At 41.1% G+C, this 57,671-nt stretch carries 53 protein-coding genes (1 of these 53 cut by a window edge); 32 read left to right on the top strand and 21 right to left on the bottom strand.

Annotated elements, in window-relative coordinates; all coding sequences use genetic code 11:
• From purL to M5U24_RS08080, 6 genes are all read left to right on the top strand, one after another.
• Positions 1-2,100, top strand: the 3' portion of a protein-coding gene (gene purL, locus M5U24_RS08105; protein WP_099323990.1) for a phosphoribosylformylglycinamidine synthase subunit PurL. Its footprint begins 768 nt before the window's first position; the window shows 2,100 of its 2,868 coding nt (coding positions 769-2,868); its start codon lies beyond the left edge, outside the window; the stop codon is at positions 2,098-2,100.
• A gap of 296 nt (positions 2,101-2,396) precedes the next feature.
• Entirely contained in the window at positions 2,397-3,182 is a 786-nt protein-coding gene (gene purQ, locus M5U24_RS08100; RefSeq protein ID WP_099323991.1) for a phosphoribosylformylglycinamidine synthase I, read from the top strand.
• A gap of 155 nt (positions 3,183-3,337) precedes the next feature.
• A complete protein-coding gene (locus M5U24_RS08095; protein WP_230405677.1) occupies positions 3,338-3,808 on the top strand; it encodes an NAD(P)H-dependent oxidoreductase subunit E in 471 nt (156 codons plus the stop codon).
• Between the two features lie 179 nt (positions 3,809-3,987).
• Positions 3,988-5,640 carry a NuoF family protein gene (locus M5U24_RS08090; protein WP_099323993.1) on the top strand — a complete coding sequence of 551 codons (1,653 nt, stop codon included), beginning with the start codon at positions 3,988-3,990 and terminating at the stop codon, positions 5,638-5,640.
• 199 nt (positions 5,641-5,839) lie between these two features.
• Positions 5,840-7,021: an HD domain-containing phosphohydrolase gene (locus M5U24_RS08085; protein WP_099323994.1), complete on the top strand. Its 1,182-nt coding sequence runs from the start codon at positions 5,840-5,842 to the stop codon at positions 7,019-7,021.
• 3 nt (positions 7,022-7,024) lie between these two features.
• Positions 7,025-7,723, top strand: coding sequence for a metallophosphoesterase family protein (locus M5U24_RS08080; RefSeq protein WP_164995272.1), 699 nt, complete (start codon positions 7,025-7,027; stop codon positions 7,721-7,723).
• Between the two features lie 9 nt (positions 7,724-7,732).
• Here the strand turns inward: M5U24_RS08080 and M5U24_RS08075 are convergent, their stop codons facing one another.
• A complete protein-coding gene (locus M5U24_RS08075) occupies positions 7,733-9,271 on the bottom strand; it encodes a sigma 54-interacting transcriptional regulator (protein ID WP_298202105.1) in 1,539 nt (512 codons plus the stop codon).
• 377 nt (positions 9,272-9,648) lie between these two features.
• On the opposite strand from M5U24_RS08075, the gene M5U24_RS08070 reads away from it, so the two are divergent.
• The 9 genes from M5U24_RS08070 (at position 9,649) to M5U24_RS08030 (ending at position 17,969) form a co-directional block, all read left to right on the top strand.
• Positions 9,649-10,074 (top strand): Hsp20/alpha crystallin family protein, encoded by a 426-nt coding sequence (locus tag M5U24_RS08070; RefSeq protein WP_099323997.1) that lies wholly within the window; start codon positions 9,649-9,651, stop codon positions 10,072-10,074.
• A gap of 34 nt (positions 10,075-10,108) precedes the next feature.
• Positions 10,109-10,519 carry an Hsp20/alpha crystallin family protein gene (locus tag M5U24_RS08065; protein WP_099323998.1) on the top strand — a complete coding sequence of 137 codons (411 nt, stop codon included), beginning with the start codon at positions 10,109-10,111 and terminating at the stop codon, positions 10,517-10,519.
• Between the two features lie 133 nt (positions 10,520-10,652).
• Entirely contained in the window at positions 10,653-11,159 is a 507-nt protein-coding gene (locus tag M5U24_RS08060; protein WP_099323999.1) for an Hsp20/alpha crystallin family protein, read from the top strand.
• A gap of 297 nt (positions 11,160-11,456) precedes the next feature.
• Positions 11,457-11,933 carry a phosphate-starvation-inducible PsiE family protein gene (locus M5U24_RS08055; protein ID WP_197705318.1) on the top strand — a complete coding sequence of 159 codons (477 nt, stop codon included), beginning with the start codon at positions 11,457-11,459 and terminating at the stop codon, positions 11,931-11,933.
• A gap of 316 nt (positions 11,934-12,249) precedes the next feature.
• Entirely contained in the window at positions 12,250-12,912 is a 663-nt protein-coding gene (locus M5U24_RS08050) for a nucleotide exchange factor GrpE (RefSeq protein WP_099324000.1), read from the top strand.
• Between the two features lie 48 nt (positions 12,913-12,960).
• Entirely contained in the window at positions 12,961-14,829 is a 1,869-nt protein-coding gene (gene dnaK / locus M5U24_RS08045) for a molecular chaperone DnaK (RefSeq protein ID WP_099324001.1), read from the top strand.
• A gap of 328 nt (positions 14,830-15,157) precedes the next feature.
• A complete protein-coding gene (gene cbiB, locus M5U24_RS08040) occupies positions 15,158-16,144 on the top strand; it encodes an adenosylcobinamide-phosphate synthase CbiB (protein WP_099324003.1) in 987 nt (328 codons plus the stop codon).
• Between the two features lie 124 nt (positions 16,145-16,268).
• Entirely contained in the window at positions 16,269-17,078 is an 810-nt protein-coding gene (locus M5U24_RS08035) for a CbiQ family ECF transporter T component (protein WP_099324004.1), read from the top strand.
• A gap of 90 nt (positions 17,079-17,168) precedes the next feature.
• Positions 17,169-17,969 carry a hypothetical protein gene (locus M5U24_RS08030; protein ID WP_099324005.1) on the top strand — a complete coding sequence of 267 codons (801 nt, stop codon included), beginning with the start codon at positions 17,169-17,171 and terminating at the stop codon, positions 17,967-17,969.
• 262 nt (positions 17,970-18,231) lie between these two features.
• On the opposite strand, the gene M5U24_RS08025 is transcribed toward M5U24_RS08030, so the two are convergent.
• From M5U24_RS08025 to M5U24_RS08015, 3 genes are all read right to left on the bottom strand, one after another.
• Positions 18,232-19,353: a glycosyltransferase family 9 protein gene (locus M5U24_RS08025; protein WP_298202100.1), complete on the bottom strand. Its 1,122-nt coding sequence runs from the start codon at positions 19,351-19,353 to the stop codon at positions 18,232-18,234.
• Positions 19,354-19,530: 177 nt separating this feature from the next.
• Positions 19,531-20,688, bottom strand: a complete 1,158-nt coding sequence (locus tag M5U24_RS08020) for an ATP-binding protein (RefSeq protein ID WP_298202097.1) — start codon at positions 20,686-20,688, stop codon at positions 19,531-19,533.
• A 251-nt stretch (positions 20,689-20,939) separates the two neighbouring features.
• The gene (locus M5U24_RS08015) at positions 20,940-21,614 is read right to left on the bottom strand and encodes a response regulator transcription factor (protein WP_099324008.1); all 675 of its coding nucleotides are present in this window, start codon (positions 21,612-21,614) and stop codon (positions 20,940-20,942) included.
• A 41-nt stretch (positions 21,615-21,655) separates the two neighbouring features.
• Between M5U24_RS08015 and M5U24_RS08010 the strand changes: the two genes are divergently transcribed.
• Positions 21,656-21,817, top strand: coding sequence for a hypothetical protein (locus M5U24_RS08010; RefSeq protein WP_157820349.1), 162 nt, complete (start codon positions 21,656-21,658; stop codon positions 21,815-21,817).
• Positions 21,818-21,965: 148 nt separating this feature from the next.
• On the opposite strand, the gene M5U24_RS08005 is transcribed toward M5U24_RS08010, so the two are convergent.
• The 6 genes from M5U24_RS08005 to M5U24_RS07980 all read right to left on the bottom strand — a co-directional run bounded on the left by M5U24_RS08005 (position 21,966) and on the right by M5U24_RS07980 (position 30,009).
• A complete protein-coding gene (locus M5U24_RS08005; protein ID WP_099324009.1) occupies positions 21,966-23,366 on the bottom strand; it encodes a trypsin-like peptidase domain-containing protein in 1,401 nt (466 codons plus the stop codon).
• 42 nt (positions 23,367-23,408) lie between these two features.
• Positions 23,409-25,838, bottom strand: coding sequence for a DUF4340 domain-containing protein (locus M5U24_RS08000; RefSeq protein WP_164994862.1), 2,430 nt, complete (start codon positions 25,836-25,838; stop codon positions 23,409-23,411).
• 163 nt (positions 25,839-26,001) lie between these two features.
• Positions 26,002-27,705 (bottom strand): GldG family protein, encoded by a 1,704-nt coding sequence (locus tag M5U24_RS07995; protein WP_157820350.1) that lies wholly within the window; start codon positions 27,703-27,705, stop codon positions 26,002-26,004.
• Positions 27,702-28,412: an ABC transporter permease gene (locus M5U24_RS07990; protein WP_099324012.1), complete on the bottom strand. Its 711-nt coding sequence runs from the start codon at positions 28,410-28,412 to the stop codon at positions 27,702-27,704. Before M5U24_RS07990 ends, M5U24_RS07995 begins: the two co-directional genes overlap by 4 nt.
• The gene (locus M5U24_RS07985; protein WP_099324013.1) at positions 28,413-29,357 is read right to left on the bottom strand and encodes an ATP-binding cassette domain-containing protein; all 945 of its coding nucleotides are present in this window, start codon (positions 29,355-29,357) and stop codon (positions 28,413-28,415) included.
• Between the two features lie 451 nt (positions 29,358-29,808).
• Positions 29,809-30,009: a DNA-directed RNA polymerase subunit omega gene (locus tag M5U24_RS07980; protein WP_099324014.1), complete on the bottom strand. Its 201-nt coding sequence runs from the start codon at positions 30,007-30,009 to the stop codon at positions 29,809-29,811.
• A 226-nt stretch (positions 30,010-30,235) separates the two neighbouring features.
• On the opposite strand from M5U24_RS07980, the gene cysK reads away from it, so the two are divergent.
• The 4 genes from cysK to M5U24_RS07960 all read left to right on the top strand — a co-directional run bounded on the left by cysK (position 30,236) and on the right by M5U24_RS07960 (position 34,130).
• Positions 30,236-31,165, top strand: coding sequence for a cysteine synthase A (gene cysK, locus M5U24_RS07975; protein ID WP_099324016.1), 930 nt, complete (start codon positions 30,236-30,238; stop codon positions 31,163-31,165).
• A complete protein-coding gene (gene cysE, locus M5U24_RS07970; protein WP_099324017.1) occupies positions 31,165-31,902 on the top strand; it encodes a serine O-acetyltransferase in 738 nt (245 codons plus the stop codon). The genes cysK and cysE overlap by 1 nt, the downstream gene beginning before the upstream one ends.
• A gap of 276 nt (positions 31,903-32,178) precedes the next feature.
• The gene (lsrF, locus tag M5U24_RS07965; protein ID WP_099324018.1) at positions 32,179-32,961 is read left to right on the top strand and encodes a 3-hydroxy-5-phosphonooxypentane-2,4-dione thiolase; all 783 of its coding nucleotides are present in this window, start codon (positions 32,179-32,181) and stop codon (positions 32,959-32,961) included.
• 149 nt (positions 32,962-33,110) lie between these two features.
• Entirely contained in the window at positions 33,111-34,130 is a 1,020-nt protein-coding gene (locus M5U24_RS07960) for a zinc-dependent dehydrogenase (protein ID WP_099324019.1), read from the top strand.
• 150 nt (positions 34,131-34,280) lie between these two features.
• On the opposite strand, the gene M5U24_RS07955 is transcribed toward M5U24_RS07960, so the two are convergent.
• From M5U24_RS07955 to M5U24_RS07915, 9 genes are all read right to left on the bottom strand, one after another.
• Positions 34,281-35,369 carry a tetratricopeptide repeat protein gene (locus M5U24_RS07955; RefSeq protein ID WP_099324020.1) on the bottom strand — a complete coding sequence of 363 codons (1,089 nt, stop codon included), beginning with the start codon at positions 35,367-35,369 and terminating at the stop codon, positions 34,281-34,283.
• A gap of 78 nt (positions 35,370-35,447) precedes the next feature.
• The gene (gene csrA / locus M5U24_RS07950) at positions 35,448-35,741 is read right to left on the bottom strand and encodes a carbon storage regulator CsrA (RefSeq protein WP_099324021.1); all 294 of its coding nucleotides are present in this window, start codon (positions 35,739-35,741) and stop codon (positions 35,448-35,450) included.
• 239 nt (positions 35,742-35,980) lie between these two features.
• Entirely contained in the window at positions 35,981-36,430 is a 450-nt protein-coding gene (gene fliW, locus M5U24_RS07945; protein WP_099324022.1) for a flagellar assembly protein FliW, read from the bottom strand.
• A 263-nt stretch (positions 36,431-36,693) separates the two neighbouring features.
• Positions 36,694-37,611, bottom strand: coding sequence for a flagellar hook-associated protein FlgL (gene flgL, locus M5U24_RS07940; RefSeq protein ID WP_099324023.1), 918 nt, complete (start codon positions 37,609-37,611; stop codon positions 36,694-36,696).
• Positions 37,612-37,694: 83 nt separating this feature from the next.
• A complete protein-coding gene (locus tag M5U24_RS07935; protein WP_298202089.1) occupies positions 37,695-37,988 on the bottom strand; it encodes a flagellar basal body rod C-terminal domain-containing protein in 294 nt (97 codons plus the stop codon).
• Between the two features lie 47 nt (positions 37,989-38,035).
• The gene (locus tag M5U24_RS07930) at positions 38,036-38,341 is read right to left on the bottom strand and encodes a hypothetical protein (RefSeq protein ID WP_298202087.1); all 306 of its coding nucleotides are present in this window, start codon (positions 38,339-38,341) and stop codon (positions 38,036-38,038) included.
• A 123-nt stretch (positions 38,342-38,464) separates the two neighbouring features.
• The gene (gene flgK / locus M5U24_RS07925; RefSeq protein WP_298202085.1) at positions 38,465-40,204 is read right to left on the bottom strand and encodes a flagellar hook-associated protein FlgK; all 1,740 of its coding nucleotides are present in this window, start codon (positions 40,202-40,204) and stop codon (positions 38,465-38,467) included.
• 12 nt (positions 40,205-40,216) lie between these two features.
• Positions 40,217-40,741, bottom strand: coding sequence for a flagellar protein FlgN (locus M5U24_RS07920; protein WP_298202083.1), 525 nt, complete (start codon positions 40,739-40,741; stop codon positions 40,217-40,219).
• Between the two features lie 5 nt (positions 40,742-40,746).
• On the bottom strand, positions 40,747-41,196 hold the full coding sequence (locus M5U24_RS07915) for a rod-binding protein (protein ID WP_298202081.1): 450 nt from the start codon (positions 41,194-41,196) through the stop codon (positions 40,747-40,749).
• A gap of 551 nt (positions 41,197-41,747) precedes the next feature.
• On the opposite strand from M5U24_RS07915, the gene M5U24_RS07910 reads away from it, so the two are divergent.
• Positions 41,748-44,648 carry a tetratricopeptide repeat protein gene (locus tag M5U24_RS07910; protein ID WP_298202079.1) on the top strand — a complete coding sequence of 967 codons (2,901 nt, stop codon included), beginning with the start codon at positions 41,748-41,750 and terminating at the stop codon, positions 44,646-44,648.
• 98 nt (positions 44,649-44,746) lie between these two features.
• Positions 44,747-46,048, top strand: coding sequence for a tetratricopeptide repeat protein (locus M5U24_RS07905; protein WP_298202077.1), 1,302 nt, complete (start codon positions 44,747-44,749; stop codon positions 46,046-46,048).
• Between the two features lie 1,121 nt (positions 46,049-47,169).
• On the opposite strand, the gene M5U24_RS07900 is transcribed toward M5U24_RS07905, so the two are convergent.
• Positions 47,170-47,430, bottom strand: coding sequence for a phage integrase N-terminal SAM-like domain-containing protein (locus M5U24_RS07900; protein WP_298202075.1), 261 nt, complete (start codon positions 47,428-47,430; stop codon positions 47,170-47,172).
• Positions 47,431-47,888: 458 nt separating this feature from the next.
• Here M5U24_RS07900 and M5U24_RS07895 point away from each other — a divergent pair, with 458 nt between their 5' ends.
• The 8 genes from M5U24_RS07895 (at position 47,889) to M5U24_RS07860 (ending at position 54,292) form a co-directional block, all read left to right on the top strand.
• Positions 47,889-49,061 (top strand): hypothetical protein, encoded by a 1,173-nt coding sequence (locus M5U24_RS07895; protein WP_099324030.1) that lies wholly within the window; start codon positions 47,889-47,891, stop codon positions 49,059-49,061.
• A 381-nt stretch (positions 49,062-49,442) separates the two neighbouring features.
• Positions 49,443-50,195: a DNA (cytosine-5-)-methyltransferase gene (dcm, locus tag M5U24_RS07890; RefSeq protein WP_298202140.1), complete on the top strand. Its 753-nt coding sequence runs from the start codon at positions 49,443-49,445 to the stop codon at positions 50,193-50,195.
• A complete protein-coding gene (locus M5U24_RS07885) occupies positions 50,192-51,193 on the top strand; it encodes a restriction endonuclease (RefSeq protein WP_164994849.1) in 1,002 nt (333 codons plus the stop codon). Before dcm ends, M5U24_RS07885 begins: the two co-directional genes overlap by 4 nt.
• Before the next feature lie 309 nt (positions 51,194-51,502).
• The gene (locus tag M5U24_RS07880) at positions 51,503-51,733 is read left to right on the top strand and encodes a hypothetical protein (protein ID WP_298202073.1); all 231 of its coding nucleotides are present in this window, start codon (positions 51,503-51,505) and stop codon (positions 51,731-51,733) included.
• 419 nt (positions 51,734-52,152) lie between these two features.
• A complete protein-coding gene (locus M5U24_RS07875; protein ID WP_164994847.1) occupies positions 52,153-52,374 on the top strand; it encodes a hypothetical protein in 222 nt (73 codons plus the stop codon).
• Positions 52,375-53,080: 706 nt separating this feature from the next.
• Positions 53,081-53,212, top strand: a complete 132-nt coding sequence (locus M5U24_RS07870; RefSeq protein ID WP_205713391.1) for a reverse transcriptase N-terminal domain-containing protein — start codon at positions 53,081-53,083, stop codon at positions 53,210-53,212.
• Positions 53,190-53,525, top strand: coding sequence for a reverse transcriptase N-terminal domain-containing protein (locus M5U24_RS07865; RefSeq protein WP_205713389.1), 336 nt, complete (start codon positions 53,190-53,192; stop codon positions 53,523-53,525). The genes M5U24_RS07870 and M5U24_RS07865 overlap by 23 nt, the downstream gene beginning before the upstream one ends.
• The gene (locus M5U24_RS07860) at positions 53,480-54,292 is read left to right on the top strand and encodes a reverse transcriptase domain-containing protein (protein ID WP_315850913.1); all 813 of its coding nucleotides are present in this window, start codon (positions 53,480-53,482) and stop codon (positions 54,290-54,292) included. The genes M5U24_RS07865 and M5U24_RS07860 overlap by 46 nt, the downstream gene beginning before the upstream one ends.
• 542 nt (positions 54,293-54,834) lie before the next feature.
• Here the strand turns inward: M5U24_RS07860 and M5U24_RS07855 are convergent.
• Entirely contained in the window at positions 54,835-56,163 is a 1,329-nt protein-coding gene (locus M5U24_RS07855) for an ISAs1 family transposase (protein WP_298202070.1), read from the bottom strand.
• Positions 56,164-56,761: 598 nt separating this feature from the next.
• Between M5U24_RS07855 and M5U24_RS07850 the strand changes: the two genes are divergently transcribed.
• Both M5U24_RS07850 and M5U24_RS07845 read left to right on the top strand, forming a co-directional pair.
• Positions 56,762-56,971, top strand: coding sequence for a DUF2281 domain-containing protein (locus M5U24_RS07850; protein WP_164994845.1), 210 nt, complete (start codon positions 56,762-56,764; stop codon positions 56,969-56,971).
• Positions 56,971-57,351: a PIN domain-containing protein gene (locus tag M5U24_RS07845; protein WP_164994844.1), complete on the top strand. Its 381-nt coding sequence runs from the start codon at positions 56,971-56,973 to the stop codon at positions 57,349-57,351. Before M5U24_RS07850 ends, M5U24_RS07845 begins: the two co-directional genes overlap by 1 nt.
• Positions 57,352-57,671 lie beyond the last annotated feature (320 nt).

Raw genomic sequence — 57,671 nt, 5'->3', positions numbered from 1 at the left:
ACGGAGGAATTGAATGCCCCTTGGTGCGTTTCCGTGTTTAAAGACAATGCGGGTATTATTGAATTTGACGAGGAATACAATGTCTGCTTTAAGGTGGAGACCCACAATCACCCTTCTGCAATAGAACCGTACGGAGGCGCCAATACCGGCATTGGCGGGGTAATTCGGGACATTATGGGCACGGGCCTGGGGGCAAAACCGATCCTGAATACCGATGTGTTTTGCTTTGGGATGCCAGATACGCCGCCTGAGAAGATTCCTAAAGGCGCTTTGCATCCAAAGAAGGTTTTTAAAGGTGTTGTTGCAGGGGTAAGAGACTATGGCAATCGCATGGGGATACCCACGGTGAACGGCGCCATTTATTTTGATGAACGGTATATCGGGAACCCCATTGTTTTCTGCGGTACGGCAGGCATTATCCCAAAGAATATGTGCCAGAAAGAATCCCGGCCTGATGATCTTATCGTTGTTGTGGGCGGGCGAACCGGGCGTGATGGCATTCATGGCGCAACGTTTTCTTCGGCAGAGTTGAATGAGCAGTCAGAACACATGTCAGGCGGCGCTGTCCAGATTGGCAATGCAATAACGGAGAAGATGACACTTGATACGCTGTTGCAGGCGCGCGACAGGGGATTGTACAACTGTATTACCGATTGCGGTGCGGGTGGATTATCTTCCGCTGTGGGCGAAATGGGACAGTATACAGGGGCTTGTGTTTATCTGGAGAAGGTTCCGCTGAAATATGAAGGGCTTTCCTACGCTGAAATATGGATTTCCGAGTCGCAGGAGCGCATGGTTCTTTCCGTTCCAAAAGAAAAGGAAATGGAGATTATTACCTTATTTAATGCAGAAAATGTTGAAGCGACAGTTATTGGGCACTTCACCGGCGACAACATGCTTCGGTTGTATTATCAGTCGGAAATGGTCGGCGAGCTGGAAATGGATTTCCTCCACAATGGCTTGCCACGATTAGAACGGGAAGCAATATGGAACGCGCCCGGTTTTGAAGAACCATCCCTCCCCGAAAAAGAAAATTATGGAACTGATTTAAAGAAACTACTTTCTGAATGGAATATTTGCAGCAAGGAATGGGTAATCCGGCAGTATGACCATGAAGTGCAGGGTGGAAGCGTTCTGAAACCGCTTCAGGGTGTGCAGAATGACGGGCCTGGTGATGCAAGTATTATTAAGCCGGTACTGTGGCGAAACAAGGGCATTATTGTATCAAATGGCATGAACCCCCGCTATGGCGATATTGACCCCTATCATATGGCCGCATCTGCCATTGACGAGGCATTACGCCAGATTATCTCCGTTGGCGGAAATTTAAAGCGCGTTGCCTTGCTGGATAATTTTTGCTGGGGCAACACAAATAAACCCGACCGCCTTGGAAGCCTTGTCATGGCTGCACAGGCTTGTTACGATATTGCCGTGGCTTACGGGACGCCGTTTATTTCCGGAAAGGATAGTTTGAATAATGAATTTATTACAGAGACGGAAACAATTGTTATACCGCCTACGCTTCTCATATCTGCGATTTCCGTTTTGGATGATGTAAGGAATGCCGTATCCATGAATGCAAAGGAACCGGGAAATTTAATATATCTCGTCGGCGTGACCCGTAATGAATTAGGCGGTTCGCATTATTACTATATTCATGGGCATAAAGGGAAAAATGTGCCGGTGGTGAATGCTTTTTCAGGAAAAAAAACCATGAATACCCTGTCGATAGCAACAGCCCATGGCATTGTGCGGTCGTGCCATGATTGCTCGGAAGGCGGATTGGCCGTTGCAGCGGCAGAGATGGCATTTGCCGGAGGCTGTGGGATGGAACTTAATCTTTCTCAGGCAGTTGTCGAGGGCGAAATAACAAGAAATGACACGATCCTTTTCTCTGAAACCAACACGCGATTCCTTGTTGAGGTTAAGCCGGAACATAAAATAGAATTTGAGGCAGTGATGAAAGACGTACCCCACGGTTTATTGGGCAAAGTAAGACAGGAACCCTGTCTGAAAATTATCGGTTTAAACAATATCACTATCATAGAAGAAGACATTTATGCCTTGAAAGAAGCATGGCAGTCTCCGCTTCGATGGTAATGCGTATGGATGGGTAAGAAAAACCTGTTTTTGACCTGTCTGACTGGAGCAAACATTCACCACTAAGCTGGCTTAGCCAGAACTAAACAAGCACGAGATAAAAAATGCGAAACAAATTCCAAAATACAAAATCCAATGAAAAAAACCGGGTCTTGAATATTTGAAAATTAAAATTTAGAATTTGTTTCGGATTTCACCATCAAATATTTTGCCAAAAAGCACGCACTGACGAATGGAAGTGTGCGAAGAAATTACTGATACTCCTCTTCATTTGTTATTGATTCAAGGTATTTTCCATGAAAACTCCAAAAATCTTAGTCCTTCGGGCTGCCGGAACAAATTGCGACAACGAAACGAAGTACGCCTTTGAAAAAGCTGGAGCAAAGGCAGAGGTAATTCATATTAACGTCCTGCTGAGCAATAAAAAAATACTGGAGAACTATCAATTATTAGCTTTACCTGGAGGGTTTACTTACGGGGATGATGTGGCTGCAGGTAAAATTCTGGCAAACCAGATAAAATACAATCTGGAAGATGAAATAAAAAATTTTATTGATGCAAAAAAACTCATTCTGGGCATATGCAATGGTTTTCAGGTGCTGGTGAGAGCGGGTTTGCTGCCTTCGTTTGAAAGATTTCATCAGGAAGCAACGTTAACCCACAACGATTCCAATAAATTTGAAGATCGTTGGGTGTATTTAAAAATTTGTGCTGACACATCATATTTTATACGCCGGGAGCATGCTCCAATTCTTTATTTGCCGGTAGCACACGGCGAAGGCAAATTCCTCGCAAAGGACAAAGATGTTTTGGATAAAATAGTGAAAAACCGCCAGATAGTCTTTCAATATGTTGATGAGAATGGGGAAGATGCGGGCTATCCTATGAACCCCAATGGGTCGGTTCTGAATATAGCAGGCATTTGTGACCAGACGGGGCAAATTTTAGGCATGATGCCGCACCCCGAAAGAAATGTTGACCCAACACAACATCCATGCTGGACACGTCAGGGACTGAAAGATTCGGGGGATGGCTTTTTGATTTTTAAAAATGCGGTTCAATATATAAAGGAATTTTTTTAAACTTTTACAATAAGTAAGAGCGAAGCATTTGCTCGTTTGGGTATGAAAGCATTTATAACAATATACAGCATACAGCAAATGCTTTGCCCCTACATTAACAATAGTAAGAAAGCATTACCGGAATAGTATATTTTTTATTGCAAGGAGAAGTAATTATGTCGGATGAAGCAAATTCATTATCATTTAATTTAGACAAATGTCATGCCATTCTTTCCCGTGCCGCGTCAAACGATTTAATTCCGATATTACAGGAGATGCAGGAGGAGTACGGATATTTGCCCCTGACGGCAATGGAAGAAGTGTCGGTGCGGACGGACATACCGTTGAGCAGGATATACGGAGTCGTGACTTTTTATTCGCAATTTTCGCTGGTTCCCCGAGGAAAACATACCGTCAGGCTGTGCGCCGGCACTGCCTGCCACATAAAGGGCGCCCCGGACATCGGGGAGAAAATAGCAGACGTCCTGCAGGTAAAAGAAGGCGAAACAACACCTGACTATAAATTTACCCATAAAACGGTAGCATGTTTAGGCACGTGTTTTTTGGCGCCTGTAATGATGATAGACGACCGCTATTATGGGAAATTGACTGAAGAAAAAACCGAGGAAATTCTCAAGAGTTATTAGGGAATTTTAGATTTTAAATGTTAAATTTTAAATTAATTCAGAATTCAACATTTCGGAAGCGAGTTGTGCTTCGGTAGTTAAATAGATTACACTAAATAGTTACAATATTAAATTAATTTTAATTCAGAATTCAGAATTTAAAATTCAACATTTCTATTAGGAATGGAGGAGAAGTGTTAATGGAAAAATTGAATAGCATTGATGCCCTGAAAAGGTATAGAAAATCTTTGGAAGCGGAAAAAAGCAGCGGGGAGAAAATACGTATTTTAATTTGTACGACAGGTTGCCGGGCGTTGGGGGCCTGGGAAGTGTACAAAACCTTTCAGGCGGAAATTGAGATGCAGTCCCTTAAAGACAGGGTGGAAGTGGTGGATACCGGCTGTCAGGGATTGTGCACAAGGGCGCCTGTAGTAACGGTAGAGCCAATGGGGGTATTTTACGGCAGGGTCACGGAGAGTGACGTGCATGAGATAGTTTCCAGGACAGTCCTTAAGGAGGAAATCATTGAAAGGCTTTGCTGCACGGAAGATGGAAAACGGGTACCCTACCGGAAAGACATATCCTTTTACAAAAAGCAGAAAAAGATTGTATTAAGGAACTGCGGGGTAATCGACCCGAAAAAGATAAGTGAATACATTTTGAGGAATGGGTATGCCGCCCTTGAGAAAGTACTTTCCGGCATGTCCCCTGACAAAGTAATTGAAGAGGTGAAGGCATCCGGTCTGCGGGGACGTGGCGGGGCCGGATTTCCGACGGGGAAGAAGTGGGAGTCTGCAAAAAATGCCGTGGGTGACGAGAAATATGTTATCTGTAACGGAGACGAAGGGGATCCTGGTGCATTTATGGACCGTGCGGTGCTTGAGGGAGACCCTCATTCTGTAATTGAAGGGATGTTGATTTGCGGTTATGCTATAGGTTCCGGGAAGGGGATAATCTATGTGCGGGAAGAATATCCTATTGCCGTGGAACATGTGAAGATAGCCATAGGCGATGCCCGGTCACTTGGATTGTTGGGGGAGAATATATTAGGGAGCGGATTCCATTTCGATATAGAAGTAAAAATGGGTGCAGGTGCATTTGTATGCGGCGAGGAGACGGCATTGATTGCTTCTATTGAAGGTGAACGCGGGATGCCGCGTCCGCGTCCTCCTTTTCCTGCGGTAAGCGGATTGTGGGGAAAGCCAACGAATATAAACAACGTGGAAACACTGGCAAATATTCCGGTAATAATCCTTGAGGGTGCGAAGTATTTCAGCGCAATAGGAACGGAGTCGAGCAAGGGGACGAAGATATTTGCACTGGCGGGCAGTGTAAACAATACGGGACTGGTAGAAGTGCCGATGGGAACAACGCTTCGTGAGCTGGTGTTTGAAATAGGCGGAGGCATACCCCGTCGCCGGCAATTCAAGGCGGCGCAGATGGGAGGTCCTTCGGGCGGATGTGTGCCTGAGCAATACCTTGATACGCCGATTGATTATGAATCGGTAAAAGAGGTTGGGGCGATAATGGGGTCCGGGGGACTTATTATCATGGATGAAACCACCTCTATGGTAGAGATAGCGAGGTATTTCATGGAATTCTGCCAGAATGAATCATGCGGGAAGTGTACTCCGTGCAGGGTAGGTACTAAGCGGATGCTGGAGATACTGACGAGGATAGCAAACGGGGAAGGGGAAAGAGAAGATATTGGCCTTCTGGAAGAACTGGCGGAAGCAACCAGGACGTCTTCGCTGTGCGGACTGGGACAAACATCTGCGAATCCCGTTGTTTCTACGCTGCAGTACTTTAAAAATGAGTATGAAGAGAATATCGCCAAAAAAGCATCAGCATAAAATGTGAGATGAAATCTGAAACACGAAATACTAAATACAAATCCACCCTCTGTACCCCCCCGCTAGCGGAGGACATTCTCCCCCTTTGGAGGGGATAAGGGGAGAGGGTTGAGGAAGTCATATAACAACGTGGAGCATTTTGTTATATAAGAAGATTGTGTTATAAGTTTTTAAATTTTTATGATGTTATGCAATATTTATGATTAAAAAACATATAAACAGCTTATCACCCGGTATGGTGCTGGGTAAACCAATTTATGGAGAGAATTATGAGGTATTGCTAAAGAAAGGCGTTGAACTATCGCAGGGGTATATCGATAGGTTGAAAACAAGGGGATATGCTTGTCTTTACATAGAAGATAAGGATACGGAAGATATTGTTATTAAAGACCCGATTTCTGATAAAATTCGTCTTATGGCAACGAAGGATATTCTTAAAACTTACAAGGTAACGCAGACAGCCATTGTCGATATAGAAGCGGATACTTCAGAATCAGTTATCCGAAGCATCAATACCCCAAAGGTGAAAAGAACTTTTCAGGAAAGCCAGGCATTCAAACAAATGGTTGAGAATATTGACTCTTTCCTTGAGGAAATTATGGGACAGGATATTTTGTCCGGTTTGAATTCAATAAAGACAGTAGATAATTATACCTTCGAGCATTCTATAGATGCAGCAATAATATCGTTGATTATTGCAAGAAGGCTGTATCTTGACAAAAAAAAACTGAAACAAATAGCCATCGGCGAGTTTTTACACGATATAGGCAAGATTTTTATTGACGTAAAGCTGCTTAATAAACCGGGTAAGTTAACAAATGAAGAGTTTGATAAAATAAAACAGCACACTTCTTTTGGATATGAGTTACTTAAAGATATTGACACTATCGGATATGTATCTGCGCATATCCCTTATCAACATCATGAGAGGCAGGATGGGAAAGGATATCCGCGTGGCCTGGCGGGGAATAATAAGCTTGATAAGGGAGAAATCACCTATGTAGAGCATGATAAAATGATTATGGGTGCGGAGATTGCTGCCGTTGCCGACGCCTATGACGCATGTATTTCAGACCGCCCGTATCGCAAGGGAATGCCCCCTGATCTGGTGTATGATCTCATAAAAAACGGCGCCGGCACGCAATTCAACGAAGAATTAGTGAATTGCTTTTTAACGGTAATGCCGAAATATCCTGTAGGTTCAGAAATCAAGGTTATACGGGGAATGTATAAAGATTTTACGGGCGTTGTCGCCTCTGTAGAAATTTCACAAATGACCAGGCCAAAAGTAAAATTATTGTACGATAATAAACAAGGCAAAATCAAACCTGTTGAAATTGATTTAAAAAGTGATGCTTCTTTTGAAATTCAATGTATTTAAGAAATGAAGATCCTTATAATCTCTGATATCCATGGAAATGAAGCAGCATTAAAAGCCGTTTTGGAAGAAACAGCCGACATGATATTTTGTCTTGGCGATATCGTCAATTATGGGCCATACCCGAAAGAGTGCATAGAAAAAATCCGAAAATTAACGGACAAGATTGTCCGCGGAAATCATGATAATGCCATTGGTAAAAACATGGAATGCGGCTGTTCTGAAAAATATAAAGCACTGAGCGATCAAGGGAAGATTTTTACGAAAACCATACTGGATGCCGGCGAAAAAGAATTTCTTGCAAACCTTCCGCTAACGCTAAATACAGAGGCAGGCGGCGTAACATTCCTGTTGTCTCATGGCTCACCCGGCGGAGATATTTACAAATACCTCCGGCCCGAAGTTTCCGATAGTGAAATGGAAGATGAATTAAAAGGCGTGCGGGCAAATATCGTTTTGCTTGGACATACACATCTGCCTGTGGTGCGTAAGGTAGGTGAGATAACCGTCGTCAATCCGGGAAGTGTTGGTCAGCCGCGCGACGGGATACCCCTGGCTTCGTATGCCATATGGAAAGACGGCGCCCTGGAGATAAAACGGGTACCATATGATATTGATGCTACGGCAAGGGGATTGCAGCATACAACGATACCTGCCGATCACGTAGCAAGGCTTGAAGAAATTTTAAGGAAAGGCAGGATGTAATTAACAACGCTATTTAAATAAACTCTTTTTAAGTGAAAATTTTTTCATTTTATTTAAAATCGTACGTCTGTTAAGGCCTGTGCATGCTGCTATACTACCTATCCTGCCATGATGCTTCTGAAATACGCTGACAAAATATTCCCGCTCCAACATATCCAAACGTTTCTGCAGATCCTCATAAGAGGAAATATCAGGTCCGGCATTTAAGGGTTTGGGGAGACAAAGGTTCGTAGTCGCGGAATGGTCTGTCGGCAACTCTATATTTTCGATAGTTTCGGATTCTTCCAGAAGGACAGCCTTTTCGATGACGCCTTCCAGTTCCCTGATATTGCCAGGCCATGAATATGCCAAAAGTTTTCTTAAGGCGTTTGGCGATATGCCGTTTATATTCTTTTTGAAGCGAATGTTGAATTTTTCAATAAAATGATTTACCAAAAGCGGGATATCATCGGCGCGTTCTTTTAGGGATGGAAGCCTGATTGAAATAATATTCAGCCGGTAAAAGAGGTCTTTCCGAAACGTTCCCTTTTCAATTAATTCAAGGATATCCTGGTTTGTTGCAGCAATAATGCGAATATCTACTTTTATGGTCTTTTCGTCCCCTACCCGTTCTATGTACCTTTCCTGCAGTACCCGCAACAACTTAACCTGGGTGGGAATCGACAACTCTCCGATTTCATCCAGAAATATGGTCCCTTTATCCGCAAGTTCAAACTTCCCTTTTTTGTCCCGAATAGCACCGGTAAAAGAACCCTTGACATGGCCAAAGAGCTCGCTTTCCAAAAGGGTCTCCGGCAAAGCAGCGCAATTTACGGCCACCAGGTTATAGTCTTTTCTGTGGCTATTATAATGAATTGCCCTTGCCACCAATTCCTTTCCTGTTCCCGTCTCTCCCGTAATAAGAACCGTTGAATCGGTTTGGGAGACCTTTTCGATCAGGTCGTAAATATTCTGCATCAAATAACTCTTACCGATCAGGCTATGAAAACTATACCGCTCTCTTAATGAAGTCTGCAAACTCCGGATAGTAGTATTTTTAACCTCTAATTCCTGAAACAAGGCCTTTAGCATCTTCTGAGATTCCTGATATTGAATCTCCTTATATACCCTTTTTGTAACATCCTTACTGATAGAAAGCACACCTTGCAGTACGCCGCCACCATCAAGGATAGGAATACAACTCTGGTCAAAAAAGTGTGTAACTTTATCTGGAGAAATAATCTGCAGTTCTTTAATAGTGAATGCCTTTTTTGTTTTAAGAACATTATTAAGGTTTCTGGCCAGTTCCTGTTCTATCGATCTAAGCCGCAAGGCCAGGTAGTTTGTGCCTTTTACCTCATGAAAACTCACGCCAAATGTCCGTTCCGCAGATTTATTCATAAGCACAATGTTAAGATCCTTATCCAGGATAATAACATCTGAATCAAGGTTATCTATAATCGACTTGTCAATTTCCCCGTCACTCGCCAGGAAATAAGGCTGAATATCCGCATTACCTCCGATGTCGGGAACAAACAATTTTTGAACTGAATCCTTTTTTTCTTTCATAATCGTATTGAGATTATTTCAAATAAATGAGAAATATATTTCCCTTGCTACAATAAGATAATATTATCCATAACTTCCATATAAACAAGGAATAATGTAAAAAGTCCCCATAAATACCGCAAGATCGTACGTAAAATGCAACACATTTGAGCATGTAAATCCACAATAAAACGGAATGGCTCTTCCCATTATCCAACGATATAACGTCTTTAAAATGCGTCAAAATAGATAACATTTGTACTAATGGCAACTTACGAAATATGGCACATTCATTGCTCAAAGAACAACCAGCAAAAAACATTTTTAAAATACGGCATATGCCGCGGCAAGTTTAAAGAACAATTTTTTATTACCTTTTTGAAAGGAGGTTTTGGTTTATGATGATGCCGCTATCAAGAACACTTGAAACGTTATTGGGGCTTCAGGAAGCGCTGGATCTTACGCGTGATGCGGGATTTTTTGAGAACGGTACCGCAAGTAGCGGGGTATATCCGCCTGTAAATATTTTTGAAAAAAATGGGGACTTGGTACTCGTTGCAGAATTACCGGGAGTAAAAAAAGAAGACCTGAACATAGAGGTGAAGGAGAACATATTACGATTATCAGGAACACGTACAATCGACTACGGAAAAAATGTCAGTTATCACCGTATCGAACGTAATTTTTCGGAATTTGACAGGACGTTAAGACTGCCGTTTAACATTGAATCTGAAAAAGTTCAGGCAGAGTATAAAGAAGGTCTTTTGGTAGTTTCCTTGCCACGTGCAGAGACTGATAAACCGAAAAAGATTGCAATTCAATAATTAATCAATAATCAAATTATGAGAGGAGGATAGTATGGGTAACGAAGCAAAAGAAGTTGCAAAGGCTGAAAGTCGGAAACCAGTAAAAACTGAGTTTGAAGGCGAAAAAACGGTACCAGGAAAATATTATGTTCCCAGAACAGATATAGTTGAAACAGAAAAAAACCTGGTTGTTTGCATGGATGTCCCGGGTGTAAAAAGGGAGAACATAAATGTCATGCTGGAAAATAATATCCTTGAGGTTGATGCCAAGATTGACTTCTCGCCGTATGAAAACCTCAATCCGGTATATACTGAATACAATGTAGGCCATTATACACGGAAATTTACCGTATCAAATACCATTGATACCGAGAAAATTGATGCAAACCTTGCAGATGGCGTCTTGGTCCTGACACTTCCAAAGGCTCCAGAAGCACAACCAAGAAAGATTCAAATAAAATGACAAGAGTTGGCAAAAAGCAATTAACATTGTTTCTTATGAATAAATTTTGATTTGACATGTTTGTTGTTAGTGAAAGAAAAGGAGGTTTTTTGAATAATGAATATCTTACATTTTCTTTAGAAAGGAGGCTATTATGGCCTGGAAAGACTTAATTACCTGGAACAGGAAGAAGCAACAGCAATTACAACCTGAGATGCGGCATCCCGTTGCCACACTCCATCGGGAAGTGGATCGGTTATTTGATGATTTCTTCAGAGGTTTTGACAGATTTCCATCCATTTCCTTTAAAGAAGAACGATTCGCAGAATTTTCGCCGAGAATAGATGTAAGTGAAAATGACAGAGAGATTGAAATTACTGCAGAAGTACCGGGTATGGATCAAAATGATGTTGAAATTACTTTGAGGGATGATGTGCTTACGATTAAGGGAGAGAAGAAACAGGAAAAAGAAGAAAAAGACAAAGAGTACTATCATGTAGAGCGGAGTTATGGGTCATTTTACCGCTCTCTGCAACTTCCATGTGAAGTTGACCAGGAAAAAGTGAAGGCATCATTCAATAAAGGAGTGTTGAAGATACATCTACCCAAAAGCGTAAAAGCGCATGAAAATGTGCGAAAGATTGAAGTAAAAAGCGAGTGATTGTGATGGTTATTATGGAAGCGCTTATTATCGCTGCCATGCGATTGGCGCTTCCATAGTAGATGTAATTTACCACTGGGCATTTATTATTTTCAAAATAAAAACAATTGCACCTATGATAGTTTGTTACGTGATTGGGAAACACCTGAGGTTGAAAAAGATACTTCAACGCCTTATTTTGCAGTAGCCGAAGCAAATGGAAAAAATACGAAATTCTTTGGGACACCAATATAGAGTATGTAGTAGAAGTTTGCGTAATCAATGTTTTTTGTTTTGCATTACAAGAGAGTTAAGGCTATGGAGTTGAATACGAAAGGCAAATTGCCGCATCCGGAAAACTGGAAATCAATGCATTTTTATGAAAAATTTGAGCATATTGTCTCAATTGCTTTAACGGTTATAATTTCAATTGTGATCATTATTGCTTTTTTACGACTCATAGTTGATGTATACAATCTCCTTATAGTGCTTGCCCTGAATCCAATTGAACATTCAGTATTTCAGACAATTTTCGGAATGATTATGACATTACTCATTGCTCTTGAATTTAAGCATTCAATTCTTCAGTCAATATTCAGGCGGGCAAGCATTGTTCAGGTAAGGACGGTAATGCTTATAGCAATACTTGCGTTGGCTAGAAAACTTATCATTCTTGATGTAAAAACCGAATCACCCGCCATTATTGCAGCGCTTTCTGGTGCTTTGCTGGTGGCAGGTATTGTGTTCTGGCTCATAAAGGAAAGAGAGGATAGCGCGAGATACAAAAACAGATAATCGGTATCATAATTCCGAATAATATTAAACGGAAAATAAAATTACCATAACTTTTGCAGGCTAGTATGTTTTAGTGTTTTGTAACCGGCAGTTGATACAGCGGTTAATCAGGGTCGCGTCAAATTCTTATTTAACCAATTACAATATAAAGAATTACCTCGAATCTAAAAAACGGCTTGTTTATGGTAATATCAAAACACTTCAACACGGACTTTGACGTGGCCCTGGCGGTTAATAACTTGCCAAAGAGATATTTTTTGTTATAATTTAAATTTTAAAATTTCAGAGCCCCTTTTTGACTAAAAACATTAAAATAATGTCAAACGAATCAGAAAAAAAACTTGATAAACTTGAAGATGATAAAGAAGCAACTCCTGAAGGGAAGTATGCTTCGCCGTCCGATACCGAATCAGAGAGTAAGAATGGTGGTGATCCAGAATCGAATGAGATTGAAGTTGTTCAACCATCAGAGGTACTGTTTGCGGAACAGCAGGCAATAGTACAATCACTAAAACAAGAATTAGATGAAAGTAGAAATAAGATTGGTGAACTTCAGCATTCCGTACGCAGACTGGCGGCTGATTTTGACAATTACAAGAAGTGGGTCGCAAAAGAACGCCAGATAGTTGAACGTACGGCAACTGAATCACTCATTAAAAAATTACTCGATATTTACGAGAGTCTTGAAAAAGCTGCTGCCACTAACGATGAATCCATGGGCAAGGAATTCAAAGAAGGGATAAAATTAATTTATAAAGAATTTTCCCGTGTGTTAAAATCTGAAGGACTAGAGCCTATAAAAGCGGAAGGGACACAATTAGATGTCTGTAAACATGAGGTTTTGATGCAGATGGTGAATGATGAGGCGCCGGAGAATACCATATTGCAGGAAATACAAAAGGGGTATTTGCTAAACTCCCTGGTTTTAAGACCTGCAAAGGTAGTGGTATCACAAAAATCGCAAAAAGAAGAGACTTAAGGAACTGAAAACACTAAAAATTAGGAAGAGATTAAAGGAGAATAGGATATGTCAAAAATTATTGGAATAGATTTAGGCACAAGCAATTCTGCCGCTGCGGTATTAATAGGTGGTAAACCGACTATTATCCCAAGCGCTGAAGGGGCGACCATCGGAGGAAAGGCATTTCCTTCCTATGTTGCTTTTACAAAAGACGGGGAAAAACTTGTAGGCGAACCGGCAAGGAGGCAGGCCGTTAGCAATACAGAGGGCACAATATATGCGATAAAGAGAAAAATGGGGACCGACTATAAAGTCGAGATTAGGGGAAAAAGTTTTACTCCTCAACAAATTTCCGCATTTATTCTGCAAAAAATCAAACATGATGCTGAAGCGTATCTGGGAGAACGTGTTGAAAAGGCGGTAATAACGGTTCCTGCATATTTTAATGACAACCAACGTCAGGCAACAAAAGACGCCGGTACTATTGCAGGACTCGACGTGGTGAGGATTATCAATGAACCTACTGCGGCGTCATTGGCATATGGATTAGACAAGACGGAAGAGTCTCAAAAGATTCTTGTTTTTGATCTGGGCGGTGGTACTTTGGATTGCACCATCATGGACTTTGGCCAAGGCGTATTTGAGGTTGTTTCTACCAGCGGCGATACCCAACTAGGCGGCACGGACATGGATAATCATATTGTTGATTATCTGGCAGAGGAGTTTAAAAAGGAATTTGGCATCGACCTGAAAAATGACAAGATGGCAATGCAGAGATTGAGAGAGGCGGCAGAAAAGGCGAAAATAGAACTCTCCACAACACTTTCCACAGATATTAACCTTCCGTTTCTTACGGCGGATGCTTCCGGCCCAAAACATTTTACACATTCCATGACGCGGGCAAAAATAGAACAACTGGTTTCTCCAATAGTTAACCGGTGCGGCGCTTCTATAGAACAAGCATTGAAGGATGCGAAAATGACGGCGAACGACATCTCCAAAATCATCCTCGTAGGAGGCCCTACCCGTATGCCATGTGTTCAGAAATATGTGGAAAATTACGTGGGAAGGAAAATTGAACGCGGAATTGACCCTATGGAATGCGTTGCTATGGGCGCAGCCATACAGGCGGGTGTTTTATCAGGAGAGGTAAAGGACCTTGTATTGCTGGATGTAACTCCGCTTTCTTTGGGCATTGAAACGCTTGGCGGCGTTACCACTCATTTAATAGAAAGAAATACCACTATTCCCACAAAAAAGAGCCAGATTTTTACCACTGCAGAAGATAATCAGAGCAGTGTTGAAATACACGTTCTTCAGGGCGAACGTTCCATGTCGCGTGACAATGTAACCCTTGGAAAGTTTCATCTTACCGGGATACCTCCGGCGCCAAGAGGGGTTCCTCAGGTAGAAGTATCTTTTGATCTCGATGCAAACGGCATAATTAACGTACATGCGAAAGATCTTGGGACAGGAAACGAACAGAAAATTACAATAACCGCTTCAACAAAACTGAGCCAGGAAGAAATTGATAAGATGGTCAGAGATGCGCAGAATTACGCCGACCAGGATAAACTGGTGAAAGAAAAGATAGAAATAAAAAACAAGGCGGATAATCTGGCGTATAGCGCAGAAAAAACATTGAAGGACCTGGGCGATAAAGTAGAGAGTGCACAAAAACAGCAGGTAGAAAATGCAATCAAAAATCTGAGAGAAGCAATCAAATTGGAAGACGAAAAAGACATCCAGAAAAAGATGGATGAATTAACAAATATCCTGCAGGAAATCAGTACAAAGATTTATCAGGAAGCTGCAAAGAAAGAAGGCCCACAGACGCCTCCTCACGGCGGCGGTGAACAGGAAGAAAAGGGTGGTGGAAAAGGCAAAGGGGGCGAAGATGATATCATTGACGCCGATTATGAAGTAAAAAATTGATGATACTATTCCTTTGCCGGTGAGGTTCTTCGAAGAATAATGACGGAGGTATTTTATAAAAATACGCTGTCCGCATTAAAGGTTTGCAAAGAAATACCCGTTTTAACGATTGCTTTTGAAAAATCTAATCCCCAACTACTATTTTTATTCTTATTTGAAGAAATGGTAGTTGGGGATTTTGTGTTTCTATACTTAGTGGTTAAGTGGCCAATTGGGATTTTACAGGCTGGTTTGGGTTGTAAACCTGAACCCGCCGGGGTCTTACTCATTCTGTGTAATCTGTGAAATCTGTGGTTTTTCTTTTATTAATTAATGATTTCTACTAATAATGTATGATTCCTTCTCTTTTATCCATTTCCAGATAATTGCCGCATTCATACTTGATATAACTATTGGCGATCCACAATGGCGTTTTCATCCCGTAAGATTGATAGGGAAATCTATTCATTGTATAGAATATATCGTGCGTAGATTGCCTCTGCCGGAAAGGTTGATGGGGTTGTTTTTAACCGGCGGCATTGTGTCCGGCGTGTATATAATCACCTGCGAAATTATGTCCCTTTCTAAACAATGGAACCCGGTATGTCAGGTAATAACGGGAGGTATTATTGTTTATTTTGCGATTTCCATAAAAAATCTGGCAGATGAAGCAAAAAAAGTGATCAACATGCTTCGTATAAATGATTTAAAAAATGCCAGAAGTATGTTATCCCGCATTGTGGGACGCGATACAGCAGATTTAAACAGAGAACAAATAATACGCGCAGCTATAGAAACGGTGGCAGAGAGTTGTGTTGATGGCACTTTAGCGCCATTATTTTATTGTTTCATTGGAGGACCGGTCGCAGCGATGACCTATAGGGCGGTAAACACGCTGGATTCTATGGTTGGATATAAAAACGAAAAATATATAAAGCTTGGATGGGCGTCAGCGAGATTGGATGATATGGCAAACTACATCCCGGCAAGATTATCTGCCTTGTTTATTCCTGTGGCTTCTTTTTTATGCGGGCATGGTTTTCAATCCTCTTTAAGGACGGCTTTTCAGGAAGGAAGAAAACATGAGAGCCTTAATAGCGGAATACCCGAGGCTGCTTTTGCAGGTGCATTGGGGGTTCAACTGGGAGGGCCAAGCACCTATGGGGGTGAAGTTGTGGATAAACCCTATATCGGCGATAATAAAAAACAGTTAACACTGGAATCGCTGGAAATGGCGTTAAGGCTAATGTTTGTCACGTCCGTATTGTTTTTGATAAGCGGATTAAGTTTCATCATGATGGTCCGGGTTTTGGCAACGACGCAGCATTCGAGGTGACATGAAAATGCCGTTCCTGCCCCCTGATTCAGAAGGATAAATTCCAGCAGAAATCAAAAATCCTTTAGCGGGTTCACATGCAATGCGTCTTTCCAAAAATATTGAAATTCCTATACATTAAATTATGAACTGTACTAAGCATTTTTTGGAAACATTAGACCCAAGGGCAAAGATCATATCCCTTTTTTTTATTGTTTCCTGCATGGCCTTAACGCCGATGAGCAGGGCGAAGGATTTTGGAGTATATTTTTTGTTAATACTTGCAATCTTTTTATTTTCCGATATTTCACCAGCCCGGTTATTGCAAAAATTTCATTTTGTCCTGTTTCCCATCACCGTATTGCCTTTTATGCTACTGTTCATTCTTTTTTTAAGAAGAGCATTTATTTGTTATTTTATCAAAGGAAGCTGTTCGGCAGTAAGTATTGCGAAAGAAGAAATATGGACTTTTTTGTGCTTTATAATCAAACTTGATTTATCTATAGTATTCATTGTTGTTGTATCAGTAACTATGTCCTATACAGATTTTTTGAGAGGAGTGGAGAAATTATATATACCACGGGCACTTGTATTACGCATGGTATCTGCTTTGTATCATATCATTCAATTAATCAATAACAGTAAGAGGCTGTTGCGGTTTGAAATGTACCGTTTTATCGGCTTTAAACACCGGAGAAAATTAAAAAAATATATCCCTGCCCCATTTACATTATTTGACAAAAGACCTGATTCTCCCGGAAAAGACCATAGTGTATTATGTATTTGTGCTGGCGGAGAAATGTACAACACGGCGCATTTGCGGTTTTCCTATAAGGATTTTTTGTTTATGATAGGCGTAATCATCATGCTGGTATGCATCGTTTCCGGAGTAATTTATAAAATAGAAAACATTAAAATATCACACTCACATTTATGGCAAAATTTACAGATATGATTACTTCAAAAAGCTAAAGATTCGCGGTTACAATCTCTTTTTATCAACATGAGGCATCGACTCACCGGATATTAAAGGAAGAATTCTGACATGGAAATAAATTCTAATAAAGGACGCGTTTGTTACACAGAAGACATTTGTGCTGACGGCATATGTTGTTTTATGAGCATTCCCAGGAAGCAGAATCATTTGGGCATATGGAAACATATCTTCAGGAAAAGAAGCGCTGCGTATGGCATAAAATTGCTTTATACCGCCCTTCACGCAAAGGATATTGTTTATAATCCATGCAAGTGCCTGGAGTTTTATTTAACATGGAAAGATGACGCATCCGATGATATGCAGATACTATTGCGATGCGCTGCGTATGGTAAAAAGCGCAGGCCGTATGTATGCAAGGCATTTCCCGACAGGAAAGATAGTTTTATGCACGACGTCCCGGCACCTTGTATTTACAACGAGTATATTGCCCCTGAAGAATATGTCAGATTGAAACACACACACGTTTTCCGTCTTTTTTATGCCATCAAAGACGACCAGGCTCTTTTGCGCAAAATCTCTCCCCATTGTTCAGTCGATGATACACGGAAAAGACTAGATCAGTGTAAAGATAGTGTAAAAATAAGTGCCATCTGGAATGAAAAACCTTCGGAATATTTTCTAATAGAAGTACCAAAGGTTCCATCTATTCTCTGCACTTCAGAAGTACACCCCGTAATAAAAACGATACGGCAGGCATACAATCGCTGGACCGGACATATTGAGACATGGCTGGAAAAGCATTATGGCGATAAATGGCATACTTATTTGGAACAGGCGCTTGAAAACGAAGATAACAGGCCTGGCAGAAAAAAGAAGGAGAAAATATTCAAAAGCAAGATGACAAAATGAAACATCCATGAACCTTTGGTTCACAAACATGTAGTAAAATAAATAATCCACAAATTACCACGATTTCCACAGATCAGGAGAAGATTAAAGCGGTTTTTTATCTGCGCTAATCGTTCGACTCACGACGAAGTCTGCGAAATCTGCGGATAAGAATTATTTTAAGGAAGCAAACATTTTACTATGTATACTGTACTATCATATGCACTGCAAATTTTTTCAAAAGAGTAAGGTGTTGCAAAATCGTAAGCCTCTTGATTATTCCTTATGCATAGTATTCAAGCAGTACATTTAGTATCTCTTTTGTGTTTGTTTTGCTTTTATCAAATATTACTTTCCCATAAGGCTCTCTTGGCCCCCATCTGTCAAAGTTTGGTTTGGAAAAAAGAGCGATAGTTTTCGTCCCTACTGCAACTGCAAGATGCATTGGGCCTGAATCAGGAGTTACTATGACCTTACACTTTGATACTAAGGCAGCTACTTCGCGCAATGTGGCATTTTTTATGTATAAGGCAGATCCTATTACCGATTGTATACATTTTTCATTTCCCATCTCTTCTGGCCCTATAAATATTACCATGGGGATATGCCGTGTTCTCAGATTCTCTGCAATAATACCAAAACTTTCCAGATTCCATGCCTTTCCTTTTTTTTGTCTGCCGCCGGTAAATATGCCAATCGGTTTCTTAAATGAATCTCCGAAATGCAATTTGAAGAAATCTTCTGCCCTGAGCTGTTCTTCCGGTTTGAGTATAATTTTGCGTTCATCAAAAGCTGCTATCCCTATTTGTTGCATACATTCCCGGATTTGATCTACCTTGTGACGCGATTGTGGATGTTTAAAAACAGAGGTAAACAATATATTGCCATCGTTTCGCATACACCCGATGCGATGCCTGGTTCCGGATGCATATGTGATATAGGCGCCCAGTGAATTAGTCGCCGTGCTTAGATGAATGGCTGCATCGTACTTTTCTTTTCGAAGTATTGTAATAAGACGCCATAATCGATGCGGAAGCACAGTGTCTATTCGTTTGATAGTATGAATTTGTTTTATGGCATATCCCTCCAGTATGGATTTTGCATGCCTCCCCCCAACAAAACAGAATTGCACATTTGGCAGGGCTTTAATAAGCGCTGATACAGCGGGGGTAACCAGGATAGTATTCCCTAAACGTTGGTTTACGGAAATAAGCAGAATCTTCTTCATTGCATACAGGTTGGGCAAAGGTTCAACGCCAACATGCATCATACGTGAAAGGAAAAGTAAAAAGATACGGCGGATACTGAGTTTCAGGCAGCGCAGAAAACTTGAACGTTTGAAATGTTTCCCGGATAAAGCGAGACCAGATTCATCTTTTAAAACAGGGGTATATTGCTTTTCCATCTTTTCCTTTGATTACTCGTTTAAAAGAATATGTCACAATAAATGACAACTCTTATACCAGGCAAACATTAAGGGTTGATGAAGAAGACATGAAGAAAGCTTAATGTGTAAGGCAATTGATACATCAATCAAGGGAAGCGTTGGTACCGCTTAAGATACGTGTAACTAAAAAACAGGTTAGCGATTGAAATGACTTTTTGGAAGGGTAACTAAAAAAGCGCTGCCTTTTCCTATTGTGCTTTTTACTTCTATTTTTCCTTTATGAAGGTCTGCTATGTTTTTGCAAATACTTAATCCCAGGCCTACCCCTCCGGTATCCCTTGACCTTGAAGCATCTACACGAAAAAACCTGTCAAAAATCTTGTTATGGTCATTTTCGGAAATCCCTATTCCGGAGTCCCTGATTGAAACAATAACTTCATTTTCCAAATCTTTCAGAGAAATGCAAATATTGCCTCCCGGGGAAGTATATTTAATCGCATTATCCAAAAGATTGGAAAACAAACGATAGAGTAATTTTTGATCTCCATCTATTGTAATATTTTCCATCTTACTTATTGTGCAGTCTATTTTTTTAGTTTCTGTAATTACTTGAAACGCTGTGTAAAGTTCACACAGCATTTTTTTAAGATCAACATCATAGAACTCTTGTTTTGCCGCGTCTGTTTTCAGCAAAACCAGTAAATCATTTATCATGTTAATTATTTTTTCATGCTCAATTAAATTATTTTCCAGCAGTTCGCAATATTCTTCCGGGGTTCTTTGTTTTGCAAGCATTACTTCTATTCCGGCTTTTAGAGCAGCAAGCGGCGTTCTTAATTCATGGGAAACATCAGAGGTAAATTGAATAATTTTTCGGAAGGCATCTTCAAGACGGTCTAACATAAGATTAATTGTATCCGTCAATTCTTCTAACTCACTTCCTGTATGTGCGGGTTTAAGTCTTGTATGTAAATTGTATGCCGTTATTGTTTTGGCTGCGTTTGTAATATATCCGACAGGATCAAGGCTTTTTTTGGCGATAAACCAGCCTCCTATGATAGTGATAATAACAATTCCCGGCATTATCACTATTATATCATCCCTGAAATTTTTTAATGTTTTATATGATGGCTTCAGAGAGGTAGCCATCTGTAAAACATATTTCGGGCTGTTATCCTGGAATACGGGTATTGTTAAAAGAAGGAAGCTATCGGTTGAATCTTTTGGTTTGGCGGTATCGAATGTTTCATTTCCATTTTTTGCATTGTTAATTGCTTTTTCAAAAGTTTTTAAAGGGAACTCAATGGAATTTACCGATGTAATGATTGAATTATTTTCTATATCATATAACAATGCTGATATTTTAAAAAAATTTCCCGACGGAAACTTCTTTTTCGATTTCAGTTTTCAGGGCATCCAGATTTAAATTCGTTTCCGTAAAATGTTGTAAAATATCTTCACCTTCATCTAAAAGGATTGCACACATTTCTTTATTAAGTACATAGTATAAACGATAGTATAAGTATATTCCTAAAATGACTACTATTAGCAATACTGAAGTAGCGTACCAGAGTGTTATTTTAAAACCAATTGTTCGGAAAAATTTAATCTCTTTCTTCGAGAACATAGCCGACCCTTCTCACCGTATGTATAATGCCTTTATCAAAATCTTTCTCCAGTTTATTTCTTAAACGACTAATGTGAACATCAATTACATTGCTAAAGCTTTCATAATTGTAATCCCATATGTGCTCAGAAATCATCGTTCTGGTTAAAATCTGTCCTGGGTTTCTCATGAAATATTCAAGAATAGAGAATTCAATGGGCGTTAACTCAATCTTTTGTTTATCCCGGAATACTTTTCTGGTTTTGGGATCAAGTGTTACATTGCCTGTTTTTAAATTTGATACATAATTGTCTGTTCTTCTCCTCATGCAAGCGCGAATACGTGCTAACAGCTCGGAAAAAGAAAAAGGCTTGACTATATAATCGTCAGCTCCAATATCCAGACCGTTTACTTTATCGTTTACGGAATCTATTGCCGTGAGAAATATTGCCGGAGTGTGAATTCCGGTGTTTCTTATTTGTTTCAGTACTTCCTTTCCATTGATTCCCGGAAGCATTATATCTACTACTATGAGGTCATAATTCTCATGTGTCGCCAAATGTAAGCCATCAATACCATTATGCGCTATATCAACAGTATAGGAATTTTCCTCAAGGCCTTGTTTTAAATACTTTGCAATTTTTTTTTCATCTTCTATGATTAAAATTTTCATGGGGATTAACTTTATTATCGGATGCAATATGAAGAGTCTGTATGCCAACAAGCAAAAATGACCGGTGGCAATCTCTGAATCGGGAGGATATGATACCCTTGTTCCACCGTACCTATCAGGAAATCATTGCAGATACGGCTGTTTTTTGCACAGTTCCGGAAAGAGTAAAAAGCCGTATGGAAGAGTTGTTGGCTGGATATTAAAAGGCACTCGATGGAGGCGTTAAAAATTGAGGACACACAATAAAAGTCCAACATTCAAGGACTCGGTGTATACAGTTGACAACTTACACAACATACTGTCATAAAATTGCTTAGGCGACATTATTTCCATTTTCGTAATAAACTCACGTTAGCGAACTTTTAACCGTGTGTATCCCTGATGCTCGCCATAAATATCAGACCAGACGATACCAACGTCCCACAGTTCTCCCTTTTTCATCAGGTTAAGCAATGCTCCAAATTCTTCAATGTTATTCACCCGATACTGCCCTACATATACAAGTACATGGCCTGCCTTAATTCCAACATTCTCCGCAGGACTTTTCTTTTGGACTTCAGAGATTAGCACCCCACCCTTAACCCACCATAAATTCAATTGTTGCGCAAGCTGCGGGGTTAGGTCCTGGACGTAAAGCCCAAGTTTCTCCAAGGCAAGCTTTTCCGCCGAAGGCATTGGAGCCTTTTCAAGGCTAACCGACAACTCCATTTCCTGACCATTGCGATTAATGGTAATAATTAATTTATCACCTGCATCCTTTTTCAGAATATATTTTTCAAAATCAAGCACATCAAAGATTCTTTTCGAATCAATCTTTATAATACAATCTCCGGTTTTTATTTTTGCCTTATGTGCCGGACTTTCCTTTTCAACGGAAGTGACCAGTATACCATTTGAAACATAGCCCTGCTCCTCTACTTGTGCGCCAAACCATATTTTATTAATCTCCCTGAAGTTAAATAGTTTGACAAGTGTTTCACGAACCTTATCCACAGGAATGGCAAACCCTATACCCTGCGCATGATTTACGATTGCCGTGTTTATCCCGATAAGTTCTCCGTCAATATTAATCAAAGGCCCTCCGCTGTTTCCCGGGTTTATCAAGGCGTCTGTTTGAATAAGCCCGTTATATTCGAGGTTGCCATATTCCCCGCTAAAAGTAAAAGTACGGTTCTTTGCGCTTAGAACACCGATAGTTACCGAATTTTCCAGACCAAACGGGTTACCCAGGGCAATCACCGTTTCGCCGATCATAAGGTCCTTTGACGTGCCCATTTTAACATAAGGAAGCGGGCTTTCTGATTCTATTTTTAACACGGCAAGATCGGTCACAGGATCAGAACTAATCATAGTAGCCTCGTAGTTTTTGCCATCTGCCAGCCTTACATTAAGCTTTGAAGCCCGGCTTACAACATGTTCGTTTGTTACGATATAACCGTCCTCATCAATAATTACCCCTGAACCCAAAGGCTTTTCTACTACCTTCCGTTGACTCTTATTAAAATAATCATTAAAAAATTGTTCAAATAATTCGCTCCTGAACCCAAAAAAAGGATCTCCGTACCGTTGTTTAATAAATCTTTCCGTGCTGATATTAGCAACTGCAGCGCTTGTCTTTTCCACGGCAACGACCACAGGCGTCCTGCGGTTAGAATGCTCATTTAAAGCAAATGCCGCATTATTTGACAATAATGCGGCATTTGCACATATGAAGACAATAAAATTGAAAAGAGAAAACAATTGATGCTTCATCCGAATATCTTCTTATAAATTAAAAACCATTTTTTATGTTACTCAGTGAAAACTGCCGTGTGGGCTGCTGCCCGGTGGCTTGCCGTGCATACCTCCTCCGCCGTATTCACCGGGAATCTGGTCTTTTGTTGTATTCAACACATCTATTGCTTCCTTTAAATTCCTTTCGACTGCCTGCATGGTAAAATCATCTTCTTTTCTCATAAGCTTCGCTACCTTATCTTTACCGATAACGTAGATACATTCGGAATTTTTACTCTTTGCATAATAGTTATTTTCATCCTTCTTTTTTCCGATATAAAGGACTTCATCACGTTCACCCAAGCCAATGATAATAGACAGTTGCGGTTCATCTAATGCAAACTGTGTCAGATTTGTTGCTTTGTACTGTTCTATATATTCACCCGTCAGTCTTTCAAGGTTATGGACATAATATTCCACTTCCCGGCTTTGAAAGTCTTTTACATCGTAATTTTTTAACGTCCAAAAATTATCCGCCTTTTCTATCTGTATTTCCCTGTCAGGATAGACGAGGGTAAGTTTTCTCACATCCATCCTTTCAAAATCTAAAATCTTTGTCGGGGCTAACTCGGCATTAAAATCCCTTATTTTTGGCCAGGACAACTCAAATACCAAATTAACTCCGTCAATCATAGCATATGAATTGTCCATATCTCCCCCCCCAACAGTATTCCCTATCAACAATGTTTTTGTCTCAATGATTTTGTTAATAGTGTCTTTCGCATCAGTTGCTATATTTTGTTTTTCAGATTTTTGATTAATAATTTTTTCGTATGTCACGTGAATTTTCATTCTTGGATTATCCAAACCGAAAACACTAAGATCCGAGGGGTTTTCCGCAACATAATTTTCCGCTTTTAAGAAAGAGAGATCCCATACGATTTGATTCACCTTGTCTGCATCAGCACGCGCCTGAATCGGTTTGCTTAGTTCCCAAATAGCATTACCTTCTTCGTCTGTTTTATTCGTTTTTTCACATAAAAAAGTGCGGTCTGTTTTTTCAATTACAATCTTCTTAACCAGTTCTTTATCAAAATCGCAGACCAATCTGTCTCTGAAAGCAATCAGCGCATTTTCAAGCTTGTCATAAAATTCAACCGTTGAAACGGTATATACCGGATCTTCATCTACCCGCTTTACATAACATTTATTACCTTCGGGCAATTTATTTCCCACATAAAATCTTGACAATTCTTTATTTTCTTCTTTTATCACGGAAACCTCAAATACAGGATCTTTTAACCCATATACTGATAAATCTTCCGGTTTGTCAGAAACAAAGTCTACTATTTCAAGAGTTTTAATTTTCTCAATAAAATTCCTGGCACTGTCCTGATCCGCATAAATATCAATTGGTTTTCTGATAACCCAGTCAAGCTCCAGTGATTTTTCGATGGATATCGTATCTTTTTTTGTTTTAAATTCCAGCTTGTTCACTCCATACGAACCGTAAGAATCAAACCTCACTAAAACCCTATCTCTCAGATCGTTTGGTTTCTTTTTGATTTCAGCAAGAATATTATCCTTTAGCAAAAAAATACTTTTCTCATCTACACGCTTAGCATACACTTTGTTATCAAGTGAGTATCCGAAAATGACCGATTGATCATGTCCCCGTTCAGTAACTGTAACCATATATGCCGGATTATCCAGCCCGAACTTGGACAGCTCTACTTCTCCTTCCGGAAGAAAATCCTCCCGATCGATTTCGAGATTTTTAAGTTTTGCGATGATATCTCTTACCTTTTGCAAATCAGCCAGGTCGTCAAGAGGTTCCTTAATTCTCCAAAACTCTCTGTCTTTCTCACAAACAATGTTATATTCTTTTGTTTTTATTTGCAGTCGCGTAACCGCTTCTTTGTCAAAGGTAAAGACCCACTTGCTTCTTAAATCAAGAATGCTTTTATTGATTTTTTCCAGCAAGCTACCCGGTACAACAAAAACTTCATCATTTGTGTCAAGTTTAATATATACATTATCGCCCGCCGCAAGTCTTTCTCCAATGAATACGGTGTATTTATTGCTTGGCCCTGTTATCTGTATTTTGTCCGGACTGGTTTTTACACTTGTGTACATCGTGATATAGTTCTCTTGTTTATCAAAACCATAATATTTTAAGTCAAATGGTTTGTCTCCTTCTTTTTCAAATGAGCCTACTTTCGACATAAACTCAAACTCGGAGAGAATACTTGAGACCTCAGAATTATTTGCACGCAGCCTGTAAGGTTCCACAATAAACCAAAAACCATTCTCAGCTTTTTCCAGTACTATTTTACCGGTTTCGTTCTTTAATTCTATCTTGTTCACCAGTGACGCTTTGAAATATGGCAGCACCTTTTTTTGTAACCGCTCCCACTCCTCTTGGGGCAGTTGCTTTTTTTCATAAACAAATATATACGTTATGCCTATAATTGCAATTATTAAGAGAATTATGGTAGTTTTAAATTTCATTGCTTAACTATTTCCTCCCACGAAGAATAAACTCTAATCAGAAGCGACTGCCACATAAATAATTTTGCCTTATATAAAAATGTATGAAATACAAAGGTCACACATTATTAAAAATCCAGACAACATGGATAAACACCAATCACCTGGGAATTGCCGTTCATTCCTAACGACGTCTTTTCCACCACACGATACCGCCAATAACTATCGGAACCAAAGGAATACCAGCAATTGAAACCCAAAAAATAACTTTCATTTGTTCTGGGTGAATCACCGCCTTACGGAAATCAGCATCTTTGGCGGAAATACCTAATTGTGTCTCCTTCTTAGCAAGCCAATTAATTGAATTACGCACTAAATCATGATTGCCGGGATTATCTCCAAACTCGTTTGTGGCAAAGTCCACATCTCCAAAAACAACCAGCCTTGCACCTGTTGGTTTTGCATTCGGGTCGTTTGCCATTGCAGGGTGCGCCTGTGTGACGCTTTTCGGCAATTCTTTCACCTGGGATGCCGCCGCCAGAGAAATAGGACTTAATACATCTGTTTCCATGTTTTTCTCTGGTTTTTTATATTTCAAATCCGCAATATCTGTTTCTCCCCAGGCGCTATCGGGCGCGTACATCAATACCTTAGCCTCATACGGCATTTGGTCATTCGGAGGGGCGGCATCTATGGAACATGCGCCGTAAAGTATCGTATTGTAATTTTTCAAATCGTCGGTAATTCTGTGGTCGCCATATTCTTCATTTTTTACATAAATCTCTGCAACCGTTTGTATACCAAACAGCGGCATCTTTACAGTATTATAAATTACAATGTCATCACGAACTACCATGCCATATTCTCCCAAAAGAGTTCCGAAACCGGTAGTGATATTGGGTGGAACTGCGGGTTCCAGCATGAGCAGCAAATTCCCTCTGTTTTCCAGATAATTTCTTATAATATTCAGCTCTTCTGTCAGATATGCCTTGGAAGGTCCCGCAACAATCAACACGTCGCAGTCATCAGGGATTTTCTTTTTATCCATGATATTCAAAGGCGCTACGCGACAGTTGTCACGTTTCAGGGCATTTGCGATTCCGGAAATACCGACCCTGTCGTAATCGTCAAATTGGCGTTCACCGTGCCCCTGAACAAAATAAATCGTTGTTTGTTTTTCCTGTGTAACGTTGAGGATTGCCCCCGTAAAAGCTTCTTCTCCTTTAAACCTAAAAGGATATTGCCGCTCCATCACGTCACTCTGTTGTACATGCTTGCTATATTCCCCGCATTCAAACACAACAGAATTTAATTGAAGGTCACTGATTTTCAGGCGCATTGCTAATTCTTCCACCTTGCTGCGACTTCTCAGTGGGTCAATATTTTCAATCTTTATTTTTTCTGTGTTGTTATGCGCGTATTCTTTCAAAATGTCTACAATTTGCTCAAAAAACATCTCGCCCTGATTGAAGAGAGTGGTGATCACGACAGGTTTATCGAGATTCTTAAGTATATTTTTTGTTTTTTGTGAGAGAGTATATTTCCCGGTAAGTGTAAGATCAAACCTTACATAGTGCCTATGGTTAAGGAAGCCAACAATTGCAAAAATACTTGCGGCAAAAATCGACATGACCGCTACGTTTGTTCCGACAAGGGCTTTTCTCTTGGACGCTTCCGTAGAAAACCACTTGTTTCTCATCGCTTTTAAAATACTAAACCCAATAATGATAGCACTACCAATACCCGTGGGCACTACCGAAGACACACTCCAGCCATTTAATATCCTGGATAACCCAAAACCGGATATTGCTGCAATAATTCCGGCTAATATGATATAACCACTGTACAAATCAATCCAATCTTTCTTTTTATCACTCACAGCACTCATCTCCATCTCCTGCTTTCAACAATGCGTACGACAATGAATAAAAGTAACGTCGAAAAACTAAAGTAATAGACTATATCTCTTGTATCCACAATCCCTTTAGTAAATGTTTCCCAGTGATCATACGTGCCGATATACCGTAAAGTACTATAAAGCCACCCTTCGTTTTCCGCACTTGCCAATCCAATTACCAGCAATATAAGTAACGCTACAATACCGGTAACCGCCGCAACAATTTGATTTTTTGTTACTGCAGAAACGAGCATACCGACAGAGACAAACAGCCCCCCCATTAACACCAATCCAATATAACTGGCAATTATTGCACCATAATCGGGGGAACCCACCCATGCCAGAAAAATAATATAAAATGCCGTTGGAGCAATCATGATATTATATAATGCCCATGCTGCCAGGAATTTTCCAAAAACCACTGCAAAATCGGTAATCGGTGCCGTCATGAGCGGTTCAACCGTCCCGGTTTTATTTTCCTCTGCCAGCAATCGCATCGTAATGACGGGGGTGAGAATGGAGAGAATGAATTGTGTATATGCCAGGCTGTATCTCAATGTTGTTTCCTGCGTTATACCCAACATAATTGAGAAAAAATAACCCGAAAACACCATAAATACCGCGATAATAACGTAGGCGATTGGGGAAAGAAAATATGCATTGATTTCTCTTTCAAAGATAGTACCTGTGCTTGTCATTTACAACACCACCTCCTTTTCTTTCGTAGTAATCTGATGGAATATTTCTTCAAGTGTTATTGCATCTTGCCTCATATCCCTGATAATTCCATTATTTTTCACTATGCTTAAAAATACTTCTTCCCGAATATCGGAATCTCTTTCCGTTTCAATTGAATATTTATTAATTTCACCTTTGTCACGCCAAGTGATCTTTTTTACGCCTTTTATAACTGATAAAGCATCCTTGACCTTTTCACCATTTCCACGCACTTCGAGTTCAATGAGGTTTCCGCCTTTGAGTTGGTCACCTAAATTTGACGGCGTATCCATAGCAACGATCTTTCCCTTATTTATAATAATCACACGTCCGCAAATCATCTCTACTTCCGGAAGTATATGGGTAGATAGCAGGATGGTATGTTTTTCACCCAATTCCCTGATAAGCTGCCTGACCTGCCTTATTTGATTTGGATCAAGCCCGATTGTCGGTTCGTCAAGAATAAGGATTTTAGGGTCATGTACCAGGGTATCTGCCAATCCTACCCTTTGCCGGTACCCCTTTGAAAGAGTGCCGATAATTTGTTTTTTTACATCCTGAATTCTACATTTTTCTATACATTCCGCAATTTTTGTTTTACGTTCACGATATGGCACTTTTTTTAATTTCGCACGAAACGTAAGGTATTCGTTAACCCGCATTTCCGGGTACAGGGGTACATTTTCCGGCAAATACCCGATTAATTTACGCACGTTTATTGAATCCCGAAAAACATCGTATCCATCTACTACCGCAGTGCCTGAAGTCGCCGGCATATAACAGGTCAGGATACGCATTGTAGTCGTTTTGCCTGCGCCATTTGGACCCAAAAGCCCTAATATTTCACCCTGATTCACCTCAAAAGAAATGTCATTAACCGCATAAACATCTGCATACCGCTTCGCCAAATGTTCAACCTTTATCATTATTCTCACCCCCTCATATTTATATCAAACAGCAGAAAACGTCCCGAAAAGTTACATACATTCATGGCCAGTAATGTTTCGTTTAAATGTCTACATCATCATTATCATTGCCGCAACAACAAAGCAAGTTTCGCAATAGTAGATTTTGTTGTTTACAAATAGTTACCAACTGCTCATACAGTGGTTTTAATTAGGACAACCCGGCCATTGCTACATTGCCTGATTGGATTACAAAAAAAGGTTTTTGGCAATTTTGCCGTATATTTTGGGTCAGCCTGGATGCGAGGCCGTGGATATGTTAAATCATTTTAGGTGGGCAGCACATTGCATTAAATCAAAAAAACTTTCGTTATCTGCTCTAAAACCATTTCAGATAAACACAACTCACCAATTTAAAAAAATTTTTACACTGTTGGGTTAATTACCCTATAAGACAAAAAACATCATTCCCCTATTTTTTCTCTTCGTCATTTAACATTATTTTATTTTGCATTAATTCCGCAAAAGCAATTTCAACCGGGTCATCGATTTCCGTTTCAATATAGGGCTCCGCCTTTTTTGTTAGCTGCCTTGCCCTGCTAATAATTAGAGTTGTCAACCGTAACGGACCGCCTACTTGATTTATTAACGTGTCCAGACTTTTGTAATTCATAAAAACATCCTTAAAAAAGAATATGTTCCAGGATTTTCATAAAAATAAAAATTTTGAGAACTGTATGTATTTAAATAAGATACGGCGAGGGAGTAAATGTTATACTCAAAGTCTTTTTTGTCAAGAAAAAATAAGGCTTTTAAAAATATCTTGAGAAATAATGAACAACATAGTATATTTTGTCTCATTTATACCTTCTTCCTGATAATTAGCTGAGGGGACGACTATGACAAAGATATACGATGACATCACTGCTACAATTGGCAACACGCCATTAGTCAGATTGAATAAAATATCAAAAGGGCTGGACTGCATTATCACTGCTAAGATGGAGTCTTTCAACCCCATGGCGAGTGTAAAAGACCGCATTGGAATCGCCATGATTGAGGCCGGCGAAAAGGCAGGATTGATAAAAAAAGACACAGTTCTGATAGAACCTACCTCTGGCAATACAGGAATTGCCTTGGCTTTTGTAGCTGCCGCCAGAGATTATAAATTAATTTTAACAATGCCAGATACGATGAGCCTGGAACGCCGGGAGCTTTTGAAGGCTTTTGGGGCCGAAATTGTATTAACACCAGGATCGGAAGGTATGAAGGGGGCGATTAATAAAGCAGAAGAAATGCTTCAAAATATTCCCAATTCATTCATGCCGCAACAATTTAAAAATGATGCAAATCCGGAAATACACCGCAAAACGACTGCAGAAGAAATTTGGAATGATACCGATGGACAAATCGATATTTTTGTAGGTGGTGTTGGCACAGGGGGCACCATTACCGGGGTTGGCGAGGTCATTAAAAAAAGAAAACCTTCATTAAAAGTAATCGCCGTGGAACCCTCAGGTTCTGCTGTACTTTCCGGTGGAAAACCGGGACCTCACAAAATACAGGGACTTGGTGCAGGCTTTGTACCTGAAATTCTTAATACAAAAATAATCGATGAAATTGTTAAGGTGGAAAACGAACAGGCGTTTGCCTTATCGCGCCAACTTGCACGTGATGAAGGAATTTTAGTGGGTATTTCTTCAGGCGCCGCAGCGTATGCCGCACTGCAGGTCGCAGCAAGGCCTGAAAACAAAGGAAAGCTATTGGTGGTAGTATTCCCTGACACCGGCGAAAGATATCTATCCACCGTATTGTTTAAGGAACTTTAATGTTTGGCCGATTAAGAGAGGACATTGATGCCGTTTTCCAAAATGACCCCGCTGCAAAAAGCAAATTTGAAATAGTTTTCTGTTATCCCGGATTACATGCTTTATGGCTATTCAGGATATCTTCATTTTTCTGGAAGAAACAATGGTATTTCACCGCCCGTTTTCTTTCCCACATTAATCGTTTTTTAACAGGGATAGAAATCCATCCGGCCGCACAAATCGGACGAGGAGTTTTTATAGACCACGGCATGGGAGTCGTTATCGGAGAAACGGCAACGGTCGGCGATGGTTGTCTTATTTACAAGGGAGTAGTGCTTGGAGGGACATCTTTTGAAAAGACAAAGAGACATCCAACGTTAGGAAAAAAGGTCATTGTAGGCTCAAATGCTTGTGTTTTAGGCAATATTTCCATAGGAGATAATGTACGCATAGGTTCCGGTTCGGTAGTAGTAAAAGACGTCCCCGCTAATGCTACGGTGGTAGGTGTACCCGGAAGAATTATCGAAAGAAGCAAAAACAAGGATCACGAGGTAATGTTAGACCATGGACAACTGCCCGATCCGATTGCAGAGGCCTTTAGAGCGCTAATTAAAGAAAACAATAAACTTCTAACGCGTATCAAAAAATTGGAGGAAAGTTTAAATATTGTAAGCAATGACAATAGCCGGGAATCTAACACAGAATCAATAATCATGACAACATTTATGAAAAATTACCATAATGGCGAGGGGATCTAATATACACTTGTATTATTCTTTATGCAACCACTGCCGGAATATAGAACAGCATATCTCTTTTGAACCTTTCACCAGAGTAGGGGCGAAGCATTTGCCCCCTTGGGCATGAACGCATTTATAACAATTTATAGCAAATGCTCCGCCCCTGCATTATGCAGCAAACACCGCTATTCTCTATTGTAGATGACATCAAAATATGTCTTATAATTTCGTTATTACCGTTGTTAAGGGAAGCCGTCAGGATCCCGTTTTTTTTAAAAGGAGGAATTAACTATCATGGGCTGGGGAATGAAGAATCGTTTGTCTCAACTGATTAAACCAAATGGGCGCTGTATGTACTTGCCAATCGACCATGGTTATTTTCAGGGACCCACAACAAAGTTAGAGAAGCCAGGAGAAACCATTAAACCAATTCTAGAATATAGCGACGCCCTTTTCTGTACCAGAGGTGTATTGCGTGCCTGTATAGACCCTCAGCAAAGCAAGCCCATTATTTTAAGGATCTCTGGTGGCACCAGCATGGTGGGCAAAGATCTTGCCAACGAGGAAATCACCACATCAATGGAAGAGGCTCTCCGCCTTAATGTTTCAGGCGTCGGTCTTTCTGTATTTATTGGCAGCGATTATGAGAAGCAAACGTTATTAAATTTGGCAAAAGTTGTTAATGAAGCGGAAAGATACGGCATGCCGGTAATGGCAGTGACTGCGGTTGGAAAAGAGCTGGAAAAACGGGATGCGCGTTATCTTGCGCTGTGTTGCCGCATATGCGCCGAATTGGGTGCAAAGGTTGTAAAAACTTACTGGTGCGAAAATTTTGATAAAGTCACGAGTGGTTGTCCCGTCCCGGTCGTCATGGCAGGAGGCCCAAAGGTAGGTTCTGACCGTGAGGTTTTTGAATTCGTTCATGATGGTATGCAAAAAGGCTCAATAGGTATAAATCTGGGCAGAAACATCTGGCAAAATGAACGCCCTGTTCCCATGATCAAGGCTTTACGGGCCATCGTTCATGAAAATGCCAGCGTGGATGAAGCTGACGCAATATTTAACAAAACCAAATAATAATAAGACATTTTAGGAGTCTGGTATTTTTTATTATCCAGTCGGCAATCGGCAGATTGCCGACTGGATACTGCGCACGGTAGCGCGCAAACCCACCATTTCACAATGTACATCCTGCGTTATAACGACCATAAGAAAAGGGGCATTATATGCGAGTAGCAATGTATTACAACAACAATGACGTCAGAATAGAAGAAATGCCAACTCCACAAATAGGGCCGGGCGAGTTATTGGTAAAAATATTCGCAAGCGGTATATGTGGCAGCGATGTAATGGAATGGTACCGCATTAAAAAGGCGCCTTTGGTTTTGGGTCACGAAATTGCAGGAGAAATAGTCGCCATTGGCGATGCCGTTAAACAATTTAAAGTTGGCGACAGAGTTACCGTTGCACACCATGTTCCATGCAACACCTGCCATTATTGCCTGAATGGACATCATTCCGTGTGCGATACTTTACGCACTACCAATTTTTATCCCGGTGGTTTTGCAGAATTTCTGCGTGTTCCACAAATCAATGTTGATCGCGGAACTTTTATTCTTCCCCAGGAGATGTCTTATGATGAGGGAACCTTTGTAGAACCTTTGGCATGTTCAATTCGCGGACAACGACTGTCCAATTTTAAACCCGGACAAAGTCTGCTCGTTATCGGCAGCGGCATATCGGGATTATTACATATTCAATTGGCGAGAGCGCTTGGCGCAGGCAAAATATTTGCAACGGACATAAACGAATATCGCCTGAAATTTGCAAAAAAAATAGGGGCAGATATCGCAATTAACGCAAAAGAAGATGTGCCTTCCATTATCCGCAAAGATAATAATGGAAGATTGGCAGATTTGGCGATTGTGTGTACAGGAGCAATATCCGCAACAGAACAGGCCTTTCATTCCATAGAAAGGGGAGGGACTATCCTCTTTTTTGCACCAACGGAACCCGGGGTAAAAATCCCTATTGACCTATGGAATCTTTGGCGTAATTGTAATTCTATTGTTATGTCCTATGCTGGCCCTCCTGCTGATATGGCGGTTGCAATTGAATTAATACGGACAGGTAGAATTGCCGTAAATGATCTGATAACTCATAAACTACCGCTAAATGACGCTGCAAAGGGATTTAAACTGGTAGCCGACGCAAAGGAATCCGTGAAAGTAATTATAGCGCCCTAAAAGTAAACCAGTTTAAAATCGATAATCACCAGTAGGCAGTCGTACAAGATTACAGACTGGAGATTGAGTATTGAGTACCTCTGATCGCACCATTAAAAATTTTGGAAAAACGTGCGAAGAAATAACTTTTACGGTACTAAGAAGGGATAATTAATCAATAACCAGACTAATGCGCTTGTGCATTTGAGCAGTTTGCGAGAGACCGGAAACGTTTTCTTTTATATCCTGTTGATCAGGCTGTATGGATAATGACTTTTCCCACATTTTCCGCGCCTTTGCAGGATTATTCGTCACTTTGTAACAATTCCCCAGTAAATTATACAGCGGCACAGCTTCATCCCCGACTTTGTTCTCCGACCAAAGAGAATCAACAAAATCTGTCGCTTCCTTTGTTCTCACATACTCTTCTAAAATGTGAACCGCATCATCATATTTCTGTTGTTTATAATAAAGTCTTCCAAGGTTATAATATGCGTCTAAATATGCTGTATCCAACCGGATTGCCATTACAAAAAATGATTCGGCCTGTTTATCAAAATCCGTTTTTAAGCAACACTCGCCAAGCAGATTATAGGCCTCTGCGTTATTCGTGTCTTCCAGCACCGCTTCCCTGAGATGGTGCATTGCCCGAGGATAATCTTCTTCTCCCTTGTATACAATGCCAAGCAAGTAATGCACCTCGTAATTGGCAATCTCTTTTTTCATAAAATAGAGCAAAATCCCCTTCGCTTTTGAAATTTCATTGCTTTTTATCAGCAGTTTTGAGATATTCACCGCGGCAGAAGTACTATCCGGCTGCAATCTCAATGATTCGGCAAAAAACGCTTTAGCGTCCTCTTCATTACCGTTTTTAGCGCAACATATTCCCATAAGATTATACGTATCCGCATCTTCCGGATTCGCCACTACAACCTCCTTAAAATGCGAAAGAGCCATACTGTATTCTTCCCGGTCCATATACAGAAAAGCAAGGTTATAATGAACGTCTATTAAATCAAAATCAATGTGTAATGCTTGCCTGAAATTTTCAATTGCTTCGGAATAGTTATGGTTTCTTGTGTAATAAATACCGAGAAGATTAAAACCCTCTGCGTAATTGGGGTCTGCATCCACTGCTGCTTTTAGATATTTAAACGCCATACCCCAATCATCTTTTTCTATCAGGTCCTTCGCGCGCGAAACATTTATTTCAAAATCTGTATTGCCATTTAGAGCGCTGCTTTCTTCAACAATAAACATGGTTAGTTTCCTTTAAATTAAGAGATATTCCTGTAAAATACGCAAAATAATTACCTCAAACTGTACCACAGTGCACAATTAATCTGCGTCTTCAACTGCCTCCCTTTTTGCTATAAATTTTTCTTGAAAACGAAAATCCTCTCCAATATGCCTCCATTTTTGCGCAACTTTTACCAACTCATTTTTGGATACTTTTGAAGACTCTCTATTCTGGGATTGGATCTTTTCATAAACTTCTTCCCTGTGAATCTCAATGTCCTTTGGAGCGATAATTCCCAATTTCACCTGTCTTCCCTGAAATTCTAAAACGGTAATTTTTATCTCATCACCTATGGTTATGCTTTCTCCCAACTTCCTTGTTAGTATAAGCATCGCTTCTCCTCTATTGAAAGTGTATAAAAATAACGTACCGTGCAGTAAACGTATATCTCTTTCCCCAAGACCTTTTTGAAGAACAAAGAAAGAAACTGGCTGCAAATAATAGAATACTATTCGTATTAAACTGCCTGTAAGCGTCCGGGCAGAGGCGCATCATAGTAAAGCAATGCGTCTGCATCTCATAATAACATTTATTATGGTTGTGCACCCGAACAACGCAGGGGTATATTCAATTAAGCATTTTTTTGCACAAGCGGATAATGTAATGCGTAATAATCATCTGTTAATACGAATTGCTTCCCCTTGTTGTTTATCATATTTACAAGTATAGGCCCTTTCAGGTTTATGGTTACATTGGAAGCATCATCTCCAATGTTTACTATACAAAATATTTCAACCTTTTCCTTGTTGCCCATCTCCAACGCTGAGACATCATCAATCTTTTTCAATGGGTCATAGTCGGTGAAAAGAGGAACCGGGTTTATGACGGGTAACGCAACAAGGGGGTTATCAACCGAAACCAACCATTCAAAAGGCCGGCAGTCAGGAAAATTAACAAGAATGAACTGTTTAAGCTCTTCGTACCCTACAATGCCGTCTTCAAACCTGATAATATCTTCTTTGTTATAACCTAACTCACCCAACTTTTCCGTTTTTAATGTCTCCATTTTCTTCTGCTCCATTTTTGTTTTTACCTCCTATAAAAAATAAGGTTAAAGAGATTTATATGCTACGTGGCGGTTAATTAAGCAAACACAATACCATTTGTAAACAAGTAAAATCAATAACCACACAAAGCCGCTTATGTAATTGTGAGAATAGGAGTTATAAAACTTTAAAATAACGATAGGCTCTGTAGCAACAAGGGATGAGATTTTTTACTTTGGAGAGAGTACGGGCAATAACGTTGAAATTATTTACCCATGATGTTGATAATTTAGACAATCTATCCGCCAATAAAATCTAGCAATGACGGCTGAATAATCCTGGCGCCGGTCTGCAGTGCTGCTTGCAGCACATTTTCCTGATTTTTTAATTCTGTGATTAAGGATGCTAAATCAGCATCTTCGGTATAAGAGATTAATTCTTTCAGCGCTATTTTCGAGTTTTCGACTCTATTTTCCGTTATTGCCAATCTATCGACTTTTGCGCCAAACTTTGTAATCTCTGTCAGTACGTTATTATTTGCCGTTTCAAAATTTTTCTTCTGTGATAAAAAAGCGTCTGTATCAAAATCGCTTTTTTTCAATTCGTCGCGTAAATTTATAAGATTTGCAAATATGCCGTTTTCCATAAACAGCTTTCCGCCAGGCTGGTTCACTTGTATAAATGTATTGCTCCCTATCTGATATTGTATTGTTTCATTATTGCCATCATACTTTACGCCTGTTATCTCACCGCCTGAATCTCTTGTCGCTCTGAAGGGGGCAGTTAAGGTTTTTGTTCCCGAGAAAAGATACCGTCCGTTGCTATCCGTTATGTTTGAGAATTGAATAATTGTCTCCATTAACTCATCAATCTCGCTTGCAATAATTCCCCTTTCACTATCCCCAAGCGTACCATCCGCCGCCTGCACCGTTTTGGTCTGAATCTTCACCATAATGTCCTGTATGTTTTCCAATGCATCGAAGATGAAGTTTATTTTATCTCTCGCATGTTTAATAGCGTCTAAATATTGCTGTAATTCATTTTCCCCGGATTTAAATCCAAGTAATTTTCTCGTGCTTACAGGATCATCTGATGCGCGGTTTATCTGCTTACCGCTGGAAAGCTTTTCCTGTATCTCCTGCATTTTCTTGTAATTTAGCTGGATGTTAGAAAGCGTCGTATTACTTAAACTCGCCTGCGTAACTCTAAAAGACATGGCGTCATCCTCCACAACTCATTAAAATTATTCTACCGGTGTCCCGCATTTCACTTTAGTACGAAAGACCACTCAACCCGCCGTTACAATGAATTTAATAAGGTATTTATTAATCTGTCAACGGTTGATATATATTTTGCCGACGCCTGATACGCCTGTTGAAATCGTATCAGGGTAACCAGTTCTTCATCAATATTTACCCCGGAAACCTCTTCTCTTCTGTTCTGAAGACTCCCCTCCAATGCCGTATACTTCTCCTCAGACTTATATGCACTATTCGCCTCTTCTCCTAATGCCGCGGCAATTTGATGTAAATAATCAGATAAGGTAGTATTTCCAACAATACTGTTATCATTTTGTAATGCGGATAAACGCAAGGCATTTGTATTATCCCCTGATTCACCTATAGATGTTGCAATTAGTGTTACATCCTCCCGTATCCTTTTTTCAACATCAATATCCGAAGCATCTTTACCGCTAAAAAAGTATTAATTCCCAAAGCAGCCAGCAAGTCAGTTTCATCAGAATCATTTATAACATCTATATCAAATGTATCTCCTGTATTAATATCACCAGCCGAAAACGAAACAGAAACACCATTTGCAACCGCAAGTGTATTGCCAGGAGTGTAACCTTCACCTACATCAAGTGTAGCAATAAGATTTGAACCGCTATCCCTGACTTCAACCTGAAGACCTGACGTAGTTCCAATTGTGCCGCCTGCCCCCAAAGCTGTGAATGTATATACATCATTTGTACTTCCATTGTATATACCCCTGAAATTGAAGGCGTTGTTGTTCCTGTAATTCCAGTGGTTTGAGGATTCGGGTCCAATGCATAAGAAAAATTAAATTTATACCCGGAGTCTGCGGTAATCTGCAATTTGCCGTCTGAAATAGCATGCGGATAAACGCAAGGCATTTGTATTATCCCCTGATTCACCTATAGATGTTGCAATTAGTGTTACATCCTCCCGTATCCTTTTTTCAATATTAATATCCGAAGCATCTTTACCGCTAAAAAAAGTATTAATTCCCAAAGCAGCAAGCAAGTCAGTTTCATCAGAATCATTTATAACATCTATATCAAATGTATCTCCTGTATTAATATCACCTGCCGAAAACGAGACAGAAACACCATTTGCAACCGCAAGGGTATTGCCAGGAGTATATCCTTCACCTACATCAAGTGTAGCAATAAGATTTGAACCGCTATCCCTGACTTCAACCTGAAGACCTGACGTAGTCCCTATTGTGCCGCCTGCCCCTAAAGCTGTGAATGTATATACATCATTTGTACTTCCATTGTATATACCCGAAATTGAAGGCGTTGTTGTTCCTGTAATTCCAGTGGTTTGAGGATTCGGGTCCAATGCATAAGAAAAATTAAATTTATACCCGGAGTCTGCGGTAATCTGCAATTTGCCGTCTGAAATAGCAGAGGAAAGATTTGTTATCCCATCAATATCAGCGCTTAATTTTGTAAGCGAATCATTTGCTACATCCACCGTAATTTTGTTTTTGACCTCTTCCCCTGTACTCGTATTTATTACCGTAACATATATATCTCCGCTCGATGGTGCAAAAGGCAGCCCCAGACCCGCAGTATTCAATGCCTTAGTTGCGTCCGTCACCTTATTTGTCCCAAGTACCGTTGTAAACCCGCCGTCTGTGCCTACGCCTTCACTATGAATCGCATTAAATTTCTTTATAAGCGCGGTTGCAAAGGTATCCAGTTTAGCATCGTATGCAGGCAACGTGTTGTTATACATCTCCAACAAACCGCTCAATTCACCGCCAGTAGGTTTGTGTTTCGAACTTCCATAGCTGGTAATATTGAGCTTGCCACTTGAATCTACGCGGGATTCAAGGGTTAACGCATTTGAACCACTCACCAGGACTCCACCTGCAATCATCACATCTATCATGCCGTTCTTCTGCGTCCTTGTTGTGACGTCCAAAAACTTGCTGATTTCGCCGAGGAGCGTCTCTCTTTTGTCCAACAGGTCATTCGGCTCCCCGCCTGTTGTTTGCAGCGAGTGGATTTCCTTATTAAGGTCAACGATATCTTTCGCCAGCCCGTTTACTTCATTAAGTTTGGATTCCACGGATTGTTTGACAAATTCCTTCATCATGCCCAGCTCGTCAACTATTGCACGTATGGATTCGGTCATGGTAATCGCCTTTTCCACAAGCACAGAGCGTGAACTGGTACTCTCGTCCTGCGAAAGGTCGTTCACAAATTTAAAGAAGCTTGTCAAGGAATTGCTTATACTGGCATCGCTTAATTCGTTAAATACCGTTTCAAGTTCTCTCAATTGCTGACTTTTTATAGAGGAGGCGCCAAGCGATGAAGTGACAAACCTGATCCGGCTATTAAGGTAGTCATCCTTCTGCCGCATTATTTTCACCAGGTCAACGCCCTGCCCGATAGAACCGATAGTCGTCTGCAAGGGTAGTCTTGTTGCAAGACTGACCGTTTGTTTCGTATATCCTTTTGTATTTGCATTCGATATGTTATGTGCGGAAACCATCATTGCACGCTGTGCCGCAAGAACTCCGCTCATACCAATTTGTATATCTGACGAGGCCATAACCTATTCCCTCTAAATTTTAGTGTCAACCAAAACCCTTGATACTTCTTTTTCCTTCATTTTCCCTGTATTCTTATATACGGAGTGCTTAAAGACAGGCGGACAAAATATATCAATAATATCCTCTGTAATTTCAAGCGAATGATGGGTAAGAGCCGTATTCATCTCATTTAGCCTTTGTAATTCCACCATTGACTTTGTTAATCTGTCAACCAGCGTTCTCCAGGTATTGCCATGAAGTTCTTCCCGTTTATCCATCATTTTACTCATGGATATTTCCCTTACCTTTAAACCTTGTTTTTCGCAATACCGGCGTATTATCCTTTGGCGTTTTTCCTCAAGAAGTTGCGCCAGTTCCGCCTTGTTTCTCTCTGCGTAGATAAGCGTTTCCAGCTCTTCAATATTACAGGATATAAGACAGGCGTGCTTCGTCTTTGCAATTTCTACTAATTCCCCGTAAACAACCGACAATCTTTCCAGCGTGCCGGTTAGTTCCGTAAGCAAGGCGTCTATAACGTTGTTCTCTTTAATTCTCATTGTCTTTACCCTTTAAAATTAACAGAAGCCATTTCTTTATTTATTCCCACATCTTCACTGTTTCCTTTTTTACTCCATTTTTCCGGTAAAGATGGCACATTTTTACCGAACGCTTCCGTCACGACATTTTTAGGTTTTAATTGATTGTATATAACAGGCGCAACTCCAAAGCCGCCTTTTGCCGCTAAATCTTCAGCAAGGGCATTCTGCATTATTTCCGTATAACCTTGCATACCCCCCCCACCGTCAAACAAACCACCCTTTGGTATCGTTTTCCACATTGCTTTTACCACAAAATTCAATAAAACAGCCTCGAAATCCTGCGCTATCTTCCGGAGAGACGCATCATCATTGGTAATTTTCTTTTGACCGGCAAGACTATTTAAGTTACTAATGCTGCTTGAATGAACAGGGTCAATTTGCAAAAACGGGTTGATGTCTAAACTTGTTTCCATTTAATACGTTCCTAACTTTAACAGGTTACAAACCGGACACGAACATACAAGCTTGTCCGCTTTTTGGAGCACACTATTTTCCAGAAAACTGTGAAGGCTTTTTCAATCTGTCTATAGCAAAGAGCAAAGGTAATACCATAATCGCCCATTTTGTGAAACACTGTATATACGGTGCTTATCTATCTGACTTTTATTAAATAACTTATACAATTATTTGGTTTTTAATATTTCACAAATCATTCATTTTTTTAAAAACAAAAGGGGGAAACGTTTCCTATTTAATGAGAAAATTATTCCTGTAGCATCTATCGGCAGTTCATATATTAAACCTTACGGCAAAAGGATGTATTAAAAACAACCGGTAAAAATAATCATAGTGGGGGCGAAGCATTTGCCAGTTTGGGTATTAACACATTTATGACAATTTATAGCAAATGCTTCGCCCCCACTTTATTTTATGCATGGTAATACTTATAAAAATTCATATACTATGAACGTAATAATCGCCAGGTACTTTTTTATACACGCTATTTTGAAAGGACAATCTGCCAATGGATGATCGTTTTCCAACGAATGGAAATGGAGTGGAAAGTCAATCCACTTTAAAAATCCGGTTAGAAAACCTATTGGAAAAGGAAGCAATGATACACAATGCATTTTCCTCAAGCAGAACGGAACTGTTTGTGGGCAGGCAAAGATATTTTGACCGGCTGGATGAACACATACACGGGGATACTCCCCCACTCATTGTAACCGGCAAACCGGGGATGGGGAAATCAGCGCTTCTTGCAAATTGGAGAAAACGCTATATCTCCTTAAATCCTGCCAACAAAACCATAATACATTTCATCGGCATTTCACCCCGCACAAGCAGTTTAGCATCTATGCAGCTACGCATTATCCATGAATTAACCTATGGATTTAACCTTCCTCCGGATATTCCCACTAATCAGAACGACCTCAACGTCGCATTTGTCAATGCCCTTTTCATGTCCGCTGCAAAAGGCAAAGCGGTTATTATTCTGGACGGTATCGAACGATTGGAGGAAAGAGACCCCGCACAAGTCTTATCATGGCTCCCAATTGAAGTGCCTGCGAACATACGGTTTATTTTGTCCGTATCGCCCGGAACCGTATTTGATGTTGTTGCAAAACGTAACTGGCCTGTTCTTGAAGTAGCACCTCTTGAAGTTGTTGAGCGAAAACAATGTATTCACGCATATCTCCAGAATACTCATTCAACAGCATTAAGCGAAAACCATATAAATACAATCGTCCATGCCGTCCAAACATCCAACCCGCTCTACCTTGATATACTCATGGGGGAATTATGTATTGACGACGCCCCCTCCATTGCCGGACAAAAAATAAGCCGGTATCTCTCCGCACAAAATATTGAGGAACTCATTCTCAGGGTTATTGAACGATACGAACTCGATGATACACTGAACGGCGCTGATGCGTCATTTTTCCGGAATATCATGTCATTGTTGTTAAGCGCAGGAAACGGACTCATGGAAAATGAAATAAACGAACTGCTCCGTGGGGAAACACCGTCACCGCAAAATACGCCATTAAAAACCTTGCTACCAAATATGAAACATATCCTGATACAACATTCAAATCTCATTCTTTATAAACACAATGCCTTTCATGATGCGATAAAAAGCAGGTATCTCTCAGAAGAAGATGAGAAAAGGCGGTTTCATTTACGTCTTGCAGATTATTTCGGGAAAAACTATTCGAGTCAGCGCGCAATTGAAGAATTTCCGTGGCAACTGACTCAGGCAAGGTCATGGAATCAGTTATTCGGACTTCTCTCTGATATATCCTTTTTCAATGTCTTGTATGAAACAAGCGCTTATGCGGCAACGTATTATTGGTCGCAATTGGAAGAAAACTCTCAAATGCGCATTCCATACGCATATTGCACCATTTTAGAGTCCCCGGAGAATTATATTGACCGCATTAAAAACCTTTCCTTTTTTTTAAAGGAGAAAAACCTCCTTACAGAGGCATTGAAGATGTTTGAACATCTTGTCTGTTATTATGAACAAAACAAGGACTACGAAAATCTGCCCGTAGCCGTCGGAATACTTGCAGATATCCTTTACGAAAGGGGCGGCATGGAAGAATCCATGCAATTACACAAGGATGAAGAACACATTTACCGGAGCGTTGGAAATAATTACGGATTAATGCGCTCCTTGTCACGTCAGGCAGTTATTGCCCTTGCCAACGATGATTTGGAGAACTCCCTACATCTCTTCAGGCAGGAAGAACAACTCTGCCGTGAATTGAACGATACTTATCGGCTGTCGTATAATCTTAACAAACAGGCGGAAATATTGTCTCTCCGGCACGAAACCGCCCTTGCCGCAGAACTGCTTACGGAAGCGGAATCCATCAGCCGCGGCATAGGTGATATGTCAGGATTATCCGTGTGTTTAGGCAACAAAGCCCGCATAAAAAAGGGTTACGGAAACCCGGAAGAGGCGATTACCTTTCTGAAAGAACAGGAGCATCTTTGCCGCACCCTGGGAAATAGCAAGGAACTCTCAGTCTGCCTTGGAAATCAGTCGCTTATTCTTACAACCCTTGGAGACCTTGATGGCGCATTCGCCTTGCTGAAAGAAGAGGAATCTCTATGCAGAAACATGCGCAACGAACACGGGCTATCCTATAACCTCGGGAACAGGGCAAATATTCTTTCGATACGCGGTAATCTGGCAGAGGCACTGGAATTATATAAAGAACAATTCGCACTATTTAAAAAGACACTAAACAAACACGGACTATCATACAATCTAGGCAACCAGGCAAACATTCATTATTCACTGGGAAATTCAGAGGAAGCAATGTCGTTCTACACGGAACAGGAGCGTTTGTGCAGGGAACTGGAAAATGAGGACGGATTATCGTATGCGCTCGGTAATCAGGCGATCATTCTTGCGGAAAAAGGCGACCTTGATAAAGCAATGGAATTGCATATAGAAGAAGAGCGCATTTGCAGGAAATTTAACAATATGGAAGGATTGCAACGCTCTCTGGGCAACCAGGCAAGTATATTGTATAGCAAGGGTCATTTGCATGAGGCGCTCGCCCTCCATAAAGAAGAAGAGCGATTGTGCAAAAAACTTGGAAACAAGAGCGAACTTTCAGCCTGCCTTGGAAACCAGGCGCTCGTTGTGAAGGATCTGGGGAATCCGGATGAGGCGATTGGACTATTAAAGGAACAGGAAGCTATTTGCAGAGATCTTGGGATAAAGAGCGGGCTTGCAATTTCATTGGCAAATCAGGCAGAGATGCTTGCGCAAAATATGGGACGGGCAGATGAAGCGCTGCCTCTTGCCGAAGAAGCCTATACGATTACCACTTCTTTCGGTTTTCAGTCATTAGCTTACGAAATAGAACCCATCTTACGCGCAATTGAATCCCGATTGGGTAAATAGGGTAAAACTATTCAGCGGAATCTATCAAAGGGAATATGCCCTGTTTTTGTGCAGGAGGTAAGAATAGATAGGCAGTTATTGCCCTTGCCAACGATGATTTGGAGAACTCCCTACATCTCTTCAGGCAGGAAGAACAACTCTGCCGTGAATTGAACGATACTTATCGGCTGTCGTATAATCTTAACAAACAGGCGGAAATACTGTCTCTCCGGCACAAAACCACCCTTGCCGCAAAACTGCTTACGGAAGCGGAATCTATCAGCCGCGGCATAGGTGATATGTCAGGATTATCCGTGTGTTTAGGCAACAAAGCCCGCATAAAAAAGGGTTCCGGAAATCCGGAAGAGGCGATGACCTTTCTGAAAGAACAGGAGCATCTTTGCCGCACCCTGGGAAATAGCAAGGAACTCTCCGTCTGCCTTGGAAATCAATCGCTTATTCTTACCACCCTTGGAGACCTTGATGGCGCATTCGTTTTACTGAAAGAAGAGGAATCTCTCTGCAAAAACATGCGCAACGAACACGGGCTATCCTATAACATCGGGAACAGGGCAAATATCCTTTCGATACGCGGTAATCTTGCAGAGGCACTGGAATTATATAAAGAACAATTCTCACTATTCAAAAAGACACTAAACAAACACGGACTATCATACAATCTAGGCAACCAGGCAAACATTCATTATTCACTGGGAAATGCAGAGGAAGCAATGTCGTTCTACACGGAACAGGAGCGTTTATGCAGGGAACTGGAAAATGAGGACGGATTATCCTATGCACTCGGTAATCAGGCGATCATTCTTGCGGAAAAAGGCGACCCTGATAAAGCAATGGAATTGCATAAAGAAGAAGAGCGCATTTGCAGGAAATTTAACAATATGGAAGGATTGCAACGCTCTCTGGGCAACCAGGCAAGTATATTGTATAGCAAGGGTCATTTGCATGAGGCGCTCGCCCTCCATAAAGAAGAAGAGCGTCTATGCAGAAAACTTGGAAACAAGAGCGAACTTTCAGCCTGCCTTGGTAACCAGGCGCTTGTCGTTAAGGATCTGGGGAATCCGGATGAGGCGAAAAAAAAAAAAAAAAAAGAAAATAAAGGAAGAGAGAAAGGGAGGGAGAGCTATCTCTTTACCAAGCACAACACAGAGAGGCACGCCCCCGGCGCAGGCCGGCGGGGCCCCCCCCCCCCCCCCCCCCCCACCCCCTCTCCTTTCTTCTTTTTTTTTTTTTTTTTTTTTTTCTTCACCACCACAACCAACCCCCCCTCTCCCTACCGCCGGGGCAAGGAAAGAAAAAAAAAAAACAACTATCAACCAAAAAAAAAAAAAGGAGTGTTCCTTTTTTTGAGGAAGAAAAAAAAAGAAAAGAAGGGGGGGGGGGGGGCTTTTTTGTTATTATAAAACTATCGGGGGGGGGGGAAAAAAAAAACCCCCCCCCCCCCCTCGAGGGGAAAAAAACACAGGCCGTCCCCATTTTGCATTTGCAACACCCAGAAACGATGAAAATGATTTTATAACCATATCGTGTTGCGGTACCTGTGCTTGAGCTATTTCTTGTAGTCTTTTTTCGAGCCAGGATGCTTGTGTTACAAAGTACAATTAGTTAACCAAAAATCTGGAATGCTCCTGTTCAAATTATGTCCCCCGCTGGCGGGGGTGCAGGGGGTGGACTGGATTTCTCCATCGATTCAACTACCCCTTCATTATGAAAACAAATTTGCCCCTTTTCCCCGCGCTCCGCAGACAATTCCACCCCCTTAATCCCCCGCCAGCGGGGGACAGGCTTGCCACCTCCTTTGCAGCTTTCATGCCCTTGTGGGGTTGATCCATGTGCATTCCAGGTTTTTTATTACTTCTGCCATGTTTTAATGAAACGTACAATAGTATTAACCACTGGCAGCGTTGTTTTGCCCCAATCACACATACGGTTACAAAAAATCGGGAATGCTCCTGAGTAGATAGTAGACAGTGCCCGTCCCTCATTCCACCGTTGTGCAGAGACGCACTGTATTGTGTACAAGCTACCAGCCTCTTGAGTTAACACCTTTAGCAAACTTATGGTTGGTGCAATCTTTTAAATTGATACAGTGCAGTTATTTTTCAAAACACAATTCCGGTAAAATAATTTTCAATTCAATGCCTATCAGACAGGAGAGCCTTTTTCGTTTGACAAAAGCCTTCAAATGGATGATGCCGAAACCCGCAGGCGGAGGGTCTTACACCATTGCCCTGAAGTTTGATGGGACGGCCCATGCATGGAGATATAATACTTATGGTGAATTGGGGACGGGACGACCACGCAGAGCGCTACACCGATACAGGCAAGCAATCTCCTCTTAAAACCGGCAATACCAACAGCAACCACTTGACAATAAGCTGAGGAGAGCCTTCAATATAATTTATTATTTGACGAACCTCTTCACGGGTCATGACTACTGGAATATTCGTCTTCTTCTGTGCACGTATAGCGTTAATCTCTTCTTTTAATGATACTTTTAAAGTAACTATTCAGCGTAATTTCTTTAACTACCATATATGACAAAAAGGCCAAAATCACAGATATTATCCAGAAGTTGTATTGCTATATATAGACAAGAAGCGTAAATTAATGGGTTTTTGCCATATATTGTACTTTTACTCAAACACGCTGAATAGTTACCTTTTAAAACCTTCTTATACAAAAATACAAGTGCGTTCATAGCCTGGTTTTGGGTAGAAGGGGCAACGCAAGATTTCACGGCAAGGTGGGTCAAAAATTGTTCTATTTTTTCTTCACCGTCCATTAAATCCTCTTGACTGGTCATTCGGTGGTATTGAATATAGCCAAACAAATATGATTTTAGGAATTTGGCAATAAAATGGCTTTCTAAAAAACAGATTTATTTGACTAAGCATACTATACAAGCACGCCCCTTAATTCCCTCTTTATAGAGAGGACTGGGAGGTGTAAATTTTTCGAAAACCTTATTTGTTTGACTATATATCATTTGATTCAATCACAGTATGATCGTTCTGTATGGAGGGAATAATGCTTAAGCCTCATTATATCTTTTACTTTATTTGGCAACCCCCTTTTTTGATTGACATCCTTTTCTCCTATTCTATACTGTGTACGAAATAAAATTATAAGGTAATTTTTAAAATACAACACAATAATTTTACCTGATAATAGTACTTTTCCCTAGTTATCAGGGCAATTGATTGTGATAATCAATGGTTATCCAATATTTGGAGTTACGACATGAATGCCAACGCTCAAACAGGAGACACTCAAGACGCTGCTCGCTTGCGTGCGCTTCTTTCTCAGCTCAATTGGCTAAACGCCCTCAACGACGAGCCCGCCAACGGGGTTTACGAGTATCAGTTCCATTCGGACGCTCACATCACTGGTGAATTCACGTCGGGCTTAGGCCCCTATAGCTTTCTCAATACAGTGCCAATACCTGATACGCCGGGAATCGTAACTGCACCAATCATTCTACGTTTGGTTGATCATCTTCCTGAATATCGACCGGACATGTCAAAAAAGGACGAGACGTTTTATCACGGTGGGACGATGGTTGATGAACTTGCGGCACTATCATCACTGTGCATCGGTGCTCGAATTATGGCGGGCGGCGAATCGCGGCGATTTGAACCCGGCAAGGATCCAATGGGACGGCCCTGCGCATGGGATTACAAACCAGCGCCATTCCTTCGTGTACGACCTGGGCGCTATGTTCTTCCTTCCATCACTGGCACCCATTCACTCGATAATCTTAACATGCTGAAGTCAATTCCCAAGATATCACCGGAGAGGTATGTCAATCTCATCCGGTCCTGCATTGCATATCAGGATGCTCTTTGGGCTGCTGAATCGGAGCCTCATCTTGCTTGGTTGCTGTTCGTATCTGCTCTTGAAACTGCGGCAAACGACATCTATCTGTCGGATAGATCTCCAGCCGAACGCCTGAAAGATGCGAAGCCAGACGTGGCAACCATTCTTGATGAAGCGGGCGGCCATCAATTGGTCGAGAAGATTGCCAAACTGATTGCGCCTTCTTTGGGTGCCACAAAGAAATTTCTGGACTTCACCCTAAATTTCGGACCGAACGAGCCAACTGATCGGCCGGATCAAGAATGGCTGCGCGTGAAATGGTCGAAGACCAACCTCAAGCATACTCTCAGCAAAGTTTACAATTACCGATCTCGCTCACTGCACGGTGGTTTACCGTTCCCAGCTCCAATGTACGATCCACCTTTCTATTTCGATCGTAAGTCAAAGCCATCTGAGGTCCCACTAACTGGCCTCGCATCACATTCACGCGGCGGTACGTGGTTGCCTGAGGATATGCCAGTAAATCTACATTGTTTTCACTACATCACACGTGAGACCTTGATTAATTGGTGGCGTAATTTAGCGAATGAGAGATAACAAAATCTTCAACCGGACGCATAAAGCCGCGCCGGTTAAGGGCTTGGGTTTGGATAATAGGGTGAGATTAATCGAAATACCGTTGACGCACCGCAAACGAGTTACAGACCTACCGGAATTAACAGGTCAAGGACACACTTCCCAGTGCTTGTGTGTGTGCAGTAAGGAAACAAGTCGCTAACGTACCTGCACGAAATCGTAGAACTGCCGGTATTCAGGTATCACCTAAGTTATCCAATGGTCAATTATGCAGAACGGGGGAATACTGTCATTTCGCCATATACAACACCATGGCAGGTCAACTGCAAGGCAGGCTGATGAAAGGGCAGTACTGAGAAGTTGGAAAAAGCAAATGTCATTCTATAATGGCTCGGCCAACACATTGTAGAAGGCGACATCTGGCAAGCAATTTCTGAAATGCCAAAAAACGCAGACGTTGTAATCGGCGGATTTCCGTGTCAAGACATTTCCGTGAACGGAAAAGGTGCAGGGGTAGATGGCAAGCGAAGCGGCCTGTATCGCGCTATGGTTGAAGCTGTGTCAAGAATTCAACCAAAGATATTTGTGGCTGAGAATGTCAAGGGTCTTCTCATGCGACACAATGCGGATTCGTTACAGCGGGTTTTGTCAGATTTCCGCGCATTAGGCTACGAAGTGGGCTACCGCCTCTATCACGCCGAAGACTACGGTGTGCCACAAACCCGGGAACGCGTATTTATTGTTGGCACTCGCCCGGATGTTTCAAGGTTTACCCCGCCGGAACCTGTGTGCGACAAGCACGTTACCGCAAGAGAGGCCATTGGCGATCTTGAAGCATTGACCGAGGATGTCAGCTTTAATCATATCTGGAGTTTGGCCAACAAAAGCGCGGAGCAAGGCAACCGCAAGCTAAAGGCGGAAAGACCTGGCTATACCATTCGCGCCGAGTGCCACGGAAACATTCAGTTCCACTATGCGCTACCAAGACGAATCTCCATGCGGGAGGCCGCGCGATTTCAGTCATTCCCTGACAATTTCCGGTTTGAGGCAAAGCTACGCGAAACAGAGCGGCAAGTTGGGAATGCCGTTCCACCCGTCATGGCGTGGCATATCGCCAAAGCAATACAGGCTGTTCTGTCGGGTGGTGCCGCATGAAGCAAGAGGAATTCGAGAAGGTTCTGGATGGTGTTTGCGCGAAATTAACAGGCGAGGCAAACAGCGCAATTTTTCAGTCGGCAGGGCAGTTTGAGAACAGAGTTCGCGAAGTGCTGCAAGAAGCCATACAGTCCGATACGTCGATCACCATAAACTTCACACCGCATCCGCAGGCGTTCCCAGACATTGCCGCCGGTCGTTTTGGTGTTGAGGTTAAATTCAGTCTGAATGACACTTGGCGCAGCGTAGCCAACAGCGTTCTCGAAACTAATCGTATCGAGTCGGTGGAAAAGGTTTACTTGGTATTTGGCAAAATGGGCGGCATCCCTGAAGTTCGATGGGGCGACTATGAACAAAGTGTTATTCATGTGCGCACATCACACGTTCCGCGCTTCGAGGTTGAGCTTTTCGCGAGCCGTTCGTTATTTGAATTGATGGGGATTAGCTACGACTCTTTCCGTGCGCTTCACATGGAAGACAAGATGCGCCATATCCGTGCTTACGCTCGATCACGACTACAAAAGGGGGAGCGACTATGGTGGCTGGAAGACACACCGGACGCAGATCACACGCTGCCCATCCAAGCGCGACTTTATACCAGCCTGACGACTCCAGAAAAGATTAGGCTTCGCGCCGAGGCCGCTTTGCTGTGTCCAAGTATTTGCGAATCTGGCCGGACTAGAAACAAATACGACGATGTTGTTTTGTATTTGCTGACTTATCACGGAGTCATTTGCCATCAAGCGCGAGACCTGTTCTCTGCCGGGAGTGTAGCCAACCCGGAAAACGATGACGCTGGCGGCCTCTACATCAAACGCGCTCTAAAAACTATTGAAGCAGAGATGGTAGAAGCTGCTCTCCGAATGGAGGATGCTTTATTTGTGGAGTATTGGGGAGAATCGGTGCCGCCACAGCAAAGAATCCGTCGTTGGCTCGAAAAGGCGGATGCCGTAGCAAGAAGCTGGACACCGTCGGATAGCTTATTCTTATTGAGGTAGATGTGTAGTGGCAAATAAAACGCATAACAAATCGTTCCAGCGGACGCACAAAAAGCCGTGCGCCGCTGAACTCAGTCGTTCGGATAGAAAAACAGAAAGGACACGTAGTATGAGTAAACCTACTAAAATAAAAAGAACTAACATTATATGAAGTAAACAAACTGCTTACTGATAAGAAATTTTCTAAATTGAAACCTATAAAATGCAAATTTTGTGGAGAGGAAAAAAAGATTCTCAAGAAGAATATTTGAGGTCAACGGGGTGGCAAAAAGTAAATACTCTGAAGACAAGACTCAAGAGTCTATTCGAGTGCAATTCAGACAACAATATCCCATAGATTTCATATCCCTTAAAACACATGAAGGTCGATTTCTTATCGATAGCGCAGTGTGTGGCATCTGTAAATCAACAGCAATTGTATATGATATAGACTTGTTTGATCTGGATATGATTGCTGAGATTCAAAAACTTACAGGAAAATCTAAAGAAGATATAATAATTGGATTAAGGCAGACTTCTGATATGCTTAAAAAGAATTAAGCCGAACAATTTTATACAGCCGACCGCAAAAAGCGCGGCGGCTGATCTTACCGTTAGGTGAAAAAAAATGACAAAAAGAAATCGATTCGGGGACTCATCGTTATTGGGGAGAAGTGACCTTGTTCCCTATCGTAAGAATGAGTACCCTAAACACAGACATTATAGACGGCTGAAAACAAATCTAAATTGGAAAAATGATCTTTTACAATGGGCACGGGCAAATAGCTTTCAGGTCGATATCAAAAATGAAGGACATCATTGGATACTTGTAAAGTCAGAAGTTCGTGTGGAATGGTGGCCCAGTTCGGCCAAGCTCGTAATGAATCAAAATGGGACAAGGGAATCCATTGTCATGACTACAAAAAGCGAATCGATTTTCTTGAAAAGATAATAACAAGAGCAAAGGAGGAAAAACAAGAATGATAAAATCTATCGTCAAAGTGCAAAGCTCTCTTCATACCACTGAGGCTGTTCTAAAAATGTTGGTCTACAATGAAGACAAAAGCATTCACTACGAAGCTGATTTAACGGCGGAAGTTAGAAATCTGCTTGCGGGCAGACCCAAAGCATATTTTGAATTTGCTTTAAATGAGTGCAGTGAGATTCGTCTTGGGAAAGAAGTAGCACCTCAAAATTGGTGATCGTAAAGATGACAAATGCAACACCTAACAAGGCGCTCAAGAGAGACGTGGCATAAAACCGCCGCGTCCCTTAGCTTTGTCGTTATTGGCGACACGAGGTCGCTTTAGTTACTGTTTAGCAGTGAGATTATTGCTGACTAAACCCAGTGTTTCACCACTGGTATTTTAGGAAGGAAGGCATGCGTGTATGGTGTATCCATACAGGTATGAAGCCCTTTCGACAATGTACCGAAGACTTTAAAACAGTCGGGGTGGAAATCGTGAGATAGACACCCTCCCGATAGTCTGATTCGGGTGAGGGCTAAGATTGGATAATAAGATTAAGGTAAATAAACATCTGCAGCGTCGTCACGAGAAATAAGCCAAACAGACTGACAGGCTTAAACCAAACGGTAAGTGGACAGGTTATGGTGCTCTAACGTCACCATACGTGAATTTAAGCTCCATCGGCGTACGGGATGAATCTAAGTTATCCATATTGTAACTAAAGGGGAACGTGGTAAGCCTGTATCTTCGCCTGCAAAGGCTATGTGAAACCGCAAGGCACACGGAAGGGGATGCAGGTAAACGAATCTGGAAAAAGCGAATGCCATTTTGTAATGAAATGGATATGGGTTGAAACATAATCCGACTCGAAAGAGTGCAGACTTCCAGGAGGTGTCTGATTGCAAGATAATTTGGAGAACTTTTTTTACGGAGAAAGCAAATGACAGAGGTTGTAAAACTTACTGGTGCTACTTCGATCTCAGGCCAACACTGGAAAGCCATCAACTGGCAGAAAGTAAAAGCCGAAGTTAAAAGACTTCAAATGCGTATTGCAAAGGCAGTGCGCCAATAAGGTTAAGGCGCTTCAATGGATTCTAAGCCATTCCTATTCTGCAAAATTGTTAGCAGTGAGAAGGGTTACCGAAAATAAAGGAGCAAAGACCCCTGGAGTAGATGGAAAAATCTGGAATACTCCTGCACAGAAGATGAAAGGGGCATTAACACTTATCCGGAAAGGGTATAAAGCCCTTCCATTAAGAAGGGTGTTAATTCCAAAAAAGAACGGCAAGAAAAGACCACTTGGGATACCGACAATCAAAGACAGGGCAATGCAGGCACTATACCTGTTGACCTTAGAGCCGATAGCAGAAACAACGGCGATATAAACTCTTATGGATTTCGATACTATCGAGCCTGTAGAGATGCGATAGCACAATGTTTCTGCTCACTCGCAAAGTCGTACTCGCCAAAGTGGATACTTGATGCGGACATTAAAGCCTGTTTTGACGAAATCGACCATAACTGGTTATTAGATAACATTCTTATTGATAAAAGGATGCTACAACAATGGCTCAGAAGTGGTTACTTTCAAGACATGAAACTATTTCCTACAAAATCAGGAACTCCTCAAGGTGGAATATTATCTCCCACACTGGCAAACATGACACTTGACGGACTTGAAGAAGTCGTAAAGAAGTCATGTCCCGGCAGAAGGAAAGTGAATTTCATCAGATATGCTGATGATTTTATCGTTACTGCCGATAGCAGAGAACTTCTGGAGAACAATATTATCCCAGCCATAAAAAGCTTTCTCAAAACGAGAGGCTTAAAACTGTCAGAGGAGAAGACCAGAATTGTAAGGATAGAACAGGGATTTGACTTTTTAGGTCAACACCTGCAAAAATTCCGCAACAAGCTGATTATAACACCCTCGAAAGAAGGCACGAAAAGTTTTCTTGATAAGGTGCGTAATATAATCAGAAAATGCTATGGGCAGAAAACATGTGACATGATAAACCAGCTTAACCCTATAATAAAAAGTTGGGCATACTATCATCACGGCAACGTCAAAGTCACCCTACGAAAGACGCGGATCAAGAATTTGTGCCAAAAGCTCCCGTCAATAAGTGGAGAAGAAAGTAAAAAACGATAGAATTCCCATATAAATCTGCAGAAATGAGCAAAACAAGCAAAATGTAACGGGAGTATCCCTGTGGTAACGAAAGAGATAGTAAAAAAATAAAGGCTTTTTTTTGTTCTCTACATTACAAGCGAAGCATTTGAAGTGCAAGAAAAGGTCTTGCCGCAAAATTTCTGAGCGTCTTTGCAATATTTGGTACATTGAGAAAATGAAACAGCCCAACCACAAGGTTCTTCAAAGAAGCCATTGCCCTTGGGGCATTTTGTGTGCGTATTTGAGAATGGTCTTCACGGAAGGAGGTATCACGCACATAATGAAGTCCATTTTCTATTGACCAGTGTCCGCGGGAAAACTTAAGAATGGTTTTGGGACTTGCTTTTTGTTGTGTCAGGCTGGTAATACCGTAAACAATTTCCTCGGTCTTTTTGCCGGTCTTGACTTTTGTAAATATTCTATGAATGCAAAATACCTGCTTAACGTAGGGGAAATCAAGATATTCGTTTAATTCGGTGCTGGTCCAAATCCTGCGGATTTCAATGCGGCCATGGCCTTTTTCAATTGTTTCGTGCTGAGGGGGGAAAAGAACTGAGATTCAGTTCCTTGATGGCTTGTTTTATGGTTTTTTGATTATCTTTCACCGTGAATATATATTCTGCCTTTTTGTCTTCTACCAGATAACGGGCGGTTTCCTTTTGCGCATGTAAGGCATCGAAAGTAACGACACGGTCTTTTATGTCTAAATCATCAAACAATACCGGAACCATCGGTATTTCGTTTGTTTTGCGGTCTACCTGAGTTTGTGCGAGAACTATACCCTGTTTATGAAGAAAAGCGGCAAGCAAATGTACCTGTTTGCCGTCAGGCTGTCTTGCACCGCAAAGGGTTTTCCCGTCAACCGCAATGGGCAGGCTTTTATCACCTACAGATTGAAACCAACGCGAGAGGACTTTATCAACTGCTTCTGCATCCACCTGCTGTAAGAAACGCCTGATGGTAGGTTCACTCGGTGGTTCGTATCGTTTCGTTTTTGCATTGTAACGGCAGGAGAGACGTTTGAGCATATTTTGCGGACAACGCTTTGCCCACTCTGCAATGGCGGCAAAGCTCCAGGCATTGCAGATGATAGCACAGATAGAAATTGCCAGGATAGAACGTTTCCTGTGGCGAACGCCTCTGGGCATGCGATGTTCAGGGATTTGCTGCAATAATTCGTCAAGAAATTCCGCATCTTTTAAAGATAATTTCATAGGCTTTGTCTCCTTTCTTAATTGTATGGTAAGATTAAGGTTGTTAAGTTGTTTTTGGACTTGTGCTTTCAATGAGCGAACAAAGACCATCTTTGGCTTATTGTGCAGAAGATAGCCTTGTGATGATCTGGCAAAACCGGTTGAATGTCCTAAAAAAATCCATCCTGCGGCCTTATAGCAGACGCCTTTAAAAAAACGAGGATCGACAAAGGTCTCCACAAGCCAGATTGGATGCCCATAGACCTTAGTCCAGTCTTGTGATAAGCGCTTAAGGTTAAGAGAAAGAATACGGGAGGCAAGGTTTGGTACGTGTATCTGAGGAAGGATCAGGAAACGTGAGTTGTTTGCTATGAGTTTCAGTCGTTGCGATTTTAAAAATGGCGGCCATCCAATCCACTTATCGCGAACGGTACATTTTAATGCTGCGGCAGCCCAGCCGATCAAGGCAAGCCATTGTCCCTGTGATTCCGCTACGTAGCGAATTGATTCTCCTACGAGAGAACGAAATCCAAGGTAATGATGCTGGCGCATCAGTGTGTCCCAATTTGCCTGGTCGTTTTGTGAAACAGGACGAACGGTAATTGAATGAAGTAGTTCGTTGTGTGTGTTATCGATTGGTGTTGTATGCTGGTTCATGCCCTATAATATAAAATATTTTAGGGGGAATGTCCACGTTTTTTTACATATCTTTGTATATTATGCGCTTATGGAAAACTTTGACAGCGCCGTGATACTATCATAGATATGTACAATCAGCCAGAACATTTTCACTTGCCTCCAAAGGTATCTCCGACTCACTATGGCGTTGGATAAAGAGAAGGCATTCCAATAAAAGCTGCAGGTGGATAGAAAAGAGATATTTTAACCATCCGGAGCGGAAATGGGGCTTTTGCTGTACTATTAAAGAGAGAAGTGGTAAAAGTAAACTTCTTGAATTGATTAAACCCTCATACATAAAACTTGTCAGATATATAAAGATAAAGGTAGAAACCAACCCATTTAATCCTAAATATTCTGACTATTTTACCATGAGGAAAACTTACAGCAACATACGTCCAGTAAACTAACAATTAACTGACGGGTCTTAGTAAAATAAGACCTTACAGAGGCTTGAGCCGTATGATGGGAAATTATCTTGTACGGTTCTTAGGGGGCGAGGAAGGCGTAAGCCTTCCAATCTACCCGGTACAAAAAATAAAAGATATGATACTTTTCGAAAGTTGGAGGAGATAAGATGGATACTCAATTGATTCAAACTAAATTAGATGAATTATCAGAAGAATTAAAAAGAGAAGTATTAGACTACATTGATTTTTTAATTATGAAACATTATAAGGAAGAAAAAAAGGGGAAATTAACATTTGATTGGGAAGGTGGATTATCAGATTTAAAAGAAAAATATACATCAGTTGAATTGCAGCATAAAGCAATGGAGTGGAGATAATGTACCTTATTGATACAAATATATTTTTAGAGGTATTGCTATCTCAAGAAAGAGTGGATATTTGTAAGAAAATATTAGATTCAAATATTGGCAATCAATATCTTTCAGATTTTTCATTACATTCCATCGGAGTTATTTTATTTAAAAATGGTAAGGAAATTATTTTTCAAAAGTTTTCCGTTGATGTAGTGCCAAAAGTTGAAATTATTACTTTATCAAAAGAATTTTATAAGAATTTGGCTGATGCAAAATTGAATACAGGTTTAGATTTTGATGATGTCTACCAGTTTAAAATTGCTGAAGAATATGGATTGGAAATAATCACAATGGATAAGGATTTTAATAAAGTAAAAGATAAAATAAAAATAACGTTTATTTAAAATATTGCCTAACAAATCAATCCAGCCGACCGCAAAAAGCACGGCGGCTGATTTCTATCGTTGTTTGTGACCCGATGTTGCATAATTGATTGTATAACAAGGAGTTATCATATTGATTATACCGGATGTATTTCCATCTGTACCCTAGGGAGGCATGCTACCATTGCGCTGATGATGGGGTGTGAAGCCCTCCCGACAATGTACCGAAACGGGTAGAAACCGTGAGGTGAAAACCCATCCGGAAATTCCGTCCGGTTAAGGGCTGGGGTTTGGATAATAGGGTGAGATTAATCGAAATACCGTTGACGCATCGCAAACGA

The sequence above is a fragment of the Candidatus Kuenenia sp. genome (genome assembly GCF_027493735.1).
Taxonomy (GTDB): domain Bacteria; phylum Planctomycetota; class Brocadiia; order Brocadiales; family Brocadiaceae; genus Kuenenia; species Kuenenia stuttgartiensis_A.
This window is presented reverse-complemented; position numbering and strand designations above follow the sequence as displayed.

Excerpts from the sequence above, each read along its gene's own strand:
- purQ (WP_099323991.1), top strand. The coding sequence starts at position 2,397 with ATGAAAACTCCAAAAATCTTAGTCCTTCGGGCTGCCGGAACAAATTGC.
- M5U24_RS08095 (WP_230405677.1), top strand. The coding sequence starts at position 3,338 with ATGTCGGATGAAGCAAATTCATTATCATTTAATTTAGACAAATGTCAT.
- M5U24_RS08090 (WP_099323993.1), top strand. The coding sequence starts at position 3,988 with ATGGAAAAATTGAATAGCATTGATGCCCTGAAAAGGTATAGAAAATCT.
- M5U24_RS08085 (WP_099323994.1), top strand. The coding sequence starts at position 5,840 with ATGATTAAAAAACATATAAACAGCTTATCACCCGGTATGGTGCTGGGT.
- M5U24_RS08080 (WP_164995272.1), top strand. The coding sequence starts at position 7,025 with ATGAAGATCCTTATAATCTCTGATATCCATGGAAATGAAGCAGCATTA.
- M5U24_RS08075 (WP_298202105.1), bottom strand. The coding sequence starts at position 9,271 with ATGAAAGAAAAAAAGGATTCAGTTCAAAAATTGTTTGTTCCCGACATC.
- M5U24_RS08070 (WP_099323997.1), top strand. The coding sequence starts at position 9,649 with ATGATGATGCCGCTATCAAGAACACTTGAAACGTTATTGGGGCTTCAG.
- M5U24_RS08065 (WP_099323998.1), top strand. The coding sequence starts at position 10,109 with ATGGGTAACGAAGCAAAAGAAGTTGCAAAGGCTGAAAGTCGGAAACCA.
- M5U24_RS08060 (WP_099323999.1), top strand. The coding sequence starts at position 10,653 with ATGGCCTGGAAAGACTTAATTACCTGGAACAGGAAGAAGCAACAGCAA.
- M5U24_RS08055 (WP_197705318.1), top strand. The coding sequence starts at position 11,457 with ATGGAGTTGAATACGAAAGGCAAATTGCCGCATCCGGAAAACTGGAAA.
- M5U24_RS08050 (WP_099324000.1), top strand. The coding sequence starts at position 12,250 with ATGTCAAACGAATCAGAAAAAAAACTTGATAAACTTGAAGATGATAAA.
- dnaK (WP_099324001.1), top strand. The coding sequence starts at position 12,961 with ATGTCAAAAATTATTGGAATAGATTTAGGCACAAGCAATTCTGCCGCT.
- cbiB (WP_099324003.1), top strand. The coding sequence starts at position 15,158 with ATGTATGATTCCTTCTCTTTTATCCATTTCCAGATAATTGCCGCATTC.
- M5U24_RS08035 (WP_099324004.1), top strand. The coding sequence starts at position 16,269 with ATGAACTGTACTAAGCATTTTTTGGAAACATTAGACCCAAGGGCAAAG.
- M5U24_RS08030 (WP_099324005.1), top strand. The coding sequence starts at position 17,169 with ATGGAAATAAATTCTAATAAAGGACGCGTTTGTTACACAGAAGACATT.
- M5U24_RS08025 (WP_298202100.1), bottom strand. The coding sequence starts at position 19,353 with ATGGAAAAGCAATATACCCCTGTTTTAAAAGATGAATCTGGTCTCGCT.
- M5U24_RS08015 (WP_099324008.1), bottom strand. The coding sequence starts at position 21,614 with ATGAAAATTTTAATCATAGAAGATGAAAAAAAAATTGCAAAGTATTTA.
- M5U24_RS08010 (WP_157820349.1), top strand. The coding sequence starts at position 21,656 with ATGCCAACAAGCAAAAATGACCGGTGGCAATCTCTGAATCGGGAGGAT.
- M5U24_RS08005 (WP_099324009.1), bottom strand. The coding sequence starts at position 23,366 with ATGAAGCATCAATTGTTTTCTCTTTTCAATTTTATTGTCTTCATATGT.
- M5U24_RS08000 (WP_164994862.1), bottom strand. The coding sequence starts at position 25,838 with ATGAAATTTAAAACTACCATAATTCTCTTAATAATTGCAATTATAGGC.
- M5U24_RS07995 (WP_157820350.1), bottom strand. The coding sequence starts at position 27,705 with ATGAGTGCTGTGAGTGATAAAAAGAAAGATTGGATTGATTTGTACAGT.
- M5U24_RS07990 (WP_099324012.1), bottom strand. The coding sequence starts at position 28,412 with ATGACAAGCACAGGTACTATCTTTGAAAGAGAAATCAATGCATATTTT.
- M5U24_RS07985 (WP_099324013.1), bottom strand. The coding sequence starts at position 29,357 with ATGATAAAGGTTGAACATTTGGCGAAGCGGTATGCAGATGTTTATGCG.
- M5U24_RS07980 (WP_099324014.1), bottom strand. The coding sequence starts at position 30,009 with ATGAATTACAAAAGTCTGGACACGTTAATAAATCAAGTAGGCGGTCCG.
- cysK (WP_099324016.1), top strand. The coding sequence starts at position 30,236 with ATGACAAAGATATACGATGACATCACTGCTACAATTGGCAACACGCCA.
- cysE (WP_099324017.1), top strand. The coding sequence starts at position 31,165 with ATGTTTGGCCGATTAAGAGAGGACATTGATGCCGTTTTCCAAAATGAC.
- lsrF (WP_099324018.1), top strand. The coding sequence starts at position 32,179 with ATGGGCTGGGGAATGAAGAATCGTTTGTCTCAACTGATTAAACCAAAT.
- M5U24_RS07960 (WP_099324019.1), top strand. The coding sequence starts at position 33,111 with ATGCGAGTAGCAATGTATTACAACAACAATGACGTCAGAATAGAAGAA.
- M5U24_RS07955 (WP_099324020.1), bottom strand. The coding sequence starts at position 35,369 with ATGTTTATTGTTGAAGAAAGCAGCGCTCTAAATGGCAATACAGATTTT.
- csrA (WP_099324021.1), bottom strand. The coding sequence starts at position 35,741 with ATGCTTATACTAACAAGGAAGTTGGGAGAAAGCATAACCATAGGTGAT.
- fliW (WP_099324022.1), bottom strand. The coding sequence starts at position 36,430 with ATGGAGCAGAAGAAAATGGAGACATTAAAAACGGAAAAGTTGGGTGAG.
- flgL (WP_099324023.1), bottom strand. The coding sequence starts at position 37,611 with ATGTCTTTTAGAGTTACGCAGGCGAGTTTAAGTAATACGACGCTTTCT.
- flgK (WP_298202085.1), bottom strand. The coding sequence starts at position 40,204 with ATGGCCTCGTCAGATATACAAATTGGTATGAGCGGAGTTCTTGCGGCA.
- M5U24_RS07920 (WP_298202083.1), bottom strand. The coding sequence starts at position 40,741 with ATGAGAATTAAAGAGAACAACGTTATAGACGCCTTGCTTACGGAACTA.
- M5U24_RS07915 (WP_298202081.1), bottom strand. The coding sequence starts at position 41,196 with ATGGAAACAAGTTTAGACATCAACCCGTTTTTGCAAATTGACCCTGTT.
- M5U24_RS07910 (WP_298202079.1), top strand. The coding sequence starts at position 41,748 with ATGGATGATCGTTTTCCAACGAATGGAAATGGAGTGGAAAGTCAATCC.
- M5U24_RS07900 (WP_298202075.1), bottom strand. The coding sequence starts at position 47,430 with ATGGACGGTGAAGAAAAAATAGAACAATTTTTGACCCACCTTGCCGTG.
- M5U24_RS07895 (WP_099324030.1), top strand. The coding sequence starts at position 47,889 with ATGAATGCCAACGCTCAAACAGGAGACACTCAAGACGCTGCTCGCTTG.
- M5U24_RS07885 (WP_164994849.1), top strand. The coding sequence starts at position 50,192 with ATGAAGCAAGAGGAATTCGAGAAGGTTCTGGATGGTGTTTGCGCGAAA.
- M5U24_RS07875 (WP_164994847.1), top strand. The coding sequence starts at position 52,153 with ATGATAAAATCTATCGTCAAAGTGCAAAGCTCTCTTCATACCACTGAG.
- M5U24_RS07870 (WP_205713391.1), top strand. The coding sequence starts at position 53,081 with ATGACAGAGGTTGTAAAACTTACTGGTGCTACTTCGATCTCAGGCCAA.
- M5U24_RS07855 (WP_298202070.1), bottom strand. The coding sequence starts at position 56,163 with ATGAACCAGCATACAACACCAATCGATAACACACACAACGAACTACTT.
- M5U24_RS07850 (WP_164994845.1), top strand. The coding sequence starts at position 56,762 with ATGGATACTCAATTGATTCAAACTAAATTAGATGAATTATCAGAAGAA.
- M5U24_RS07845 (WP_164994844.1), top strand. The coding sequence starts at position 56,971 with ATGTACCTTATTGATACAAATATATTTTTAGAGGTATTGCTATCTCAA.